This window comes from Streptomyces sp. NPDC004051, from assembly GCF_053604275.1.
Genome location: NZ_JBSGHG010000013.1, coordinates 115344 through 172513, shown reverse-complemented (window position 1 = coordinate 172513; position 57170 = coordinate 115344). Strand labels below are relative to the sequence as shown.

General features: G+C 70.2%; 55 protein-coding genes and 7 pseudogenes (2 of these 62 cut by a window edge). 21 read left to right on the top strand and 41 right to left on the bottom strand.

Annotated elements, in window-relative coordinates; all coding sequences use genetic code 11:
* The 34 genes and pseudogenes from ACWEQO_RS16930 to ACWEQO_RS16765 form a co-directional block, all read right to left on the bottom strand.
* On the bottom strand, positions 1–523 hold the 5' portion of the coding sequence (locus ACWEQO_RS16930) for a hypothetical protein (RefSeq protein WP_452983788.1). The gene continues 443 nt to the left of window position 1, outside the view; only the first 523 of its 966 coding nucleotides appear in the window; it begins with the start codon at positions 521–523; its stop codon lies off the left edge, out of view.
* Positions 524–980: 457 nt separating this feature from the next.
* A pseudogene (gene trpA, locus ACWEQO_RS16925) lies at positions 981–1994 on the bottom strand (tryptophan synthase subunit alpha).
* Positions 1960–2346, bottom strand: coding sequence for a hypothetical protein (locus ACWEQO_RS16920; protein ID WP_452983740.1), 387 nt, complete (start codon positions 2344–2346; stop codon positions 1960–1962). The pseudogene trpA and the gene ACWEQO_RS16920 overlap by 35 nt, the downstream one beginning before the upstream one ends.
* A 438-nt stretch (positions 2347–2784) precedes the next feature.
* Positions 2785–4575 carry a type IV secretory system conjugative DNA transfer family protein gene (locus ACWEQO_RS16915; protein ID WP_452983737.1) on the bottom strand — a complete coding sequence of 597 codons (1791 nt, stop codon included), beginning with the start codon at positions 4573–4575 and terminating at the stop codon, positions 2785–2787.
* Between the two features lie 32 nt (positions 4576–4607).
* A complete protein-coding gene (locus tag ACWEQO_RS16910) occupies positions 4608–5390 on the bottom strand; it encodes a DUF317 domain-containing protein (RefSeq protein WP_452983734.1) in 783 nt (260 codons plus the stop codon).
* Entirely contained in the window at positions 5387–5746 is a 360-nt protein-coding gene (locus ACWEQO_RS16905) for a hypothetical protein (protein ID WP_452983731.1), read from the bottom strand. Before ACWEQO_RS16905 ends, ACWEQO_RS16910 begins: the two co-directional genes overlap by 4 nt.
* Before the next feature lie 237 nt (positions 5747–5983).
* Positions 5984–6805: a DUF317 domain-containing protein gene (locus ACWEQO_RS16900; protein ID WP_452983728.1), complete on the bottom strand. Its 822-nt coding sequence runs from the start codon at positions 6803–6805 to the stop codon at positions 5984–5986.
* On the bottom strand, positions 6796–7149 hold the full coding sequence (locus ACWEQO_RS16895; protein ID WP_452983725.1) for a hypothetical protein: 354 nt from the start codon (positions 7147–7149) through the stop codon (positions 6796–6798). Before ACWEQO_RS16895 ends, ACWEQO_RS16900 begins: the two co-directional genes overlap by 10 nt.
* A 26-nt stretch (positions 7150–7175) precedes the next feature.
* On the bottom strand, positions 7176–7979 hold the full coding sequence (locus ACWEQO_RS16890; protein ID WP_452983722.1) for a DUF317 domain-containing protein: 804 nt from the start codon (positions 7977–7979) through the stop codon (positions 7176–7178).
* On the bottom strand, positions 7976–8362 hold the full coding sequence (locus tag ACWEQO_RS16885) for a hypothetical protein (protein ID WP_452983719.1): 387 nt from the start codon (positions 8360–8362) through the stop codon (positions 7976–7978). Before ACWEQO_RS16885 ends, ACWEQO_RS16890 begins: the two co-directional genes overlap by 4 nt.
* A gap of 276 nt (positions 8363–8638) precedes the next feature.
* Positions 8639–9046, bottom strand: coding sequence for a hypothetical protein (locus ACWEQO_RS16880; protein ID WP_452983716.1), 408 nt, complete (start codon positions 9044–9046; stop codon positions 8639–8641).
* A 17-nt stretch (positions 9047–9063) separates the two neighbouring features.
* Entirely contained in the window at positions 9064–9717 is a 654-nt protein-coding gene (locus ACWEQO_RS16875) for a hypothetical protein (protein WP_452983713.1), read from the bottom strand.
* Complete coding sequence (locus ACWEQO_RS16870) at positions 9714–10472, bottom strand: hypothetical protein (RefSeq protein ID WP_452983710.1); 759 nt, start codon at positions 10470–10472, stop codon at positions 9714–9716. Before ACWEQO_RS16870 ends, ACWEQO_RS16875 begins: the two co-directional genes overlap by 4 nt.
* 25 nt (positions 10473–10497) lie before the next feature.
* Positions 10498–11202 (bottom strand): hypothetical protein, encoded by a 705-nt coding sequence (locus ACWEQO_RS16865; RefSeq protein WP_452983707.1) that lies wholly within the window; start codon positions 11200–11202, stop codon positions 10498–10500.
* A gap of 13 nt (positions 11203–11215) precedes the next feature.
* The gene (locus ACWEQO_RS16860; RefSeq protein WP_452983704.1) at positions 11216–12064 is read right to left on the bottom strand and encodes a relaxase/mobilization nuclease; all 849 of its coding nucleotides are present in this window, start codon (positions 12062–12064) and stop codon (positions 11216–11218) included.
* Positions 12061–12609: a hypothetical protein gene (locus ACWEQO_RS16855; protein WP_452983785.1), complete on the bottom strand. Its 549-nt coding sequence runs from the start codon at positions 12607–12609 to the stop codon at positions 12061–12063. The genes ACWEQO_RS16860 and ACWEQO_RS16855 overlap by 4 nt, the downstream gene beginning before the upstream one ends.
* Before the next feature lie 321 nt (positions 12610–12930).
* Positions 12931–14147: pseudogene (locus tag ACWEQO_RS16850) on the bottom strand (IS110 family transposase).
* Positions 14148–14412: 265 nt separating this feature from the next.
* Positions 14413–14850: a hypothetical protein gene (locus ACWEQO_RS16845; protein WP_452983701.1), complete on the bottom strand. Its 438-nt coding sequence runs from the start codon at positions 14848–14850 to the stop codon at positions 14413–14415.
* A 100-nt stretch (positions 14851–14950) separates the two neighbouring features.
* Positions 14951–15448, bottom strand: coding sequence for a hypothetical protein (locus tag ACWEQO_RS16840; RefSeq protein ID WP_452983698.1), 498 nt, complete (start codon positions 15446–15448; stop codon positions 14951–14953).
* 37 nt (positions 15449–15485) lie between these two features.
* Positions 15486–16664, bottom strand: a pseudogene (locus tag ACWEQO_RS16835) (hypothetical protein).
* Entirely contained in the window at positions 16661–17119 is a 459-nt protein-coding gene (locus ACWEQO_RS16830; RefSeq protein WP_401458975.1) for a hypothetical protein, read from the bottom strand. The pseudogene ACWEQO_RS16835 and the gene ACWEQO_RS16830 overlap by 4 nt, the downstream one beginning before the upstream one ends.
* A 38-nt stretch (positions 17120–17157) precedes the next feature.
* Positions 17158–18264, bottom strand: a complete 1107-nt coding sequence (locus ACWEQO_RS16825; RefSeq protein ID WP_452983695.1) for a hypothetical protein — start codon at positions 18262–18264, stop codon at positions 17158–17160.
* The gene (locus tag ACWEQO_RS16820) at positions 18257–18997 is read right to left on the bottom strand and encodes a glycosyltransferase family 2 protein (protein ID WP_452983782.1); all 741 of its coding nucleotides are present in this window, start codon (positions 18995–18997) and stop codon (positions 18257–18259) included. The genes ACWEQO_RS16825 and ACWEQO_RS16820 overlap by 8 nt, the downstream gene beginning before the upstream one ends.
* Positions 18998–19043: 46 nt before the next feature.
* Positions 19044–19553, bottom strand: coding sequence for a hypothetical protein (locus ACWEQO_RS16815; protein ID WP_452983692.1), 510 nt, complete (start codon positions 19551–19553; stop codon positions 19044–19046).
* Between the two features lie 138 nt (positions 19554–19691).
* Positions 19692–20660: a hypothetical protein gene (locus ACWEQO_RS16810; RefSeq protein WP_452983689.1), complete on the bottom strand. Its 969-nt coding sequence runs from the start codon at positions 20658–20660 to the stop codon at positions 19692–19694.
* Positions 20661–20744: 84 nt separating this feature from the next.
* The gene (locus ACWEQO_RS16805; protein ID WP_452983686.1) at positions 20745–21686 is read right to left on the bottom strand and encodes a hypothetical protein; all 942 of its coding nucleotides are present in this window, start codon (positions 21684–21686) and stop codon (positions 20745–20747) included.
* An 822-nt stretch (positions 21687–22508) separates the two neighbouring features.
* A complete protein-coding gene (locus ACWEQO_RS16800) occupies positions 22509–23081 on the bottom strand; it encodes a hypothetical protein (RefSeq protein WP_452983683.1) in 573 nt (190 codons plus the stop codon).
* A gap of 11 nt (positions 23082–23092) precedes the next feature.
* A complete protein-coding gene (locus ACWEQO_RS16795) occupies positions 23093–24607 on the bottom strand; it encodes a VirB4 family type IV secretion system protein (protein ID WP_452983680.1) in 1515 nt (504 codons plus the stop codon).
* A gap of 28 nt (positions 24608–24635) precedes the next feature.
* Positions 24636–25097, bottom strand: coding sequence for a DUF6238 family protein (locus ACWEQO_RS16790; RefSeq protein ID WP_452983677.1), 462 nt, complete (start codon positions 25095–25097; stop codon positions 24636–24638).
* 100 nt (positions 25098–25197) lie between these two features.
* Complete coding sequence (locus tag ACWEQO_RS16785; RefSeq protein ID WP_452983674.1) at positions 25198–26670, bottom strand: SCO6880 family protein; 1473 nt, start codon at positions 26668–26670, stop codon at positions 25198–25200.
* Positions 26671–26752: 82 nt separating this feature from the next.
* Entirely contained in the window at positions 26753–28123 is a 1371-nt protein-coding gene (locus ACWEQO_RS16780; RefSeq protein ID WP_452983671.1) for an SCO6881 family protein, read from the bottom strand.
* Between the two features lie 36 nt (positions 28124–28159).
* Positions 28160–28852 carry a hypothetical protein gene (locus tag ACWEQO_RS16775; protein ID WP_452983668.1) on the bottom strand — a complete coding sequence of 231 codons (693 nt, stop codon included), beginning with the start codon at positions 28850–28852 and terminating at the stop codon, positions 28160–28162.
* Positions 28852–29166 (bottom strand): DUF6112 family protein, encoded by a 315-nt coding sequence (locus tag ACWEQO_RS16770; protein WP_052836973.1) that lies wholly within the window; start codon positions 29164–29166, stop codon positions 28852–28854. Before ACWEQO_RS16770 ends, ACWEQO_RS16775 begins: the two co-directional genes overlap by 1 nt.
* 214 nt (positions 29167–29380) lie before the next feature.
* The gene (locus tag ACWEQO_RS16765) at positions 29381–29746 is read right to left on the bottom strand and encodes a hypothetical protein (RefSeq protein ID WP_452983665.1); all 366 of its coding nucleotides are present in this window, start codon (positions 29744–29746) and stop codon (positions 29381–29383) included.
* A gap of 494 nt (positions 29747–30240) precedes the next feature.
* Here ACWEQO_RS16765 and ACWEQO_RS16760 point away from each other — a divergent pair, with 494 nt between their 5' ends.
* Together ACWEQO_RS16760 and ACWEQO_RS16755 are read left to right on the top strand one after the other, a co-directional pair.
* Positions 30241–30786: an AAA family ATPase gene (locus ACWEQO_RS16760; RefSeq protein ID WP_452983662.1), complete on the top strand. Its 546-nt coding sequence runs from the start codon at positions 30241–30243 to the stop codon at positions 30784–30786.
* Positions 30787–30795: 9 nt separating this feature from the next.
* Positions 30796–31302: an NUDIX hydrolase gene (locus tag ACWEQO_RS16755; protein ID WP_388415434.1), complete on the top strand. Its 507-nt coding sequence runs from the start codon at positions 30796–30798 to the stop codon at positions 31300–31302.
* Positions 31303–33877: 2575 nt separating this feature from the next.
* On the opposite strand, the pseudogene ACWEQO_RS16750 reads toward ACWEQO_RS16755, so the two are convergent.
* The 5 genes and pseudogenes from ACWEQO_RS16750 to ACWEQO_RS16730 form a co-directional block, all read right to left on the bottom strand.
* Positions 33878–34246 (bottom strand): annotated as a pseudogene (locus tag ACWEQO_RS16750) (TniQ family protein); the annotation flags it as partial.
* On the bottom strand, positions 34243–35331 hold the full coding sequence (locus tag ACWEQO_RS16745) for an AAA family ATPase (RefSeq protein ID WP_452983659.1): 1089 nt from the start codon (positions 35329–35331) through the stop codon (positions 34243–34245). The gene ACWEQO_RS16745 and the pseudogene ACWEQO_RS16750, both read right to left, overlap by 4 nt.
* Complete coding sequence (locus ACWEQO_RS16740; protein ID WP_452983656.1) at positions 35328–37382, bottom strand: helix-turn-helix domain-containing protein; 2055 nt, start codon at positions 37380–37382, stop codon at positions 35328–35330. Before ACWEQO_RS16740 ends, ACWEQO_RS16745 begins: the two co-directional genes overlap by 4 nt.
* Positions 37379–38128, bottom strand: a complete 750-nt coding sequence (locus tag ACWEQO_RS16735) for a TnsA-like heteromeric transposase endonuclease subunit (RefSeq protein ID WP_452983653.1) — start codon at positions 38126–38128, stop codon at positions 37379–37381. The genes ACWEQO_RS16740 and ACWEQO_RS16735 overlap by 4 nt, the downstream gene beginning before the upstream one ends.
* A gap of 234 nt (positions 38129–38362) precedes the next feature.
* Positions 38363–39496 (bottom strand): C40 family peptidase, encoded by a 1134-nt coding sequence (locus ACWEQO_RS16730; RefSeq protein WP_452983650.1) that lies wholly within the window; start codon positions 39494–39496, stop codon positions 38363–38365.
* A 516-nt stretch (positions 39497–40012) separates the two neighbouring features.
* Between ACWEQO_RS16730 and ACWEQO_RS16725 the strand changes: the two genes are divergently transcribed.
* From ACWEQO_RS16725 to ACWEQO_RS16635, 19 genes and pseudogenes are all read left to right on the top strand, one after another.
* A complete protein-coding gene (locus tag ACWEQO_RS16725) occupies positions 40013–40768 on the top strand; it encodes a DNA-methyltransferase (RefSeq protein ID WP_266073702.1) in 756 nt (251 codons plus the stop codon).
* 251 nt (positions 40769–41019) lie between these two features.
* Positions 41020–41562: a DUF4913 domain-containing protein gene (locus ACWEQO_RS16720; RefSeq protein WP_452983779.1), complete on the top strand. Its 543-nt coding sequence runs from the start codon at positions 41020–41022 to the stop codon at positions 41560–41562.
* Complete coding sequence (locus ACWEQO_RS16715; RefSeq protein ID WP_452983647.1) at positions 41559–42044, top strand: hypothetical protein; 486 nt, start codon at positions 41559–41561, stop codon at positions 42042–42044. The genes ACWEQO_RS16720 and ACWEQO_RS16715 overlap by 4 nt, the downstream gene beginning before the upstream one ends.
* 18 nt (positions 42045–42062) lie before the next feature.
* Positions 42063–42761 (top strand): hypothetical protein, encoded by a 699-nt coding sequence (locus ACWEQO_RS16710; RefSeq protein WP_452983644.1) that lies wholly within the window; start codon positions 42063–42065, stop codon positions 42759–42761.
* Between the two features lie 23 nt (positions 42762–42784).
* Entirely contained in the window at positions 42785–43528 is a 744-nt protein-coding gene (locus ACWEQO_RS16705; protein ID WP_452983641.1) for a hypothetical protein, read from the top strand.
* A gap of 180 nt (positions 43529–43708) precedes the next feature.
* Complete coding sequence (locus ACWEQO_RS16700) at positions 43709–44029, top strand: SH3 domain-containing protein (RefSeq protein WP_452983776.1); 321 nt, start codon at positions 43709–43711, stop codon at positions 44027–44029.
* 99 nt (positions 44030–44128) lie between these two features.
* Positions 44129–44611: a hypothetical protein gene (locus tag ACWEQO_RS16695; RefSeq protein WP_452983638.1), complete on the top strand. Its 483-nt coding sequence runs from the start codon at positions 44129–44131 to the stop codon at positions 44609–44611.
* Positions 44608–45051 (top strand): hypothetical protein, encoded by a 444-nt coding sequence (locus tag ACWEQO_RS16690; protein WP_401459005.1) that lies wholly within the window; start codon positions 44608–44610, stop codon positions 45049–45051. The genes ACWEQO_RS16695 and ACWEQO_RS16690 overlap by 4 nt, the downstream gene beginning before the upstream one ends.
* A gap of 10 nt (positions 45052–45061) precedes the next feature.
* Positions 45062–45463 (top strand): hypothetical protein, encoded by a 402-nt coding sequence (locus ACWEQO_RS16685; RefSeq protein WP_401459007.1) that lies wholly within the window; start codon positions 45062–45064, stop codon positions 45461–45463.
* 43 nt (positions 45464–45506) lie between these two features.
* Entirely contained in the window at positions 45507–46349 is an 843-nt protein-coding gene (locus ACWEQO_RS16680) for a winged helix-turn-helix transcriptional regulator (RefSeq protein ID WP_452983634.1), read from the top strand.
* Positions 46346–46861 carry a regulator gene (locus ACWEQO_RS16675; RefSeq protein ID WP_452983631.1) on the top strand — a complete coding sequence of 172 codons (516 nt, stop codon included), beginning with the start codon at positions 46346–46348 and terminating at the stop codon, positions 46859–46861. The genes ACWEQO_RS16680 and ACWEQO_RS16675 overlap by 4 nt, the downstream gene beginning before the upstream one ends.
* Before the next feature lie 44 nt (positions 46862–46905).
* The gene (locus ACWEQO_RS16670; protein WP_401459010.1) at positions 46906–48093 is read left to right on the top strand and encodes an MFS transporter; all 1188 of its coding nucleotides are present in this window, start codon (positions 46906–46908) and stop codon (positions 48091–48093) included.
* A gap of 31 nt (positions 48094–48124) precedes the next feature.
* A pseudogene (locus tag ACWEQO_RS16665) lies at positions 48125–48426 on the top strand (hypothetical protein).
* 250 nt (positions 48427–48676) lie between these two features.
* Positions 48677–49879 carry an IS110 family transposase gene (locus tag ACWEQO_RS16660; RefSeq protein WP_452983628.1) on the top strand — a complete coding sequence of 401 codons (1203 nt, stop codon included), beginning with the start codon at positions 48677–48679 and terminating at the stop codon, positions 49877–49879.
* A 57-nt stretch (positions 49880–49936) separates the two neighbouring features.
* Positions 49937–51180, top strand: a pseudogene (locus ACWEQO_RS16655) (ATP-grasp domain-containing protein).
* Positions 51177–52328 carry an MFS transporter gene (locus tag ACWEQO_RS16650; RefSeq protein WP_452983625.1) on the top strand — a complete coding sequence of 384 codons (1152 nt, stop codon included), beginning with the start codon at positions 51177–51179 and terminating at the stop codon, positions 52326–52328. The pseudogene ACWEQO_RS16655 and the gene ACWEQO_RS16650 overlap by 4 nt, the downstream one beginning before the upstream one ends.
* Positions 52325–52951 (top strand): HAD family hydrolase, encoded by a 627-nt coding sequence (locus tag ACWEQO_RS16645; protein ID WP_452983622.1) that lies wholly within the window; start codon positions 52325–52327, stop codon positions 52949–52951. Before ACWEQO_RS16650 ends, ACWEQO_RS16645 begins: the two co-directional genes overlap by 4 nt.
* A gap of 25 nt (positions 52952–52976) precedes the next feature.
* Positions 52977–53273: pseudogene (locus tag ACWEQO_RS16640) on the top strand (DUF317 domain-containing protein); the annotation flags it as partial.
* 111 nt (positions 53274–53384) lie between these two features.
* On the top strand, positions 53385–54014 hold the full coding sequence (locus ACWEQO_RS16635; RefSeq protein ID WP_452983773.1) for a class I SAM-dependent methyltransferase: 630 nt from the start codon (positions 53385–53387) through the stop codon (positions 54012–54014).
* Between the two features lie 58 nt (positions 54015–54072).
* On the opposite strand, the gene ACWEQO_RS16630 is transcribed toward ACWEQO_RS16635, so the two are convergent.
* Both ACWEQO_RS16630 and ACWEQO_RS16625 read right to left on the bottom strand, forming a co-directional pair.
* Entirely contained in the window at positions 54073–56088 is a 2016-nt protein-coding gene (locus ACWEQO_RS16630) for a tyrosine-type recombinase/integrase (RefSeq protein WP_452983619.1), read from the bottom strand.
* Positions 56089–56549: 461 nt separating this feature from the next.
* Positions 56550–57170, bottom strand: the final stretch of a protein-coding gene (locus tag ACWEQO_RS16625; RefSeq protein WP_452983616.1) for a tyrosine-type recombinase/integrase. It continues 621 nt past the right edge of the window; the window shows 621 of its 1242 coding nt (coding positions 622–1242); its start codon lies off the right edge, out of view; it ends in the stop codon at positions 56550–56552.

Sequence of the window (57170 nt, the reverse complement as noted above, 5' to 3'; positions counted from 1 at the left end):
GCATGTACTTGACGTCCGCGTCCTTCGCGCGGTGGAATTCATCCGTGGAGATTCCTACCCACTGCTCGACGAAAACGCCCTTCGGGATGCGGGCCGGGTAGGGGTGGCCGAGTAGTTCGCGAACCTTCTGCTTGATCGGCTTTACCTTATATTCGCCGGTGCACTGCCGTCGGGTCATTCCAGGTCGCCCGTCCTGATTGAGGATGTGGAGCGGCATGGATGCGAAACGGTGATCCGGGTTCAGCGCGTCGTCACGGATATTTCCGGCCGACACGCGGAGTACGGGTATCCTGGCGGGCGCGGCTATCTCTCCTTCCAGGCGGTCAAGGTGTGCATAAACCGCTTCGGGTTCCCATCCGATGTTGGCGAAAATCGCGTAGTCGACCCTGGGGAGAATGCCCTCGGCTGACAGGGCGAGAAGTGTGCTGGATTGAACTCCCGCGCCGAGGGAGAGGGCGCGGAATCGGGGCTGATCTGAAATGGTCTGTCCTGGGTGTAGGGAAAAGGGAGGGTGCGCTCGCATCCCGGCTGTCGCGTCAGTGGCAGGGGATTCCGGCCGGTCGCGGGATATGGCGTTGCAGAGGGCGGGGATGCGGTCGAGGAGGTCGGCGGCCGACTCGATGAACTGCTGCGGTGTCGGCCCAATCAGGACGACCCGCCGTGATGTGGCGGCGGCCTGGCGGCGCTGGTTCTCCACGGCGCGGGCAAGAGCAGCCGTCAGTTCGGCGGCGGCGTCTTGGGCGGCCTTGGCGATCTGCGCGACGCGGTGAAGGAGCAGCAGGTCCGTAGGGGAGGGCCGCGACGCCTGGGGGCTGAGGGTGAGAAACAGCCGCAAAGCGGTGCCGGCGAGGTCCTGGGCGTCAGTGAGGCGCGCGGCCAGTGTGGATGCGCCCCGTTCGGCGGGCAGGGCACGCAGGGCCTGGTGCAGACAGGAAGCGTCGGACGAGATGCGGGCCAGGACCGGGGCCGGGTTAGTGGGGTCAGGCACGGGTCTCCGTGGTGGCGTACGGGTTCAGGGCTTGGGCGAACGCGGCGGTGAGTGCCGGGGCCTGCTCGGGGGCGGTCATCAGGGCGCGGACGACGGGGGTGCCGATGACGACGGCGTCCACCAGTGGCGCGACGCGTTCCGCGAGGGCCGGGGTGGAGATCCCCACGCCCGATACGACGGGCAGGGGGCTCGCGGCGCGAAGGCGTGTCGTGAAGTCGGCGAGCGCGGGCACGTCGAGCGGGCCGCGGTAGCCGGTGGGGGCGGTGCTGGCGGGTGCGTAGAGCCATCCCGACGCGCCGGCGGCCACGGTGGCGAGGCCGGTGTCGGCGAGGTGGCGCGGGACGAAGCGTGGGGTGGAGAGGTTCGCGGCCTTCGCTGCGGTCTACCAGCGCTCTGCCTGGTCGTCGGGCAGGTCGACGACCATGGCGCCGACGGTACCCGCGTCAGCGAGCAGCCGGGCCAGGCGTTCGGGGCCGTGCCGGCTGACGGGATCCCAGTAGGCCATGACGACGGTCGGCCGAAGGCCAGCGGCGTGCTCGACCGCGCGCAGGGCGCGGGCGAGGACGTTGCCGCGGCTCAGGGCGCGGCGGTAGGCGGCTTGGATGACGGGCCCGTCGAGGCCGGCGTCATGGTGGGCGAGGCCGATCTCGAACAGGTCGGCGCCGGCCCGTGCGATCTGGTCGAGCTGATGGCGCTCGGCGCGGGCCGGATGCAGTCCGGCGGGAACGAACACGCCGAGCGCGCAGCGGGGTTGGGCGAGGAGGGCCTGGAGGGAGTCGGTGGTGGTTAGGAGATGTCTTTCTCGGAGGGCGGGCTGTCGCGGCAGGTCAGCGGTGGCGGATGGCCGGTGATGGCAGGGAGGCCACGGGGGTGGTGGCGCTCCGGGAGTGGGCAGGCTGGGTACGGGGCGTGGTGGGCTGGTGGCTGAAGGCGGGGGCCACGCGGTCGAGGGCCTGGGCGATCTGCTGGGCCTACTCGTGAGCAGTAGCGAGCTGCTCGGCGACATCGGTGGGGAACCGGTCCCACTGGGCTCGGTACTGGTAGCGCTGGATGATCTCGGCGGCGTTGCGCAGTTGCTCGGCGACCTGCCGCAGGACGGCGGTCTTCTGTTCCGGGGCGGTCGCGGTGTGCGTGGCTTGCAGAAGCGCGTCCAGGGCGGTGGGCAGCGACTCGTCGGGCGGGGGAAGGCCGTAGAGGGCGGCGTGCAGTGCCTGGGCGTAGACCGTCACGGGTCCGCTCCGACCGCGGCTGCGGTACTCGATGGGGGCTTGCCGGCGGGCGCCGAAACTGACGGTCACGTCCCGGGGAGCGGCCCCGGGGTGGAGCTGGTCGGCGAGGGCACGGGCGAGATCATGCACGGTGGGGGGTGTCGGAGGACGTGGAAGCTCCTCGGATGGCGGTGCCGGATGCGGCGGGGTGGTCAGCGGGCGCGGCGAGGGGCCGACGGTGTGGTGCGCGGACCGGTCGCGGGAGCTGAACGGCGGCGGGTACTGGCGGGGATGTCGGAGGGTGTGGGGATGCCCAGGTGGACACGTGCGCTGAGACCGTGGGTGTACGCGTGTGCCTCGACAGCGGTGACGGCGCCGAGCAGTCCGCGCTCGTCAAGCCCGTCCCGCAGACGGTCAGGGCGAGACATTTGCTCAGGGGCTTGCCACAGGAAGCGGGCGACGTGGCCGGTCCGTGGCCGGGAGGGTGTGCCATCTGGCCCGAGGCAGGCGGCTGGCGTTTAGTTACCAGGCGCGCGCAGTCCTCCATCTCACGGGAGCGGACCGGCACCGGGTGCAGGCGGGTGCGGCTCACGCGGCTTGCCCGAAGTCGGACTGTGTAGGTGCGTGTTTCGCGACGGCACGGGTGGTGATCGCCTTCGACGCGCGGGCGGAGGCTGCGGACAGTTCTTCCGCTCCGGGCTCCCGGTACCAGGGGCGCAGATCGAGCATCGCGGCGCGCATGCCGGTGGCGAAGCAGAGCGCGGTGCCCTTGGGCAGGGCGCGGATCGCGTCGGCGGGCAGGATCCGTTCCTGCCGCATCGACACCGAGGTCGACTTGCCGGACTCCGAATGCGAGGTCGAGGTGGTCTCGACGTCGTGGTCGCCGATCAGACGGCTGAGCTTGTCGGCGAAGTCGGGATCATCGATACCCGAACCGATGACCTTTACCGTCGAGGCGCTCCACATGGCGTCCATGCCGGCGTCTCCCCAGACCTTCTGGCCCTGGCGGTAGGACTGGAGGATGGTGATCGGGATGATTCCGCGGCTGCCGAGGTGGGAGTACAGGTCCGGCAGGTCGCTGATCTTGCACACGTTGGCGGCCTCGTCGAGGATCGCCAGCATGGGCGGGTCCAGGCGTCCGCCGGCGCGTTCGGCCTGGGCGGTGGCCGCGCGCATGACGGAGTCCGCGCACGCGGCGATCAGTGCCGAGGCTCCGCCTCCGCCGTCCTTGCTCAGCAGGAACAGTGTGTCGGTGGAGGTGACGAACTCCGACGGGCGGAACTCGGGAACGTCCTTCTGCGGGGTGACCCAGGCGGCGATCTCGTTGTTCAGCAGTGCGGCGGCGTACTGGCGGGCGGTCTCGTAGATGCCGTCGCGCGTCTCCGGGGGGCCCTCGACGGTGCCCTTGAGCTGTGCTGCGACAGCGGCGAAGTCATGGTCGCGGAGGATGTCGAGCGGGGTGCGGTCGGCGGGGAAGGCGAGCCACTGCATGATGTCGGTGATGGGCCGCTCGTCGAGCGCTGCGGCCAGCAGCAGTTGGGACAGGATGTTGCTGCCGGCCTTGGACCAGAAGTCGCCCTGTTGGGAGGCGTCCACCGAGGCAGCGAGGAAGTGTCCGGCGAGCCGGTTCGCCCCGTCCAGGGTTTTTGCGCTGGCGAGGGGGTTCCACCACATCTCGCGTGCGGCGTGCGCGATCTGCTGCGGATCCATCGACCACACCTGCCCGACGTAGGAGCGGGCCTCGTATGTAGCGGTGAATGCGTCGCCTGCGGCCTTGTTCGAGGTTAGGAGGACGGGGCCAGGCGCGGCCAGCATCGAGGGGATGGCGAGCGAGGTGGTCTTGCCCGAGCGGGGCGCCATGATGGCGACGGCCACATCTTCGTAGCCCATGCGCACCTCGTGCCGGGTGTTCTGCAGGTTGCCCAGGAGGATGCCGGTGTCGCGGGCTTCGATGTGCTTGGCGTCTTTCAGGCTCGGACGCAGCGAGCGGGCCTTGTCGGTGATCGCCTTGGCCATCAAGGGCTCGATGTCCCTGGCCTTGGCCATGCCGGTGATCTTCTTCCGGCCGCCGCCGCGGTTCTTGTGCCGGAGCCACAGGGCGATCGCCGTCACCCCGAGAGCCAGGAGGAGCAGAACGGGAACGATGCGTGCCCCGATGAGCAGGGCGTTCTCCCCGGCCTCGGGCCAGACCTGCTCGGGGCGAAGCAAGGCGTTGGTCGGCTGGTAGGGGGCCCAACTGCCTCCGGTGAGGGAGGCGGTGAGGTTGCCGCACAGCCAGGCCAGGTGGGACAGGGGGACGACGACGGCGAGCACGCCGAGCAGGAGGCGCAGGACGAGGTCGTATCCGTCGGTGTTGCTGCTGGGGGAGGAAGGGGGCAAGGGCTAGGTGCTTCCAGGCGGGGACGGAGGGATCAGGGCAGGCGGTGGCGCTCGGCCTGCGGCCGTTGCGGAGGATGCGTACTCGTCGCTGGCGGGCCAGATCGGCGTGCGGCGAGGGAGCGGATGCGTTCTTCCATGGCGCCGGCGACCTGCGCGGCGGGTACTTTCCGGTGAGAGAGGGTGATGAGGTCCGGGTTGCGAGTCGGGAGGCTGGAGGGGCCTGCGGTGCGCGGCACCGGTCGGGGGTCGGCGAGCGCGGCGGTGAACGCGGTGATCAGGTGCGGTGGGGTGTGCTCGCTGAAGTGGGCTTGCCACAGGAGAGCCCGGAAGTCGCGGAGGGCGGTGTCGACCCACCAGGCCCCGGTTGTCTCGTCGGTCTCGACGCGGACGGTGCCGTCGGGTGAGGCCAGCCGGTGGTGGCTGTAGGCCGGAGACCAGCCCGCTGTCAGAAGCGGCTCCTGCGGATCCCAGTTGTCTGCTTGGCCGGCAGTGGGATCGGTCAGCGCATCGGTGAACGCAGCGATCATCTCGACGGGGGTGCGGACATCGAAGCAGGCGAACCAGGCGGGCCGGTCCGGCGCGGGGGCGTGCTGCAGAGTCCACCACCGTCCGTCGGGGTCGGGCTCCAGCCGCAGGAGGGCCTTCTGGTCGGGGCTGGAAAGTAGGACGCGGGGCATCAGGGGGTCGTGACCGTAGCTCCAGCCGCAGGCACGGTGGAGGGGGACGGTGATCCAGGCTGGATCGCCGCCGCCGGCCAGGTGGCGCGGGGCGATGTAATCGATGTCGACGTTGGCGGGGCCGTCGGGCACGGTCACCGCCCCCTCGCGCCGTGTCCGCTGCGCCGGGACGTCAGGGCGGGAGGCTGCGGGCGCTTCGGCCGGGACGGTGCTCGGCGTGCGGCGGCCTGGATGTCGAGGATGACGCGGCCGTGGCAGGCCCAGTCGTCCAGATAGCTCCAGCATTCCGCGTGGTGCTCATCCAGCGCGTCGACGTACGCTTCGCTGCCCGGTCCGGCGCCCTCGGGGAGCTGGGCCCGGGTCTGGTGCCACTGTGCGTCCAGGGTGTCGAGATGGCTCAGTGCCTCCTCCAGGATGGTCAGTTGCCCGGGCCAGCTGTCCCGCGTGAGGTGTGCGGGCAGGTGCTGGAGCTGGAGCCGGGCGGTGGCCAGCAATTGGCGGGCGCCAGGACGGATGCCGGCGAACGCTGCGGCGGTGTCTGCGTCACGGACGGCGGCCCGGCGGCCGTAGGCGTCCTCGTCGAAGGGCCAGCCGTCCAGGTCCGTGTTGCACTCGGTGAAGGCGTCCCAGGACGCCAGGATCCGTTCACTGTGGCGCAGGTAGCGGTTGAGCCGCCGCAGTGAGGTGCGGCGGCCGTGGTTCGTGGTGCGGAAGATGAGAGCATCCTTTGGTCAACGGCGGGCGGCCGGCTGGACGGCGGTGGCGGGCGCCGGGGGTGTCGCGGGGGCGGTCTGCTGACGGCGCACGGCGCGAGCCTGTGCGCGGATCGTCTTCACCCGGGCGGTGTGCGCGTCGACTACCTGCTGTGGGCGCAGCGGACTGGGCTCCTGGACGGCTCGGTGGTGAGCGGTGCGGTCGAACATGCCGCGCTGCAGGGGGCGAAGGTCGGCCAGGGCACCGAGGAAGGCGCCGGCCAGGTGATCGGGAACGTGCTCGTCGAGGTAGGCGTGCCAGATCCGCGGGCCCGGGAATGATTCGTCGCCGCTTGTCCTGACCTCGATGTGCCAGGACGGTCGTTCATGGAACTCACTCATGGGGCGGTGTTCGATGCGGCACAGTGCGTCCGGAGAGAGCGCTGTCCCGGCATCGTCGTGCTGCCAGCCTGCGCTGGTCACCGGCTGCCAGGGGTCCGGCTGGGGTGAGGGTGGTGCGATGAGGGCGTCGGTGAGGCCGGAGAGGACCTCGGCCGGCACGAGTTCACCGAACTCGGCGTACCAGCCGTGTTCGTTGTCGCTGGGGGCGGCCCGCAGCCGCCACCAGGCGGAGGTGGCGGACTGCGGGTCAAACTGCAGGCGGTAGCGGTGATCGGGGCTGGCCATCACGATCTCGGCGCTAAGCGGGTCGGAGACCGTGGCCCATCCGGCCGCGGCCAGGCCGTGGGTGACGTGGCGGGCGTCGCCCGGGCCGACGAGGTGGCGAGGGCTGGTGTCGAAGGGGATCTGCTCGGCGTGTTTGTCGGCGAAGGCGTCGAGCTGGCGTTCGCTCAACGGCACCGGCTGCACCCCTGCTCGCTCTCGGCGTCGTCGTGGAGCGCGCGCAGCTCGTCGAGGACGTAGTGGAGGGTGTGCTGGTCGGTCTGTTCCCAGGCGGCGCTGCGCAGCTCGGCGATCAGGAGGTTGACGTGCGCTGTGCGCGGGATGGCCTGGTGTTCCTGGATGGTGCGGGCGAGGGCCCGCAGGGTGTCGGCGAGCTGGACGGGCAGGCCCGTGTACTCGTCGAGGAGCGGCTCGACGAGGGCGAGAGCTTCGACGGGGTCGGGGCTCTCGCGCAGATACTCGGTGACGTCCGACAGCGTTTCGGTCAGGGCGCGAAGGGTGTCCGGGGTGGGGGCAGGCATCGGGCTCCTTGAAGTGAGGGTGGAAATCAGCGGCGGGTCCGGGCGCCGCCGGCCGGGGTGTAGGGACGGGCGGTGGTGCCTGGCCGGGTGCTTCCGGCGGTGTTGCGGGCCCAGGTGGCGGCGCGGGCAGCGGTGATCCGGGCCTGTTGCCACGCACTGAGCTGGGAGGGCTTGACGGAGACCGACCAGGTACGGATCTGTGCACTGTGCGGGACACGTCCGCGTGGGCGCATCACGGGGTCCGGGCCGGCAAGTTCGGCTGAGAAGGCTTGGACCAGGTGCATCGGCGTGTTCGGCGTGAAGTTGGCAGTCCAGCCGTTGCCCTGCTTGTCCTGCGCTCCGGTCCACCACATCGCCGAGCCATCGACGCCCTGGTAGTACTGCATCCACGCGGTGCCGTCGGGGCTGGTCGCCATATAGTCCTGGCCCTCGAACCGCGTGTGCCAGTTCTGCTCCTGCAGAGGTGCCCAGACGTTGGGGGCGTGTGCGGAGCGGGGACGGGTGAGGGCGTCGGTCAGACCGGCGACGATCTCCACCGGAGTCTGCCGGCCCAAGTGCGCAGACCACTCGGCGTTCGCCCCGTTTGCCCGGCCGTGGATGGTCCATCCACCGGGCAGGACGTAGGGGTCGTAGGCGACACGGACGGCGCGGTCCGGGCTCTCCATGAGCAGCGGGCCCCCCGTTTTGGACTTGTCCCGCCAGCCCGAGGCGCGCAAAAACTCCGAGACGTGCCGGACATCGCCCCCGCCGGCCAAGGCACGGGGCTGGACGAGATAGTGCTGCTCGGCCTGCTCGCCCGGCCCCCAGCCCTGCCACTGCTTCTTCTTCACCGGCGCCGCCGCACGACGAGCGGTGCGGGCGCCGGGGGCTTCGCCGCAGCAGTGGTGGCGGGCTGGGTGCCGACGCGTTGAAGGGTGCCTTGGTGTTCGTCCAGGTCGAGGGTGATGTCGTGTAGTTCGTTCGCGGCGCGGCCCAGAGCGAGCCACACCTCCGCAGGGAGAGTGCCTTGCTCGGCCTGGTCCTTGGCGAAATGGCTGCCGGTGGCGACGAGGTGGGTGACGCCGCCGAGGACTCCGGCGTCCGGGTCGAGAATGCGGGCGATGACCTGCGCGGCCTGGGGCGGGGGAAGCTGAGAGAGGTGGTCGGCGAGCTGGCCGAGCTGGCGGGTGATCTCGTCGGCCAGCCTCACCAGGTAGGGGGCGGGGTGGGACATGCTCCTCCAGGGCGGTGGACGGTCAGTGGTGGTGGCGCTGCCCGACGCGCTGCGTCTCGGTGAGGACGGCCTCCGGGCGGGCGCCGGCCAGCGGGGCGGCGTGGTCGGGGCCGGTGGGAATGCAGGCGCGCAAATAGCGGCGGAACAGGGCGGTCGCGAGGCGCGGCTTGAGGCGGTGGCTGATCGGCGGGAGGGTGCGGGCTGCTACGGGTTTCTCCGGGAGTCGGGGCGGGGCGGTGGGCGGCCCCGACGTGGTGCCGGGGCCGCCCGGGTGTTTTACGGGGTGCGGCGGGCCGGTGCGGAGCGCGAGGGGGAACTGGCGGGCACCGGATGCTGCGGGGCGGGGCGGGCTGCGCGCGCCCAGAGGCGGTGCACAGCCTGCTGGTAGAGAGCCTCGTCGAAGACCTCGGGGTCGCAGTTGACCGTGTATCCGGCCAGCAGCAGGGCGGGGATGGCGCGGTTCGCCAGGCGTTTCTGTTCCTCGGCACCAAGGTGGTCGGGCACGGTGTGCCAGATGTAGAGCGGCTCGCCCGTGGGGTATGAGTGGCGTTCGAGGCCGAGCTGTTCCAGCAGGTCGTGGAGCCCAGCGGGGGCGCCGGTGGGAGTGTCGGCGTGAATGGTGGTCGTCAGGGCCTTGATGTAGATCTCGACGTCCGTGCCGTACTCGTTGGCCAGATTGGCCATACGTTTCTTCTCCGGGGTCAGCGGCGGCGGGATACCGGGGACTGCGCGCGACCCAGTGCCGGTGCCGGTGCGGTGGCCGGCGGCTGCGTCGGGCGGGCGGCGTGGTTGCGGGCGTGCAGGATGACGCTGGCGGCTTCGCTCGGGGAGTTGGCGGTGCTACCGAGCCGTGCGATGGGCTCGGGTTCCTCGCCGGGCGCGGCGCCGTGGAGATCACTGGCGGTGATCCAGGCGCGGACGATCACTTCTCTGGTCAGGGGCAGCAGCCCGTGCACGGGCGCAGCGACCTCGGTCAGGACCTCGGCCACCGCGCTGCTGGTCTCGGCGGCCGAGGCTCGCTCGGCGAGTTGGGTGAGGTAGCGCAGGGCTGCGTCACGGTCGCCGTCGGGGGTGGCCAGCATGTTCAGGGTGGGGTCGAGGTGGACGCTGTGGCCGGCGGTGAGCAGGGCGTGTGAGGCGGTGGTCGCCTTCAGGCGCTGCTGCTCGATGGGCAGGCCGTGCGGAAGACGGTGGTAGTCCCCGCGGGGCCCGGGAGCGGTGAGGAAGCCGCCGGTCTGCTGGAGGATGTCCGCTGCCTGCTCGGTGCCCCCGATGGCCACGACCAGGCCAGTGCGGGAGTCCTTGGTGATGGTGACGTACTCCAGGACCCAGAAGTCGGGCTCCGTCTGGTTCATCGCGTCCTGGCGGCGGGTGTGCGGGCGCCGGCGAGGGCCAGCGGCATGGATGCCGGGGCTGCGGTGGGTGCGGTCCGGGATGCGGGGTGCTGGAGGGCGGTGCCGATACCGAGCGCGTCGAGCTGCGGGCCGATCTCGCGCAGCGCACGGGCCTGGGCCTGGGTGTCGTTGCCCTCCAGGCGGTAGATGCCGCTGTGCGGGTCCTGGACGAAGCCGTGGGCGGCGAGGATCGTGCCGGCCCGGTCGTCGGCGGGGGCGGTGGCGACGCTGCCGTCCGGCTGCCAGGTCAGGACGACCCGGTCCGGCTGGGAGGGCTGGATGCCGTCCAGGGCGTTGTGCTGGACCTGGGCGAGCGCACGGTCGTAGCGGACGAGCAGATCATTTGCTACCTGCTCGGCGCCGAGGAACGGGTCGTCGGTCAGGACGATGCCGTTGGGCTCGGGGACGGCATGGTACGCCTCGTCCGGCAGGGCGTGCGGGGCGACGGCGGCGAGGAGGAAGCCGTCGCGTTCGTCGTGCCGGTCGATCAGGACGAACTGGGCGCCGTCAGAGCGGCTGAGTACGGCTGCCTGCTGCAGGGGGTGTTCGGCCAGGGAGGCGGCGACCAAGTCCAGGTCCCAGATGCGGTCGGTGAGTTCGGCAAGGTCGTCCTTGGCGTCGGCCGTCAGGTGCGTGCTGGTCCAGGTGTCGGGGAGTTCGCTGGCGAGGACGTCGGCGTAGGAGGCGAGGCGCTCGGAGGCGCTGTGGTCGTGCATGGTGTCCTTGGGCGGTTGCAGGGGCTCAGCGGCGCAGGCGGGTGGCACCGACGGGTGGCGGCGCCGGGGCCGGCAGTGCACGCGGCGGGGGCGGGCAGGCGCACACCGCGGAGCGTTCGGGCTCGTGGTCGGGGACGTGTTCGGCGCAGGCGCGGCGGCCGGGGTGAGGGGCGTGCCGGTCGGCCAGCCGTTCGCGGGTGTGCGCGAGGTCGGAGTGGATGACGCGGACGTATGCGTCGGCGAGGTAGCGCAGGCGCCGGGCGGTGTGCGGATCGCTCGCGTCGCCGAGGCCGTCGAAGAACTCCGCCAGGGCGCCGAGGGTTTCCTCGAACCCGGCGAGGATGCCGTCGTGGGGCGCGGTGAGTTCGGTGAGGATGTCGGCTGCCTCGGCGGTCTCGGTGGCCTCGCGGAGGCGTTCAGCGAGGTGGGAGACCGGGGCGCCAAGCGTGGGACAGCGGGCAGCGCGGGCTTCGGTGTCGAAGCGCTCGTCGCAGTCGACGTGGTACCCGACGGCCCGCAGGCGCCCTACGGCCTCGGTGGCGAGACGGGACTCGCCGTCCTCGGTCAGGCCGACGGGGGCGCGGTGGTAGCTCTCGTGGAGGCGGACGACAGCGACGAATCCCGCGCGTTGGAGAATGCTGTGTGCCTCAACGTCGCCCCCGCGGGCGAGGAGTTCGCCGGAGTGCGGGTCACGGCGGATGTCCAGGAAGCGGTCGGTGGTGCGGGGCAAAGAGACGTTTCTCCTACGGAGATCGGTGGGCGGTGCGCTGGGCCGCGGCCGGTGTGGCGGCGACCCGGGGCTGGACCAGATGGGCTGCAGTGGCGTCCAGGTCCTGCTGAATCGCGTGGAGGCGGCGGGCGATCAGCTCCAGACGGTGCGCCGTGTCCGTGCTGGAACCCCCCGGCTGGCGGGCGATCCGGTAAGCGGTGTGCTCGACCAGTCCGCGGACCGTGGCCAGCGGGCCGGCCTGCCCGTCGGCGAGCTGCGTGAGGACGCCCGCGAGCTGCGCGGATGCGGCGGAGACCGTACGCGCAGCGGACCGCGTCGTGGGGCCAGTGCGGACGGGGATCAGGTCCAAGTCCTGCTCGATGTGGCACGCTTCACCGGTAAGGCGCTGCAGGATGTTGGCGGGCGGGGTGCGCCAGGTGCCGTCGAGGTGGATCAGGTTGGCGATCAGATCCAGCCGTCCGGGCTGGGCCTGGACGGCGATCCACCGCCCACCGTGCTCCGCGGCCCCGGGCACCTCGATACCAGCGGCCCGCGCGAGCCGGTGGGCGGTTTCGGACCACTCGGGGCCGGTCAGCTCCCGGTCGTCTGGGTGGAGCCGGATGTCGAGGTGGAGGATCGCGTGCCGGTCGTCGTCCGGGCTGGCAGCGAACGGGTGCTCCAGGTAGGGATCTTCGAGGTGCTCGGCCCACTGAACGGACGTCCAGGTTCTCTGCTCGTCGTCCGGGGTGTAGTAGTCCAGGCCCGGCCAGTGGGCGACGACGGTGTACTCCGTCAGGCCCTCGTTCGGGGAAAGGGGCCGCCCGAGCGCCTCGGCGAGCGGTTCGCGCGGCGAGTGGGCCCTTGCGTGCAGGCGGGGGATCATGACGGCACCCCGCTCGACGTGCGGGTGGGTGACCGGTGCTGATGAAGGTCGCGGGCTGCACAGATCAGGGAGCGCTCGCGGACCAGGTCGGCGTGAACCGATGTGTCTCCCGGCGGAAGACAGTCGATCGCCCTGTCGATGGCGCCCAGCCCCTCGTCGTACCGGTCCATCCGGCGCAGGGCCCCCGCCACGCGGAAGAGGACGATCGGGTCGGTGCCGGTGCCGGTGCCGGTGCCGGTGCCGGTGGCGAGGGCGGGCCGGGAGCTGAGGGCCAGGAGACGCTCCGCACCCTCGTCCAGGTCCTGGCCGAGCCACAGCCCGTGCAGCAGGACGTGCAGCGTTTTGGGGTGCTCCTCGGCCTCGGTGAGGACCTCGTCCATGACCGTCAGGCCCTCGGGGCGGGACTGGCCAAGCAGCGCGAAGGCGTACAGGGCGCGGGTGTAGCAGTCCAGCGGCTGACGCGCGGTCTCCGCGAGGTGCTCGACGAGACGTTGGAGGGTGGGGCAGCGGAAGTCGAACCGAAGGGCGCTCAGGTACAGATGCACCAAGGTGCGGGCGGTGATCGGATCACGGTCCGTTGCGAGGACATCCTCCGGGGACAGCAGCCCCAGGACGCTGCGGCCGGCTGACCGTGCCGCCCAGGCAGCATCCGCGCACACCTCTGCTGAGGTTTTCCAGTCGGCCCGGATGTCGCGGAGATCTTCGGCCAGGCGCAGCGGCCAGGAAGAATCGACCGGCGTTGCGGTGACTCGGGCCCTGGCCTTGTGGAGCGCAGCGGCACGGTCGGGGCGGTTCGTGGGGGGGTGCCTCTATGTCCTTCGTCAAGGCACCCCTGTCGGGTTTGGTGCGATTCGGTCTTGCTGGGGTCATGCGGCGAGTTCGATGTCCTGGGGACGCGGGGTTCGTAGAAGGTGCCGTCGCGGAGCATGGCGAACAGGACGCTGATGCGTTGGCGGGCGAGGCGGAGGAGGGCTTGGGTGTGGGTCTTGCCGCGGGCTCGCTGGCGGTCGTAGTAGGTGCGGGAGGCCGGGTCGGCGTTCATGCAGGCGAAGGCGGAGAGGAACATGGCGCGTTTGAGCTGCCGGTTTCCGCCCCGGGGCGCGTGCTCGCCGTGGATCGAGGTCCCGGACGACTTTGTGGTCGGGGCGAGTCCGGCGTAGGAGGCGAGGTGGGCGGCGGTGGGGAAGCTGGTGCCGTCGCCGACGGTGACCAGCAGGACGGCGGCGGTCCTGACGCCGACGCCGGGCATCGACGTCAGGACCGGGGAAAGAGGGTGGGCCTCCAGCAGGGTGTTGATCTGCGTCTCCAGGGCCCGGCGCTGTGCGTGGACAGCGGCGAGCGAGGCGGCCAGGGAGGGAATCACGATGTCGAGGGTGCCGGTGCCGGGCACGATCACAGTCTGTTCATCGAGTGCGGCGAAGACGTCGTCGATCAGCCGGGCAGCCATGCGCGGGGCCTTGGGCCGGATCAGCTCGACGAGTCTGCGGCGGCCGGCTTTGCGCAGGGCGGCCGGGGAGCCGTGGCGCTCCAGCAGCCAGGTGACGGCCTGGTGGTCGAGGCGGGGGCCCAGCACGCGTTCCAGGCTGGGGTGGAACTGAGTGAGCAGGCCGCGTATCCGGTTGGAGGTGCGGGTGGCCTCGGCGGCGAGGTCCTGGTCGAAGCCGACGAGTACCGTGAGTTCGGCGGTGATCTCGTCGGTGAGTTCCAGCGAGCGCAGGGTGTGCGGCATGGTGCGGGCCGCATCCGCGATGACCGCAGCGTCCTTCGCATCGGTCTTGGCCTCGCCCGGGTAGAGGTCGGCGATCCGCCGCATGGCGAGTCCGGGCAGGTAGGCGACCTGGCAGCCCGCGTCCCGGGCCACGGTCAGGGGCAGGGCTCCGATCGAGGCGGGCTGGTCCACGATCACCAGGACGGTGCCGAACTTGTCGCGCAGCTTGTCGAAGACGGCCCGCAGTTTCGGCTCGCTGTTGGGCAGCTGCTTGTCGAAGACCTTCTTGCCGGCCGGAGTCAGCCCGTGCCCGTGATGGGCACTCTTGCCGACGTCCAGACCGAGGAACACGCCCACGTCTTCGGTGTCGAACATCGCGCCCCTCCAGGAGAGTTGAACGTGCTGGCCTCGGCAGTGGTGTCGTACGCGCGCATCCACGTTATGCAGACCTGCCGCCCGCGAGCTGTCCGGCATTGCGCCGGACCGGGTGGTGGCCGGACCTCTGATCAGCGTCTCCGACGGCACCTCCCGGGCCCGGTGACACCACCCCCCAGGTCATCCCATCGACAGGGGGACACAGCCATGCCGGGCCCGGAGGCCAGCGGCCCTCTTGCAGGACCGCGAAGAACATAACGGGGAGTCACCGGCCGCCCCTGGCGTCTGCGGTGTGCACGAGCTGGCCCAGGGCGGTGGTGGTGTACCAGCCGCAGTCGATCAGCTCGTCGCGGTCGGCGAACCGTGCGAGGAGGGCGTCTTCCATGGCCCGCAGGTAGATTAGGCAGTCCGGGCAGCGGCGCGAGAGGTGCACAAGGTAGCGGGGGTGAGCGGTGACGTAGGACTGGGCACCGCCGGTGGGATCACGCAGTCGCCATCCGTCCTCGTCGGTGGGGGTGTGCCAGGAGGGGGCGACGACGCGCATGGAGTCTCCCCACAGTTCCCCGCCGGCCACCCCCTTGAGGACGACGACGGTGTCCCCGGCCTGAAAGTGGGCGTGGGTGATATCGCGGGTGGGAGTGAGCGGGTCGGGAGTGAGGGCGGTAACGGGGGCGGGTTGATGGTCCCAGGACGGAGGGAGCACGCGGTTCCTTCCACGCGATTGCTGTCGGGGTGGGAGCATCAATAGTCCGGAGGAACGCCGGTTTGGCTAACCGGCGTTTCCCGGCTATGTTGCCCCGTCGTCAGTGGAACGGGTTCTCCGTCCCGCGGTCCGTCTCGGTCGCTGCGTCGAGGAGTTCGAGCAGGTCAGTGCCTTCGGAGTCGCGCTGGTCGATCCACCATCCGGCACGGGTGATGGATCGGGCCTTCTCCTCCAGCTCCGCCCAGTCCGCCTCGTCCCAACTGCCCTCCACGACCAGGGCGGTGTGCGCGGCCGTCATCAGCTGATGGCGGGAGCGCTCGCCCCAGTCCAGGGCCTTCTCCGGGCCCTCCATCTGCGGCATGTCGAACTGCTTGGCCCAGGCAACGGCTGCCTCCTGCTCTGCGGCGCGCTTCGCCGCGAGCCACTCCTCCTTGGACTCGGAGTCGGCTTCGCGAGCCGCCTTCCAGCAGTCGGTGCAGTCCTTCGACGCGAGCCAACGGGCGAAGCCCGCCCGCTTGTCGGCGGGACGATTGGACAGGTCATGATCCACACGGTGGGAGCAGGCGTGCTCCACGGTCCAGTGCGTACGCACGGCCATAGTTGGGTCTCCTTGAAGGGGTAGGAAGTGGTGGGGGCTAGCGGTGGCGGGCGGTCGTGCTGGCGCGGGGCGGCGGCGCGGGCGGTGTGGTGTCCACGGCCGGGCGCGGACGGGTGCGCAGCACGGGGGTGCGGTGCGGGGGCAGGACGGCGACGGTCGCCCCGAGGTCCTCGGCTGCCTCTTCGAGTTCGCGGGTGAGGAACTCGATCTGCCGGCCCAGCGCTGAGAGGCGGGCGGCGATCTGGCGGCCCTGCACGGTCTCCAGGGCGCTGGCGAACTGGCTGCTTGTCTCCAGAAGTTCCTGCAGGCGGACCATAGGGCCGGCGTGGTAGCCGCGCTGGACGGCTCCCAGGAGAGCGTTCGATGCGTCACCGGCACTGTGGCCTTCGACGACGCCGCGGATGAGGTCTTGCAGGGACAGCTACGGGGCCGGTGCCGGGCGGTTGAACCGGGAGATGTCCGAGCGCAGCACGCCGGGCGGGACCGGAGCGGGTAGGGCCTTGCCCGCCTCGTACTCGTGGGCGAAGTGACCGATCACCTGCCAGCCCGGTACGCCCGGGTCGCCGCGCAGCGCGACCACTGTGGAGTCGTCGTCTTCGACCAGGTAAGCGAGGGTGATCGGCTGTCCGTCGGCGGCGTACCACGACTCGGTCAGCTCCAGCCCGCCACGCGTCTGTGCGGCCTGGGCCCTGTCGGTCCACAGCTGCTGTTCCTCGTCGGTCAGCGGAGCCTTGTGGTGCTGGTCGGCGAGGTTGCTGGCGATCGAGCTGTGGTCCGCCCAAGCGGTGAGGTGCGGGCACAGGGCCGCGTGCTGAGCGCGTTCGGCGGGGGACCCGGGCGCGGCCGGCCGGTCGAGGGCCCGGCGGATCTCGGCGGCGGAGGCAGCCAGGCGGTCCAGGACGGCCCGCCACCCGCTCAGGTGCCGGGCGGGCGGCAACTCGTCGAGCGCGAGTCGGGCGGCATCGAGGAGAGCCTCGGCGTGGGGGGCGAGGTGGGTGGCGTACGCCTCCACCGCCGCCTTGTCACGGTGGGCTCGTGCGGCTGCGGCGGCGCCCGCGTGGACGGTGCGGCCGTAGCGGTCGCGTGTCATATCGAGGGCGGCATCGGTCTCGCAGTCGATGACTGCCATCCGCAGCCGGAAGTCGCGTGCCTTGCTGGCCAGCGCGGGAGCTGTCAGCAAGGGGCTGTCGGGGGCCAGACTGCTCGTGTGGGTCATCGGGACCGTCCGCCGGCTGCGGCCGTCAGGTGGACGGTGGGAGCGTAGGTGGGCTTCGGCGGCATCGGCCGAGCCGACGGCGGGGAGGTGGTGGGCGGCGTGGAGCGCTGCGTCGTTCGGCCGGCGGCGGCCTGGGCGAGCCGGCTGCGGCGCTCCTGGAGTCCGTGGGGCCGGACGGGGCGCGGCGGGCCGGTGGAGAGGGCCGGGTTGAGGCGGATGTCGGCCTGCACGGTGTAGCCGTGGCGGCGCAGGTCGTGGACGGCCTGACGGGTGCGTCGGACTCCGTCGCGCTCGGGCTCGCTGAGGCGGTACAGCCCCGGTTCACCGGGGACGGGCTCGAACTGCTCACGCTCCAGGAACCAGTGGGCGAGGTGCTGGGGGATCGAGGAGGTGAAGGAGGCGACGAAGCCGTGTTCCTCGTGGTCTCCGAAGGAGAAGTGGGTGCCGGGTTGCAAAGGGGCGGCAGTCTCCAGTCGTTGTCGGGGTGGAACGGTCAGTGGCTGCGGTACGCGGGCCGGGCCGCGGCGAGGGGACGGGATGGCGCAGCCACGGGGAGGGCCGGGCGGCGGTGGGGTGCGCTCAGGCGGGCCTGGCGCAAGAACGCTTCGCCGTCGGTGAGCCACGTCTCGATCGCTGGCCACGCGCGTGCTCGGCGCTCCTGCTCCGACACGGCACCACCGTGGACGATCTCGTCGACCAGGGCTTCGGCATCGATCACGGCGTCGGCCAGACGGGAGAGGGCTGCGGCATCGTCGGGCCACGGGCTGTTCGCGGGCCGGCACCGGTCGAGCAGCGTCGGGGCGTGGTCGACGACGGTCAGGAAACGGCGCCAGGCGTGGTTGAGGAACAGCTCCGTCGAGGCGCCGAGGGCAGCGGCGCTCAGCGGGGTGGCGTCGCTGTAGCGACCGGAGGCGTTCATGGCCTGCCAGGTGTCGTGCTCGGAGCGGATGTCCCCGAGCACGGCTGCGATGGCCGCCGTATGGCGGGCATGGACGGCCTGCTCGTAGGCGGGAAGGTACCGGTCGGTGAGGGCCTGGGCAGCCCGTCCGGGGACCGGCGGCAGGACGATGCTGCGCGGGGCGTGGGAATCGCCGTAGCCCCCTTTGAGCCCCTCGGGCGAGAAGGCGCCTACCAGGTAATCGAGTTGACGGCCGGGACGCTCGATGAACAGGAGCGTGGTGCCCTGCGCCGCGTCGGTGAGGACCGCGGCGTAAGGGATCCGCTCGCTCTGGACGGCGCGGTCGAGTTCGCCGCTGTCCCAGATCCAGGGGACCAGGTCTTCCTGCCAGGCAGGGTGCGCATAGATCTCGACCGAGGCGTGCCACTGGCCGGGCAGCAGGCGCGCGAGGTCGCGGGCGGCGTCGCCGATGAACCGGCGGCTGCTCGTGTGCACGCTGGCGCGGTGCTGCTTCGCGCACGTGACCAGATCGACCACGGTGGTCTGGGTGCCGTCCGCGGGCAGGTGCCAGACGCCGTCGTCGTCCCGCTGGAAGCCACTCTCCGCGAGGGCGGTGTGCGCCCACGGGTACTGCTCGCCCGAGGCGATGGCGACGATCCCGGACTCCCGGCTGTGCGACAGGACGATCTGCGCCTCAGACACGGACCAGGTCCTCGCCACCGCGCAGGACGGCGCGCAGGCTGCGGCCGTACGCCCAGGCGTGCTCCCGGGCCGCCGCCTCCAGCTGGTCGTATCCGACCTGGGCTGTCATCTGCCCGGGGTGCTTGCGGTATCTGTACACGGGGATGGGCAGCAGGATTCCAGGTGCGAGCGCGGTGACGCCGAGGGCCGCGCAGTAGTCCTCGCCCTGGACGAGACCGCCCATCGGCGCGGCGCGCACGAGGTCGGTGCGGGCGAGGATCGTGGTCGGCCCGATGGGGATCGTGTCCGTCGGCGACTTCCAATAGGTCCACACGTCGCCGGCCTCGTGCCGGCCGGGCGGGGTGGGGCAGCGCCACAGGGTGGTCGAGCCGTCGGGGTGCTGGTCCTCGCTCCAGCCCGCGCACCAGCCGACCCCGGTGGATTCCAGGGTGTCCAACCGTACGGACATGGCGTCGTCGGTGAACTGGTCGTCATCGTCGGCCCAGTTGACGTAGGGGGTGCGCACGTGGGTGAGGGCCAGGTTCCTGGCGCAGGCGGCGCCGACCGGCCGGGGCAGCGTCAGTGTGCGGATGCGGGAGTCCTGCGCGAGCGGGGCCGGCAGGCGTTCGGGTGTGGTGCCGTCGAGCGCGATCACGGCCTCCCACGGCACGGACTGCCGGGTGAGGCTGGCGTGCATGGCGGTCAGGTAGTCGAGGCGGTCGTCGCGCAGGCGGGTGGCGATGACGACCGTAATGAGGGGAGCGGGCAGGGAAATCTCCGGCAATGAGAGGCGGTGAGGGTCAGCGGCGGGCAGCCGTGCGGGGCCCGGTCGGCGCTGCACCGGCAGCGGGCCGCGGCGGGCGCGTGGCGCGTGAGGTGGTGGGCGCCCGGCATGTGGTGATGGCGGGCCAGCGCGCCGAGTGGTCGCTGAAGGGGGTGCTGGGGTCGATGTCCCAGGCGACGAGAGGGCCCGTGCCTGCGTGAGCCATGCTGATCACTTCGATGCCCTGCGGATGCAGGATGTAGCCCCACTGCATGCCCAGTTCGCCGGCGGTCTTGTCGGTGACCGTCATGCGCACCGGGGGCGAGCCGTCCGGAGTGATCAGGTGATCGAGGGTCCGGCTGGGCCAGTGTTCGCCGCCGGTCAGCGCGGCCACGAGCGTGGGCAGGGCGTCGTCGAGGAGATCGGTGCCGAGTTCGTCCCAGCCGACGGCGATGTCGTCGATGAGGTGCTGGGCCATGGCCTCGACGTCGCGTCCGAACTTGTACTGGTAGGCGGCCAGGAGAAGCGGGAGGTGGTGGCTGGGCACGCCGTCGAGCTGGACGTGGATGCCGCTGTACCCCGTACCGACGGGGCGGGCGATGAAGGAGTGTGTGGACAGGGAGTTCTCCGAAGCGAGCAGGGGGCGGGCGATGTCCGGCAGCCGTCGCAGTGGAGGCGGGTGCGGTTACGCGCGGTGTGACCAGGAGGCGACCGGGGGGCCGGAGGCGTCGGTGCGGGCGCAGGTGTAGCCGATCAGGCGGGAGGGCTCGGCCTTCGCGGGGACGGTGGCGGCGTCGTTGCACACGAACGTGTAGCGGATGGAGGTGCGGGGCACGTCGTGGAGCCAGGCCCGGTCGCCCTTGCCGGGGTTGATCTGCAGGCCGGAGTGCGCGACGGAGTCGGTCTGGGTGTGCGTGTGGGAGAAGAGGACCAGCGCGCCGCCGTCTGCCGTCTTGAGGGCGTAGGCGTCGTTGTAGTGGTTGTCGGCTGCGTCGAAGACGGTGGTGCCCTGGTTCCCGAAGCGGGTGCCGGTCTCGTCGTGGACCTTGACCTGTTGTTTGCTGGCCTTGGTCGGCGCGAAGAACTTGCTTCCGCTGTTCGTGCCTCCGGTGGCGAAGTTGTCCAGCACGGCAGTACGCAGAACGTCGGCGTCGGCCGTCGCGTATCCCTCACGGTCGAGGGCGACGTCGGGCAGCTTCTGGCTGTCGAGGTCAACGACGGACACCATCTCCCAGCGCTTGTGCTGGGGCTGTTCGGCGAACACGACCAGTCGCGAGGGGGCCTTGCCCTTCTCGCTGGAGAGCGCGGCGGCGAACCAGCCTTCCTGTCTGTCGGCCAGGCGCGGGATGTACAGCTTGGCGCCGGCGACGTCGTAGGACCACGCCTTGTAGGGCTTGCGGTCCTTGGCGGGAAGCCCTTCGGTCTCGGTGTAGTCCGAGACGGACATCGCGTACAGCGGTCCGTCCTCGACCGTGTCGAGCAGGCGCCGGTCGCAGTTGGCGTTGGCCTCGTTGTTGATCTTGGAATAGCGGGTGATGACGTCGCGGGCCTGGGCAGTGCTGAGAGCGGGCGCGAGCTTCGGGGCGGTGCTGGCGCTGGGCGTCTGCCGGGCCTGGGCGGGGCCGTCTTCGCCGGAATACCCGGTGAGGGCCAAGGTGAGGCAGGCGGCGCCAATGATCAGCGGCAGGGTACGGCGGGCGGCGCGGATGGAGACTCCAAGGGTTCACAGGGGAAGGAATCAGGACGTGCGCCTGGCCGGTGGGGCGGCTTTCGGCGATGAAGGCGGGAGGACCCATGGCGGAAGGGGTGACGCGTTGGCCGGGGTAGAGGGCAGTCGCGGCGCCGGCGCGAGCGGAGTGAGGGCCCGCATGCGGTCCTCGGCCACGTGCAGGACCTCGGAGAGGTTGCGGATCTCGGCGGCTGCGTCGGCGAGGTCGTAGGAAAGGTCGAAGCCGTCGTCCTCCTCGGCTTCCTTGGCCTTCTCCCCGGCTGCTTCGAAGAACTCGCCCAGCTGCGCCAGCAGGCCCTCAGTGGGTTCCAGGATCTGGTGCAGCAGGGCAGCGGCATCCGCAGGTGACTCGACTCCGTTGAGCCGGTCGGTCAGATCGCGTAGCGCGTCGCCGTAGACGTAGCGGGGGCCAGGGTGTGGTGTGCCGGGGACAGCCCGGGCCTTGGGCGGGGCTGACGGCTGGGCTGGGGGCACGTGTGAGCTTTCGTGGGGCAAGACGTGGTGCGGTTTCAGCCCGAGCTGGGCGAGGCGGTGGTCGATCGCCTCGATCAGAGGTTGGGCGCTGCCGCCGTGGCGGGCTTCGGGCCGCTGGGGAGCACTGGGGTCGTCGGAGGGAGCCGAGTCGTAGATGACCTGGAACAGCGTCTGGTCGTCGGGGTGCTCGCGAGTGGCGATCCAACCCTCCGGGTCTCCGGGCGGTCGCTCGGAGGGCGGGTCGTGCGGCGGACTGATGACCAGGTAGCTGTCGTCGGGGAGCGAGACGCGCACGTTGTAGGTGCTGAGGCCGAATTCGATGTCGCACTGCAGTCCGCGTGCCCGCAGTGGAGTGATGACGTGTGCGTGGCGACGCCACAGCTCCTGCCACCACGGCGTGTGCACGTTGCGGTGGTCGGGAAGCGGCGCGAGCGGTACCGGGCGGGGTTCCGGGGTGGTCGTTTCGTCAGCGGCCATGGCTCCTCCTGCGGCTGCCGCCGCTTGCGGCCCGGAGGTAGGGGTGCGGGTCGTCGGGGCGCGGGGGAGAGGTCAAAGGGTGTGATCCTTCCTGCCGGCAGGCAGAGCTGCGACGGCTGTGGCGTCGGGGTGATCCGGAGTGCAGTGGGTCAGGGCGCGCACGGGCACGGCCGATGGAGAGCTAACGGCGAGGCGCGGGGCCGGTGGAGGGGGGAGCGGGCGGCAGGCTCGCGGTAGCTCCACGCGAGACGTCGGCCGGCGCTGTGGGGGCGGGGGCCGGGTCATAGGCGGCGCGCAGCCTGTTCAGACCGGCTTCGTCGGCGAGAGCGAGGGCGGACAGCGCCCGGCTGGCCGCTGTCATCAGCAGGTGTGAGGGGGATCCCTCAACAGCGTCGTGGTTCTCGCGCCGCCACCGGGCGGCGGCGATGAGGTAGTTGCTCAGGGCGCGCAGCGCAGGTTCGGCGGCGTCCAGGACGTGGTCGGTGACCGCGTCGATCTCCGCCGGGGTCCGGGCCGCGGTGAGGGCGTCCAGGTACGGGCCGAGGTGGGGTGCGGCCCAGGGCTGGTCGGGCAGCGGGTGTGCGTCACGGAAGGCCCGTGCGTCCCGTCGTGCCCACCGCTTCAGGTCGTTGTCGGTGGCGAGGTTGTACCGGGCGGCATGGATCTGGTCGGCGTCGCGGCCGACGTTGTCGTAGAGATCGAAGTCTGGGTCGCGGGGGATGATGCAGGAGTCCTTCGGGCTGGTGCGGGCTGCAGGTCGCTGCGGTCGAACTGCGCCGGAGTGGCGATCTGTTGCACGAACAATTCACGGCTCCGGCGCGGTCAGCGGTGGAAACCGCCAGGCCGGGACGGCGGAGGCTCTGGCGGTCCCTCCCGGCGGGTCAGAGGCGCAAGGAAGCGCTGGACGCCGAGGTGGTCGTCGAGTTCCTTGGCTGCGTCGCCAAGGAACTCCGAGGCACGCCGCAGAAAAGCGCGCGCTGAGGCGTGGTCGATGACCATGCGATTCGTGAGGTAGTGCCGGTCGATGGGGTTGGCGGTCCGGGGCAGGACCAGGGCGTTCTCCGCGGTCTCGGTGAAGTGCGGGGCTGCGTGGCTGGAGATGGTCGCCGCCGAGGCGAGGTGCTTCAGGACGGTCCGGCCGGTCCGGGTGGTGTGGTGGGGGCTCCGGGCGAAGTCAGCGGCCAGCCGGAGGACATCGCGGGAGAGGTCCTGCGCGTCGGTGGCGTGCTGGAGCAGCGCGGTGTAGGACGGCGCGGCCGGAACGTGCCCGTTCTCGTCGAGCAGCTCCCACCGCTGGGCGGCGTCGTGCAGTTTGTCCTTCACGGCGTGGAGTGCGTGGATGAGGTGCAGGGCGTCGTCGCGCGGGATCAGGTCGCGCGGGAAGTCGGGGTTCACGGTCCTCTTGGTCAGTGCATGCGGGCGTCGGTGTCGAAGAGCGCCAGTTCGTGGCTGTGCAGGAGGTGCTGCACGATGAAGGATCGGCCGGCGACCTTCCACAGGCCGCGCCCTCGGTTGAGGTGCGCGATGGCGTCCATCTCGACGGAGGTCAGGCCGAGCAGGGAGGCCGCGGCGTGGAGCTGGTCGGTCTCCTGGCGGTAGATGATCCGGGTGGAGCAGTCCGCCAGGAGGCCCTCGGCCAGGGCGCGGCCCTGTGATCCGGCGTCGCCAGCCGTGAGCAGGTCGGACAGCCGGTGGATCACCATGAGGTTGGCGATGCCGAGGCCGCGGCTGAGCTTCCACTGGGCCTGCATCCGCTGGAGGAGGCCGACATGCCGCATCAGGCGCCATGCCTCGTCGTACACGATCCAGCGTCGGCCGCCGCCAGGGTCGGAGAGGGCGGATTCCATCCAGGCGCTCGCGCAGGTCATCGCGAGGACGAGGGCGGTGTCGTCCCCGGAGCCGCCGAGGCGGGACAGGTCGATGGTGAGCATCGGCGCGCTCGGGTCGAAGCTCACGGTGGAGGGGGCGTCGAACATGCCGGCCAGGTCGCCGTGGACCAGGCGCCGCATGGCGTGGGCCAGGTCGCGGGCTGCGTCACCGAGTTGCCCCGACATCATCCCGGCGGCCTCGTCGAGGTCGTTCGGGTTGTTGAGGGTGGCGGCGATGTCGCCGAGGAGCGGGGTGCGGTGTGTGTCGGCGGCGCGGGTGACGACGGCATCGAGGGCGACGTCCAGCGCGGTGTGCTCCATGGGCATCAGGTCCCGGCCCAGGACGGTCCGGGCCAGGGAGCCGAGCAGGAGCAGGCGCCGCTTGCGGATCTCGCCGACCCAGTCGGACTCGGCCACGCTGTCCGGGCGCGGGGCCGCGTCCAGGGGGTTCAGGCGTCCGGGCAGTCCGGGACCGAGGGCGACACACCGGCCGCCGAGGGCTTCGGCCACCGGAGTCCACTCGCCCTTCGGGTCGCACGGGACGTAGACGCGGTATCCGAAGGCGACTGACCGCAGCGCGAAGGACTTGGCCAGCGCGCTCTTGCCCTGGCCGATCACGCCGGCGAGGAGCAGGTTCGGGTTGGTGAACCCCTCGACCTTGCCGTACAGAGCGAACGGGTCGAAGACGAATGACGCCTCGGCGTGGACGTCGCGACCGATGTAGATGCCCTCGGCGCCGAGTCCGCCTTCGGCGAGGAAGGGATAGGCGCCGGCCGCGACGGCGGTGGTCATGCGGTGGGCGGGAAGTTTCAGCCGGTTCCCGCGGGCGGAGGCGGGCCCAGGGCGCCCGCTCGGTGGGTAGAGCGAGGCGGGCATCTGCTGCTCGGAGCGGGTGCTTTCGCTCTGGTGGGCACTGGCTTCCGCGCGGGCTTTGGCGGCGGCCTCGGCGAGCTGGCGGCGGGCGGCCTTGCGGCTGGCGCGGTCGGTGCCGTGGGGGGTGAACAGCGGGCTGGCGGACGCGCGGCGGGCGCGACGGGCGGGCCGGTGGCTCATCGGGGGCCCTCGATTCTGCGGGTGGTGCTCATCGCACGCAGGCCGTGGTGTGCGGGCGGAGGTCGGTGGGGGTGGTCTTGCGGCGGACGACGTGTCCGGCGGCGAGGTGGCGTTGGCAGATCGTCAGCACGGGCGGGCCATCGGGAAGCCGTTCCGGATGACAGGCGCTCGTCCTGGCGGTGGCCTCGGTCGTGCCGGGCAGCAGGTGGAAGGCGGCGTGGACTTCGGTGGTGGCCTGCCAGAGCCTGGTGTGTGCGGTGGCCAGGTGACGTCCGGCGGCTGGGTGCGGGGGCCGGGTGTGGTCGGCGAGCCGGTCCAGAAGCTGGAGCAGAGCGGTGAGGTGGGCGTGCAGTACGTCGATGTGTAGACGGTCCACGGGCCTGGGCAGGTCTGCGTCCGACGGCGCCAGGGCTCGTGCGTGGTGGCGGATGCCGGCGCTCGCGGCGCGGAGGTAGGGGTGCGCGTCGTCGGGGCGCGGGGGAGAGGTCAAAGGTGGTGGTCCTTCCTGCCGGTCGGCAGGGCGGCGACAGGCGTCCCGTCGCGGGTGATCCGGATTGCAGTGGGCCAGGGCGCGCACGGGCGCGGCTGGTTCACAGGGCGGTGCGGGCGAGCGGGAGCGCGGAGAGGGCGAAGGCGTCCGGCTGCTGGTAGTTGAGCCTGCGGAGATCGACTCCGGAGGTGACGGCGTGGGTCTCGATCTGAGCGCAGGCGGCGTCCAGGAGGGCATCGGTCTCGGCGGTGACGGTGACCAGGCCGGTCAGGGCCACGTCCGCGTGCCCGGCGATGAGCTGGCGTTCGCGGGTCTTGACGTCGGCGTACTCGACGGAATCCTCTTCGGAGTCGACCTGCCCGCGGCGGGCGCGCTCGTTGGCGTCGGCGATGATCGCGGCCTTCTTGCGCTGGACGTCCCGCAGTGCCGACTCGAGCCCCTGCGGCACGTAGATAAGGGACAGGCTGCGACGCACGCCGGCCGTAAACATCAGCCCGTGCAGGAACCCCGCCCCCATCTCGGTCCTCGGCCAGTTCTCCACCCAGTACGTCGCGTGCCGCGCGCTGTCGGTGGCGAGGCGGTCGTACTCCTCGAACTGCACGACGGGACCGGCGGCTGCAGGGGCGGCCTCGGCACGGCCGGTCTCGGACCACTGCTGGAGCGCGGCGAGCGCCTTCGGGTCGTAGGCGGTGCGGATGACGGCGGCGATCTCCCGCGCGCTCAGCCATCCGGTGACCATCAGGCCGGCGTTGCGGGCGGCCTGAGCGATGGAGGCGGTGGTCTGCTGCATGACGGTGAACGCTCCGGGCAGCCCTCCGCCGGCTTGGTTGATCAGGCGCCGGGCGGCCTTGAGGTCGAGGGAGATGGCGAGGTACGTCTCGTGCGGAGCGGCGGCCGGGCCGGCCGAGGCGACCAGTTCGGAGTAGACCTGTCCGGCGACGGGGGCCTGGGGCTGCCCGTTCTGGGTCCAGTGGCGGGTGAGCGTGTCACCGCTGTCGGGCACGGTGCGCTCCAGCACCTGCACGGTGGCGACGTGCCCGGTGCGGGCGATACCTGCCAGCGCGCGCCCCCAGCTGCTCACGTTGTGGTTCTGGGTGGCCGGGTCGAGGAGGGCGAAAGCACGGCTGCTGACGCGGGCGATGGCGGTCAGGGTCTGCTGGTGCGGGTCGTGGACGGCCGCAGCTCCGTTGGCGGAATCGCCGGGGGTAACGACCTTGAGGGAAGCGGCGGTGCCGGGCAGATGGAGGACGCCGTCCTGCCGGGGCCGGGTGACGGGCCGGGCGAGCCAGAGGGTCTGGCCGGTACGGCGGCGGTGCGCGTACCGGGTGACGATCGGTGCCCAGTCGATGAGGGAGCGGCCGTGCCGGCGGATCGCGACCAGTGCACCGGATGCCGCCCACAGCGGTGCCAGGGCGAGAGCGCCGAGCAGTCCGGTGGAGATCACCGTCATCAGCAGCAGGGCCAGCGTGCAGGAGACGAGGACGAGTTGGGGCAGGGAGAGGCCGAGGAGGATGCCGCGGCGGCTCCGGTATGGGAACTTCACCGTGACCGGGGCGACAGAAAGATCAGTCATTGGGGGCGGGTCCTGGTGGCGCGGGTGGAGTCCGGGGGCGGGAGGTGGTGTGCACGTCCCGCCCCCGGGCGTCGGGCAGGGGTCAGAGGCCGGTCGGAGGCGGCGGCGGAGCCGACCCACTCGACGCGGCGTCCTGTGAGCCGGAGGACGGGGGTGCGCCCTGCGGAGGCGGTGTCGTTGTCGGCGGAGTGGTCTGCCATCCGCCGCCCTGGCCGGACGCGGCATTCGCGCCGGATCCGCCGGGTCCGGGGCTGCCTCCCACCTGGCCGCTAGTGTCGTCGGACACGCTGGTCGGCGCGGGCTGGACGGCCTTCTCCAGGCCGGACTTGACGGCATCACCGCCGGGCGAGCCTCCCGTTCCGCCGCCCTGCGAACCGTCCTTGCCTTCTGTGCCTCCGCCGGTCGGGTTGGCGGCGACGTCGCCGGGGAAGCCTCCGCCGGCATCGGGGCCCTGCGGTGCGGCGCCCGCTCCGGCTGCGGCGCCACCGGTTCCGGCGGTGGCCGCGGCTGCGGCGGCCTTGCGGGCGGCCTTCTCGGCGTGGGCCTTGGTGATCTGGGCCCCGGCGCCACCGGCACGGTGGATGGACTCGCCGTCGGTGCCGTCGGCCGCCCAGTGCACGAATTTGAAGACGGCGTACGGACACAACAGCACCAAGATCATGATCACGATGCCGGACATGACGTCGGCGAGCGCGGCGATGCCGTCCTCGGCTTCGGTCTTGCCCATGGCGGCGATACCGAGGACGAAGATGACGGTCATCAGGAGCTTGGAGACGACGAGGGTGGCGGTGGCTTCGATCCAGCCCTTGCGCCAACGTCGGGCGACTTCCCAGCCGCCGCCGGCGGAGGCGAAGACCGCGAGGGTGACCATGACGAGGATGCCGACCTTGCGGACCATCATCACGCACCAGTAGAGGAAGGCGCCGATGGCGGCACCGAGCCCGGTGACGACCGGGACGAGCCAGCCAAGACCGGACAGCGCCCCGATTTGGCTGACCTTTACCACTCGGCGCACGGCCGATTCGATGTCCAGGTGTGCGGCTTTGAACAGGCCGTCGCTGACGGCGTCCACGACCTCGATGGCGACTGTGGTCAGGGCGATGGCGCAGAAGGCGAACAGGACTCCGGACGCGGTGCCAGTGAATGCTTGGGTGAGGGCTTGTCCGTCGCGTCTGATGGCGGCCCGGACCAGCTGCGCGCAGAAGGTGGCGACCAGCAGGACCAGGCCCAGCGGCAACAGCGTTTCGTAGTTGTCGCGGAACCACCCGGCGTTCAGATCGACCTTGGTGGTGGTGTCGACGGCCTCGGCGGCCAGGTCGGCTGCTGCGGCTGCGAGTTCACCGGCGGACTTCGCCATCCAGTTACCGATGGCTTTGCCGGGGTCCGAGGCGAAGTCCACCGCGTCGCCGACGGCGCACAGTTTGCCCGCCAGGGGGAAATCACAGAAACCCACGAGGAGTTACTCCTCCTTTCTTGTCTCAGGCGCGGGTCACTGTGTGACGCTCGGTGCGATGGCGGCCAGGGTGCAGTCGTGGTTCGGGCGGCACTGGACGGCGAGGGTCACGGCCCGTTCTTCGGCTCCGCCCCCACCCTTCTTCCAGCTGAGCGTCTGCTTGCCGTTGACGGTGACGACGTAGATGTACGCCTCGGTGATCGCGGACGGGTCCTCGGCCAGCGCCTGTTTGAACGCGCCGGGGTAGTGGCCCTCGGTGATGTGGGCGGTGGCGTGCTGATCCTGGTCGGCCATCCGCGACCACAGCACCGGGTCGGGGACCTGGCCGGCGACCGATGTCCAGTCGGCGTACTTGGTCTCGGTGGTCATCCAGGCGCGCATGCCGGCGAGCTGCTGGTCGCGGCTGGTGTAGCGGGTGTCGTAGGACCACAGCATCTGGGACGCTGCCTTGGCGTATGCGACCGGTTCGGAGATCTGCGGAGGCTTGGGCACCGATCCAGATCCGGAGGAAGGCTTGGGGGCGGCCTCGGAGGAGGACGGGCTGCCAGTCGGGGCGGGCGCGGCACTGTCCGGGGCTTGGTGGTCGTTGCCGCCGCCGGTCAGCAGGGCGACGATCCCGGCGAGGGCGAGCAGGCCGGTGACGGCAGCAGCGACGATCGCGATGCGCCGGTTGGCAGACCAGCCCGCGCCGTACGAGGACAGCGAAGAGGAGGGGAAGCGTTTCCGCATCAGTGGACCTGTGATCCCAGGCCGGAGAAGAAGGCCACGATGCCGTTCGCGGCACCCAGACCGAGGGCGGCGCCGGCGGCGACGACGGCGCCCTTCTTCCCGTTGGCCTCGGCTTGGTGTCCACCGGTGTGGTGGCCCCAGGCCCATACGCCGAGCGAGACGGCGAGGGCGCCGACGACGGCGATGATCCCGAACATGTTGATGCTGTTGACCACGTTCTTCAGCACGGCGAGGCCAGGCAACCCGCCGCCCTTGGGCGAGATTCCTGGGTCGTAGGCGAGCTGTATGACGCGGTCTGCGAGAGGGACGGACATAGGCGTGGCGGGCTCCTTGCATACGCGGGCCAGGTGAGGGCCGGCGGGAAAAGCGAAGCGGAGGGGGACGTGCGCTCGGGGCGCGAAAGTGGCCGCGGCGGCGGCTTGCCCGGACCTGCGTCGGGCAGAGGCGGGGAGAGTCCAGTCCTCGGGCCGGGGCGCGGCTTCGAAGCCGCCTTTTCTGCTCGGGGCCAGGGAGGGGTGTCGGGGCGCGCTACTTCGGAATCGGCGGCTTCGGTGCCGTGTTCGACTCGTACGGGTTGACGCAGTCGTAGATCATGTATCCGCGGATCTTCTTGCCGTCGGACTTCGGGGTCACCGCGTCGCGGGTGTGCCAGGTCTTCTCTGCGCGCTTGTACGCGAACTGGTTATAGGCGACCTTGTTGTGCCGGTAGGCGATGCCCACGACGGCGGATTTCTTCGAAGGATCCTTGTGGACCTTGACCGCCTTGCACGAGATCGTCGTGTGGCCGGTGTCGTACGCCTGGGCTGTGGAGGCGCTGGCCAGGCCGCCGGCGGCAACTGCGAGGCCGATCGAGCTGGCCGCGAGGGCGCGCCGGACGCGGGAGGGGATTGTCACGTGGATGCTCCGGGGGTTGGGAGATAGAGAGTGGGCCGTTCGATTCGTCCTGCTGGGCGGTTCGCCGGGCGAGACGGGAGCGCGGAGGGGGTTGGCCTCCGAGCCCGGCTATCGGGCAGACCACTGGCGAGGTCCTGGCGACGGCGGCTTGCGGGCCTGCGGTGTAGGTTCCGATCTGGTTTGTCGGCCGACGCTGCGATGACCTGCGGCCTTGCGTGGTTGTCTCGACGATCTGTCGGTGCGTTTGTCCAGCCCGGTTGTCGGTTTCTTCGGGCTGGATGCGGGCTCGGGCGGAGCTGCCCGAGCCCGCAGGGCTCGTGGGGTGGCTTCGACAACGTGAGGTGACCCAGTTCGGCAGCGGGTTCCGGTCCCACTTGGCGATCTTTCGGGCATGATCTGCAATGGTGTTCGCCCTCATCTAATTCGCGCGGCATGCTGATCCGACGTGCCGGGCTCGATGCGCGGGCCTGGCAACCGGGGCGGGGAGGATCGCGTTGATCGTCTGGGTGAATGGTGCGTTCGGCAGCGGGAAGAGCACGCTGGTGGACGAGCTGCGTCCGCGATGGCCCGAGGCCCTGATCTATGACCCGGAGATGGTCGGCTATGTGCTGCGGGAGATCGTGGAGGTGCCGACCGGTGACTTCCAGGACCTTCGACTGTGGCGGCGGCAGGTCGCCGACCTGGCGGTGGGGTTGGTTGAGGAGTACCGACGTCCGGTTCTGGTCCCCATGACCTTGGTCAACCCCGGCTATGTCGGTGAGATCTTCGGCGCGTTGACGGATGCGGGCATCGACGTCCACCACTTCTTCCTCAAGGTCTCCCGAGAGGTTCTGGAGCAGAGGATCGACGGCCGGAGCTTCACCCCGGACAACCCTGAGCAGGACGAGAAGGTTCGGCGCTGGTGCAAGGACAAGATCGCGCCGTGCATGGCCGCTGCCGACACCCTGCCCAGCGACACCGTGTTTCTGGACGGCGAGCTGACCCCGCAGGAGTTGGCCGACGTGGTGCTGGCTCGTGTCGGCGCGGCTGCGAGCCGGTAGGGCTGGATCGTGGGTGAACTTGTTGAGCGGGTTGACGAGCGTGACGAGGTTCTGGCTGTTGTGGAGAGGGGGGAGGCGATCCGTCAGCGGTGGCTGCATCGCATCGCGACGATCGTGTGCCGCGACCGTGCGGGGCGGTTCCTTGTCCACCGCCGCCCGGACGATGACACTCGTTTCCCGGGGCAGATCAACTGGATGCTCGGAGGCGCCGTGGACGTGGCCGAGTCGTATGAGGATGCTGCTGCGCGGGAGTTGCTGGAAGAGCTGGGTGTTCATGCCCGTCCTCGTTTCCTGTTCAAGTTCTTGTGCGAGGGCGTGATCAGCCCGTATTGGCTCGGTCTGCATGAGGTCGTCGTCACGGAACCGATCCAGCCCGACCCTTCGGAGGTCGCTTGGCATGACTGGCTGACTGAGTCCGAACTGGCCGACCTGGTCCGGCATCGGGAGTTCGTTCCGGATGCTCGCGAGGCGTTCGATCGATATCGCGCTCTGCCCGTGCGGCAGGGAGAGGCGTGAGCTGCGGTGCACGTTGCTGGAGTTCGTGCTCCGCGGCTCGGCGTCCCGCGGCGGTGAGCGTGTAGTAGGTGCGGCGTCGTCCCGCGCCGCGTCCTGGAGTTGCGCGGCTGAGCCAGCTGGCGTCGTCTTCGGGCCTGCTGGCGAGCCAGCCGGCCTGTTCGAGTTGGCGGAGTCGGTCCGAGATGCTGCCTTGGTTGAGACCGGTCCTTGCGCTGACCTGGGATCCGAAGAATTCGGTGGGTGCGTGGTCGACGAGATCCCGCAGGAGTGTGAGCGTTTCGGCTCGGATCCGGATGCGTGGGACCGGGATGTTGTCGTAGGGCCGGAGGGGGCTGGGTGGCCGACGGGTGCGGAGGCTCTCCATCGCCCGGGCGAGAGTGCCTTCGTCGGGCATGGCGAAGAACTGGTCGCTGGTGAGGGCGGTGCGCATGAGTTCCTGGACCCGTTCGTGCGCGAGGTCACGCAGCAGCACTTGGCCGCGTGCGCTGGGGCGTTGGGGCTTGTTGAAGGCGGATCGGTGGAAGAGGTCGGTGCCGAGGTCGCGTTCGAGTCGCTGGAACTGGGTCACGAGGGCGCTGCGTTCGGCCTTGAGGTAGCTCGCCGCCGTTTCCAGAGACGGAAAGGCCATCGCGATGTGGAAGCGGTGCAGTCGGTGCCAGCCGTGCAGTGTGCCTTCGACCGCTCGGCGGATGTCGTGGGGCAGGGCGGTGTCGAGCGGGGCCAGCATCACGGTGCGGCTGTGAACGCCCTGCGGACGCAGGGGGACGTCGAGTTGTCGGAGCCGGCGGCGAATCGTCTCGTCCTCAACGCCGACCTCCCGGGCGATGTCGCCGGTTGAGCGTTTGCGGGTGAGGTATTGCTCGCGCAGCCAGTCCTCGTCGATGGGGGTGGGGCGGCGGGTCCGGTAGATGGTGATGCTGTGAGCCTGCGCGTGTTCGACCACGACATAGCGGGGGAAGCCGGTCGCGCGGGCGATCTGGGTGAGGGTATTGCCGCCTTCGGTGTATTCGCGGTGCAGGAAGTCGCTGGTGAAGATCTGGCGGGCTCGTTCGCGCAGGCGCCAGGCGGCCAGCGGAGAGGCTTTGCCTGTCCAAACCTGCGGTTCGGTCGCGACGTGTTCCAGGGCGAATCGGATGTGGGCGAGGGTGGTGTTCAGTTCTCGGGCGGCGTCGCCGGGGGCTCGCTGTTCGGCGATGACGATGCGGTGGACGGTGTCGAGGTCGATGTCATGGGGGTTGCGTCCGGGCAGGTCGAGGCCGTCCGCGAGGTCGTGAGGTGGTTCCCAGGTGAGTGGTTCATCGATGCCGAGGCCGTCCAGCACCGTGCGCCCGTGGTCATGCAGGGCCTCGCGCTGCGGGGTGGTCAGGCTGAAGGTGAAGGCGAGGTAGCGGCCGCGGTCGGTGTTGTTCTTCAGGGACAGCGGATAGCGGGGATCGTGGAGATCGGCGCCGGTCAGCAGCTGGTAGAGGTAGCGCTGGGCGTGAACGTAGCGAGGGGTGTGCGCTTTGGCGTTGATCCTGTCGCCGGGCTGGCAGCCGGTGGTGAAACACATTTGCCGCCAGGTGTCCTCCGTCAGCGGGGCCGGCGGAACCGCGGTGCGTCGCCGTTCGTAGTCGATCGGACTGCCGTGTTCGTCCAGGTGGACGGCGAGGGAGCAGAGCGCGGTCAGCACGTCGGGGTGGCCGCTGTGCAGGCTCCTTTGCAGGGTGATGGTGATGGCGTTGGGAAGGTGGGGGTGGAGGCGGTCAGTGACCTGGCGGGAGCTGCGGGCTGCCTCGCGGGGCATCAGTAGGAGAGCGGAGGCGATCCCGCGGAACAGGTTTTCCTTCATGCCCTGCTGAGGGATGAGTCGAACGCTCCAGCCGGGCCAGAGCAGTTGTGGGAGGTGCCGGACGCGGCCGGTGACTCGCGCGTCACCTCGTGTCGGGGTCTGCGCGTGCGGAGTGGGGGAGAGATAACGCAGCCGGTCGATGGCGCCCATGTGCCGGTCGCCCGCGCGCAGGAAACGGCTGCGGGTCGCGCAGGTGAGGGCGGTCCAGTGGGCCGCCGTCATGCCCGTGGGGATGACCTTGCCTTTGGTGTCCTGCCGCTCGCGCAGCGAGCGGAGGGCCAAGATGCCTGCTGCCTCGTCGCCGTCCAGCAGCGGGTGGGCGGTGTGGGCGATGACGCCGCGGACAGCGGCTGGGAGGTGCTGAACTCGTTGGGCGGGACTGCGCAGGTCACGGGGACGCAGGCTCCAGGAGCGGACCACCAGCGGGCCCATGCCGGCGAGGTCGGCCTCGGTGACGGTGCGCATCACCCAGACGGTGCAGGCATGCAGGTCCGAGAGCATGGCGTGAGCTCGGGCAGCGTCCGCGTGGCCGGTCTGCTCGTTGACCCACTGCTGGGCGGCGAGCAGCGGATGACCGGGCGCCAGAGGCAGTGGTTCGGCGCCCGTGAGGTCCGTGCCGCAGACGGGCGACTGGCCGTCGGGCCGCCAGGTGCAGGTCGCGGGCGGGGTGAGATGGGTGCGGCTGGGCAGCCGGACGCGGACGCCCTCGCCGCAGCCGGGGCACTCATCGTGCAGGAGCGTGCCGTGCCGCAGGCAGGCGAGCGTCCAGGGCATCCACCACGACAGCGTCCAGCGGCCCTCGCGTTCGGCCAGACACTGTGGGCAGAACCGGCAGCGCCGCTGGCGCTGCGGCCCGAACGGGAAACCGGGGCGGACCACAGCCTGATCGAGCCGTCCTGCCGGAAGTCCGGTGCGGGCCTCCAGGATCCGCAGCTGGTCGGAGGCGATGCCGGTGACCAGGCGCCGGGTCATGTAGTCGCGGGGCAGGCCGAGCACGGACAGGAAGCCGGGGAACGTCAGCCCGTTGCGGCGGGCGAGTGCCTCCAGCCAGCTGTCCAGTCCCTCACCCGGCAGGATGCCGACCCGCAGGGGCAGCACACGCGTCTCGCTCATGTCGTGTCCCCCAGCGCGGAGGGCATCGTGCCATGAGCCAAGGCGGCGGCCATCTGCCGACGGGCCTGTTCGGATGCCTCATCCAGCCGGACTCCGTCGAGAACCGTGCGGTCGAGCGTCTCGCTGCCGGTGCGGATCGCGCGATAGCAGCCGCGCAGGACCAGGGTGAAGTACGACCCAACGTGCCCGCTGGTGCGTTCGAAAAGGTAGTCCGCCAGCCGCACCAGCATGCCCGGCCGATGCTCGGCCAGGACCAGACGGGACTCGGTGGTCTTCAAAAGGCTCCGCCAGTGCTTGCGGCCATGGTCGGTGTCCAGGCGGAACGGGTCCACCCCGAGCCGGGTCCAGCGGCGGGCGGTCTGGGCCAGCACAGTGTTCTTCCCGGTCAGCCCATCGGCGAAGAACCGCCGCTCGGCCAGTCCCACCCCGACATAGATGAAGGTCACCGGCAGCTCGTTGGCCAGCCACTTCAGATGGTTGGACACCGCCAGCCCGTCACGGCGGTCCAGGTCGATGAAGTGGATATCGTCGATGATCCCGAGCTGGGTCTCGCAGGACAGCACGCAGTCCAGCGCGTGGCTGGCCAGGGCTGCGGCATTGGCCCGGTCGGTGGCGGGGTGCCCGTAGAACTCGCAGATCATCCGGTTCAGCGTGCGCAGGGTGGTGTTGGAGGTCAGGCCGACCCGGAAGACCGGGATGCGTTCGTGTCCGCCGTCGGTCACCGGGGACAGGCGGCGCATCTGCTGCCGGTCGAAGGTGCGGCCATAGAGGTTGGCGATGGTGGTCTTGCCCAGCCCGGGCAGGGCGTCGATGACCGCCGCGGACCGGATGCGGTCGCCGTCCTGCCGATTGCTGACCACGATCTGGTCCAACTCCTCATGAATAGTGGACAGTTGTGGGGTGTTGATGATGCCGAAGTTCGCGTGCCAGTCGTGGCGGGCGTCGTTGTAGTCCTCGGCCGCCTCCTCGCCGAGAGCCTTCAGCTGGGCACGGGTGAGCCGTTCGGGCCGCTGCCGGGCGGGAGCGTCGGCGTAGCGGCGCCAGCCCTCCTTGCGGGAGAGGCTGAACAGGTTCGGCTGCTTCACTCGATCACCTCGAAGGCGTCGGAGTAGAAGTCGTCACCGTCCGGGACGTCGAAGATCTCGTCCTCCGTATCGGCGTCCCCGGCGGGCAGTTCCGCCACCAGCCGCAGTCCGGCCGGGGCGGCCGGGCCGCTCTGTTCGGGCAGCGCAGGCAGGGCCAGGGCACTGCGTTCGGCCGACAGCCGCACTGCCATGCGGCGCTCGCGACGGTCGGTGACCATGCCCTGGTCCCAACGGGCCAGCAGGTCGGCCAGGGCCTGCGCGGCGTCGACGTGGCGGCCCTGGCGGGCGGCGAGCCGACGGGCGTAGGCGGCGGCCTCGCCGCTGAACGGCATGGACAACGCGGGCGCGTGTTCCCACTCCAGCGCATGCCAGGAAGCGTTGTCGGGGTCCTGGAAGTAGACGAAGCGGACATCGTCCGGATTGACGTGGATCGGCCACTGCTTGCCGAACCCGCTTCCGTAGGGGCTGGGCGCGTTGCGGTAGCCGTCCAGGACTGGGCCGTTGTAACGCAGCCCGTCGACCTCGACGCCGTAGTGCTGGATCGTGCGCGCCTTGACCGCCAGGAACTGGAAGGCCAGGTCCGGCGAGGCCGGCATGCGCAGTCGGCCTGCCCGTGCCAGACCGATGCGCAGCATCTCCAGCGGCGACAGCGACAGCTTCGGCCACTGCGGGACGACCAGCCCGTCATGCTCGCGCCGGTGATAGACCTCGGCCACCCACTCGCGGATGATCTCCTCCACCTCGTGGAGGTAGAAGAACGCGGCCTCCTCGACCGCCTCGCCGCGGCTGTGGACGTCCGGCCCCTTGTAGGCGGGCAGGTGCTGGATCAGCCCCTCGCGCAGGGTGCGGAAGAAGCGTTCGACGGTCGGCTTGTCGGTGGGCTTCTTCGGCTGGGCCGGCTGGATCGACATGCCCAGCCGGGTGCACACCCCGATGACATGAGCGGACATGAAGGCCCGCCCGTGGTCGATCACCAGCGTCTCCGGCGGACACAACCCCCGGCCCGGGCGCGGCGCGTCCTCAGTGAACACCACCTCGTCCCAGAGCCCGTGATAGGGCGCCAGCCCCGTCCGGGCCGCCTGGTCCAGCGGCGGACAGATGGCCTCGAACAGCACCCCGGCGACATCGACCGCCTTCGTCGAGCAGGCCGTGACCCGCAGCCCGACGATGCACCGGGAGAACAGGTCCTGCGCGACGGTGAGCTGGAGCGGAACCCACCGGCAAGTCACCGGCTCCATGCCATAGATGTCCAGGTCCTGGGTGTCGAGCACCACGTACTCACCCGGCCGGCTCGCCCGCAGCCGCCCGTAGGTGCCCTGCGGACGGTGCGCGATCGACCGGCGAGCCTTCGCACTGCCCGACACCGCGTTCGTGCCCTTGGCCAACTCGGCCAGCCGGGCATAAGCCGTGCTCCGGGACGGCAGCGGCACCACGTCCTTGCCGTACTCGTCCACCAAACGCTCCCCGGCCCGCTTCAGCACGGCCGAGCGGGTCGGCGTCGAGGCATTCACCGACTCCGCCAGCACCCGGCGCACCGCCTCCTCCCACCGCGAATCGACACTGCGGCCCCGGCCCCTGACCGCGCGGGTGTCCACCAGTCCCGCCTCACCGCTGGCCCGGTAGGCGTTCAGCCACCGCTCCAGCGTGCGCGGCGAGACATCCAACTCCGCAGCCTTCGCCGCGATCCGGTCGCGAAGCGGCAGGTCAGGATCGAACCCTGGCCGCGGCTCGCCCGCCACGGCCGCCTCAGCGTGTCCGGCCCGATATCCGCTCAGGACCTCCCTGACATGCCCGGCCCGCTCGCCCAGTGCCGTGCGCTGAGCAGCAGACAGCCCCGCCAGCAACACGCCGACACCCTCCAACGTAGGGTCGACGGCGACGTCCATGGCCCGTGCCCCGGCCGCCAGACGGCCCAGCGGAATCACACTGAAGCCGTCCGTGCGCTCATTGCGCACCGTCACCTGCAGCCCGTCGAGCTCCATGACCTCGACGACGTCGCCTTCGAAGAACAGACGGCCTCCCGGCATGACCGTCACTGCCTGCCCGCTCACGCCGCCGCCCGAATGGCGGTCGTCCCGGCCAGCGGCTGGCGCAGGTCCGCCGTGAGACCACCGCACCACACCAGGTGCAGGACGGCGGGCCGGACCACCTCGCCCGGATAGCGGCTCGCCAAGGCCGCCTCGACACCGCCGATCGTCGACTGACGACCGGCCGCTTCCAGCACCTCGGCCAGCACCGTCTCCTCCAGCAGCAGACGGCGCCGATAGCCGGCCAGGAACCTCACGTTCTCCACAACCACCGGTTCGGCCCCCGACCAGGTCTCATAGGCCCAGCCGCGGTCCGAACACAGACGGCGTGTCCAGTCGAACTGAGCAATCACCTTGGGGTCCTTCATGCGTGAGGGGGCTTTGACATCCACGACGGTCGCCAGACCATCGGTGTGGACCAGGAACAGATCAGGAACGTGGCGGCGGAGGCGACTCCCATCACGTCCGACCAGCTGGAATGGCTGAGCCGCGATGCGTACGACGCTCCGGTCGAAGTCCGCGAGCAAAATCCGGGCCAGCTCCAGACGGCTCTCGTAGGCCACCAGCCCTCCCGCCGTCGACGCGTGGTACCAGCCCGAATAGTGCTTCCGGCCGCGGTACCAGCGGAACTCGCGCACCGGCAGCCCATCCGCCACCTCGTCCACCAGCAACCGGTCCCAGTCAACTTCGGCCAGCCGCCCGTCAGCCTTCCGGTAGACGGCCCGGGTCGTCCGACCAGTTGTCGTTGCTGCGTCCTCGTACTTGCCCACCGCGACCCGCCCTTTCGTGTCAGATCCCTCTGACACCAGGACATAGGCCACGACCAGCCGTAACCTGGCCGTGCGGCAGGGCAAACCCAACGAAAGGCTGGACCTCAGACTCTGGATGTGACTTCGGTGCGGCGCGAGAACCGGCCCGAAAAGAGAGCGCCGACCGACACATTGACGACAGATCACTTGGACACCGTCATCTCTTTTCGGAACCTACATGCGGGCTGACCGGGGTCAGAGGACGCGGCGGGCGGCGAGAATGTCCCAGTCCTTGATCGGGGTGATCCGGACCGGTTTGGTGGTGCGCGGTGCCTCGATCACGAGGCCCTCGCCCATGTACATGCCGACGTGCTCGGGCCGGGCGGCGGTGCCGCGGCTGAAGATCAGGTCGCCGGTCTTGAGGTGAGCGGGCGAGACCGCCTTGCCCTCGTTGACCTGCGTGTATGTGGTGCGGGTGAGCGTGATGCCGGCATGGGCGTACGCCTGCTGCATCAGGCTGGAGCAGTCGCAGCGGCCCATGGGGTCGGGGCCGTGCGCGTTCGTGCAGGATCCGCCCCACTGGTAGAGCGTGCCGAGCTGGTGCATCGCCCACTCGATGGCCTTTCGGGCCTTCGGGTCGGCGTCCTTGGGGATCGAGTAGCCCTTGGGGACGCTCCCTTCGGGGATGCGGCCGAAGCCTGACCCGTCCTGGCCCGACGCGCAGCCGGTCGTGCTGGTCGAGGGCTTCTCGCCCTGGTTCGTGTCCTTGTCGTCCGCGTCATCGCCGGCGCCGGGGAAGGTCTTGGCGATGGCGCTCTGCAGCGCGGTGGCCAGGCTTTCCCACTGCGCATACGCGTCCGGGAGACCGGACTTCTGCACGGCTTGGGCAGCCTGAGTGACGGTCATCTGCTGCCAGCCGTCCACCTTGAGCAAGTGCTTGTAGAACTGCTCGGAGGCGTAAACCGGATCACGGATCTGCTGGGCGCTGCCCCAGCCCTGGGAGGGACGCTGCTGGAAGAGTCCGAGGGAGTCGCGGTCGCCGTAGTTGAGGTTGCGCAGCCGGCTCTCCTGCATCGCCGTGGCGAGCGCGATGATCTGTCCCTTCTTGGGGACGTCAAGGGAGAGGCCGGCGGCCACGATCGTCTGGGCATTTGGGACCTGCTCGGCGGGCAGGTCCAAGCCCTCGACGTACACGTCTTTGCCGGAGGCGCCGTCGAGGATCTTGGTTACCTGCTCGGCGACCTTGCCGCTGTCGATGTCGGTCAGGCAGCCGCTGAAGGAGCCGCTGCTCTGCACGGCATCGGCGGAGGAGGCCAGCATCATGCCGGTGCCGGCGATCAGGATCGGGGAGAGGAAGACGACGCCGATGCCGGCGGCGAGCCCTTTCAACCTGAGCGGACCGCTTGCCGGTCAGCGGTTTCGGGCATGGGTGGGTAGCGAGACGTCATGAACGGCTCCTTGAGGGTGCGGTGTCCGGCGTGCCGCGTGCGCGAGGCGTGGTGGAGGGCGCGGCGGCCGGGGTGGGCGATCGGAGGCGGGCCGGTGTGGGCGAGTTGCCGCTCGCTCCGTGTGTGGCCGTGCCGTGAGCTAGGTGTGCCGGGGCAGGGGGGTACCTCCGTGAGGTGTGGCAGGGGAGTAGCCAGCGGCGGTGTGCGCCGGGCGGTTCAAAAACAGTAGGCGCGTATCGGCGGTTGACCAAAAAGTTCGGCGTGAGGTGCCGGAAACCGGCACCTCAGCACGGCACTTCTTGGTCGTCGGCGGATTCGACTCTACAGTTTTTGGACCCCCCCTTGCCTTCCTCCGCCTGTGGCCATGGGCTTCTGCATGCCCATTTCCGGCCCGCGAGGACTCCTGTGCGAGGCGGGGTTTCCATCCGCCTTTCCGTACCCGAATTGGGGTTCCTCTTTGCCTTTTTCCTTGCATCAGGGCGATGCTCTGGCCGTTCTCTCCGGTCTCCCGGACGGCTGCGTCGACTCCGTCATCACCGACCCGCCGTACAACAGCGGTGGCCGGACCGCGAAGGAGCGCACCACGCGCTCGGCGAAGCAGAAGTACACCTCCGCCGATGCCAAGAACGACCTTGCCGACTTCACCGGCGAGAACATGGACCAGCGGTCCTACTCGTTCTGGCTGACGCAGATCATGACTGAGGCCCACCGGCTGACGAAGACCGGCGGGACCGCGTTGCTGTTCACCGACTGGCGTCAACTCCCCACGACGACGGACGCCATTCAGGCCGCCGGATGGCTGTGGCGCGGTGTGCTGGCCTGGCACAAGCCGCAGGCCAGGCCCCAGAAGGGCCGGTTCACCCAGAACTGCGAATTCATCGTCTGGGCGTCCAAGGGGCCGATCGACGGCTCCCGGAACCCGGTCTACCTGCCGGGTATGTACTCGGCTTCGCAGCCCTCCGGCGCGAAGCGCCAGCACATTACGCAGAAGCCGGTCGAGGTGATGCGCGAGCTGGTCAAGATCAGCCCCGAAGGCGGCACGGTCCTCGACTTCTGCGCCGGCTCCGGCTCCACGGGCGTCGCCGCCCTGCTGGAAGGCCGGGACTTCATCGGCGTGGAGAAGACCGAGCACTACGCGTCGATCGCGGCCGACCGGCTCACCGAGACGATCCGCGCAACCCTCACGCAGGACGACGTGGTTCTCGCCGTCTGATCCGGGTCCTCTCCTGTCGCCAACGCAACCGGTTCCCTGCATAGCCGCTGGCGGAGCACCGCCGGAGCGGACCTGCGATTTCGCTGGCCGGTCCGTGCAAGGACGCTTTCGCCCTTCTCTTATCCCGTGTCTCGTAGGAGGCCGAACTTTCAATGTCCGAATCCGCAAAACCCGCTGACGATGGGGAGTTGGAGCCGGTTCGTATTCCGGATCCGCAGTTGGAGGGAATCGAGGCGAGCGTGCGGCGGCTCATGGAGCAGTCGGCGCAACAGGCTCAGCAGCTCGACCACCTCGCATCCGTGCCGGCGCCGAGCGGGTCACCGTTCGCCGCGTTTGGCATGCCGGGACTCGGCGGGCCTCCGGCCGCCGCTCCGCCGGAGCCCCGCCCGATCTTGGAACTCGATGGGGAGGAACGGGAAGACGAACTCGACGCCCTCTCGGACTGGGTCGACGACTTCTTCCTCCCGGTCTACGGGGCGGAGGTCACCACCGCGGCGCCCTGGTGCCTGCAGTGGCAGGAACACGACGACGTCGTGGCCTGGCTCCACGCCCTGTGGCTCGCCTACCAGCAGCACAAAGACCCCGAAGCCGGGCTCTCCGGGCTGTTCGTGTGGCACCGGGACTTCCTCACCCATGCCGTCGCCGCGATCCGTGCTCCGGGCGGACCGCTGTCGGCCTGCATGACCTCCCCTGACCGGCCCGCGCACCGTCTCCTGCCCGGCCCGCCGCCGTCTGTGCGCACCGAGACCGCGGCCACAGAGGAAGCCACCGAGCCGGACGAGCCGACGTCATGACCGCGGGAGCGGGACAGCCCGCCTTCGGACTGAGCTTCGACCCTCGCGCGTTGACCGATCTCCTCCAGGCCCCCAGCGATATCCGCGACCTCACCCTCGCCTACCTGCAGGAAGTGGTGAACGCGCAGCGCTTCGGACAGCGCCTCGACGGCGACCTGGATGGATTCCGGAAGCTGTTCGTGGACCGCCGCAAGGACTGGCGCGTCGTTTACGGCGTCCGTCCGGCGCCTGCGGAATCCGCCCACCCCAAGGAAATCCACGTCGTCGCGGTTCGGCCGCGTGCGGGCAACGATGTCTACGACGAAGTCGGCCGCCGCCTGGGGATGACCAGCCGACCGCTGAGCGCTCGGACGCACGCGGCCCGCTCGCGTTCCCCGCAGCTGACCACCCGCACTCCCGTGCCCCGGCCCGGCCCGCCGCCTGCTGCACTGCCGGGTCTGCCCCGTCCCGCACTCAACCCCGCGCACCATCCCACCCGCTGAACGCACGGAGCGTCGCCCATGCCCCCTCAACCCGCGCTGACACCCGCCCGGCGTGCGGTCACGCAGCTCGACCACCGCATCGAAGCGGTCACAGGCCACGACATCGACGCCCTGTGGGCCTACCACGACCGCGGCGCCCTCGACGAACCACACGCCCAGCTGGTTGACCGGCACCGCACGCTGGCCAACGCCCAGATCGGCGTCACCTTCTACCTCAAGCTGCTCAACCGGCTCACGAGCGGTGAGTTCCCTGTCGACAGCGCCCTCTTCGTACGCATCGACCGCACCGTGGACCAACTGGAGGTAGCCACCGACGCGCGCGACGCCGCCGCCCAAAAGGTGCTTGCCGCCCTGGAGCCCATCGAGGCCGCCGCCTCAGCGTCGACGCCCGACGGACCACCGCTTTCGACCGATGACCGGGCGGCACTGCTCGCCATCGCCGGCGGTGCCAAGCTCCACGAACACCTCCTGACCGGCAGAGCATCCGTGACCGCCTCCTCCAGCACCCGCATCCCCTACCCCCAGATGCAGAAACTGCAACGCGCCGGCCTGATCGTCCGGGACACCAGCCACCCGGTACACGCCGGCCAGCCCGTCTCCCTCACCGACGCCGGACGAGCCGCACTGCTCGACGCCCGCCGGACTCCAACGACGCACGCGCCGAAGAGCCCGGCTCGCCCCGGCGCCTCGCCGTCCACTCCCGCGAAGCGGCGCTGAACTCCACCGATCCCGAAAGGCTCTTGTTGTCCCCCACCGAACCGGCGCCGGTCCGGAAGTCCATCCCCCACGTCGACTTCGAATTGGACGACCTCGACTCCGACGAGGAAAGGTACCTCGACTTCTACCGCAAGGTCGCTGTCCACGAGGACATGCTCGTCCCCCTCGCCGAACACCACGACGGCCCGAACAGCTACTACGTGCTGTTCGACCGCACCGCCACCTGGGGACACCCCGGCATGCCCCAGATACTCGCCGTGCATCTGCAACGGGACTACGAGAAGCAGACGTTCAGCTTCGAGCAGGCACCGCTGCCGCTGCCCGCGATGGCGCAGTCCTGGCTCATCCACCGCGGCTGCCCGCACGACGCCATCGGACTCGACGCCGAATCGGGACCGCCTCCGGCGGACGAGGCCACGCGAGCACTGGAGCGACGCCTCGTCGGTGACGGCGACCACTACGCCATGGGCTACTCCTACACCAGCGACGACCCGGACGACATGGTCATCGTCGTAGTTCTGCGCGCCCGGGACGAGCAAGCCCCCAGCCCGTTCCGCGTAGTGGTCGAGGAGGTCGATACCGAGGGGTGGACGCACACCCTGCGCGAGGGCGGCTTCGACACGGCCGGGGAGGCCCTGCAGTGGTGCGACGACCGCCTCACCGGCAAGGCCGGGCCGCTCCCGCCGGTCCGCCCGGTAGCCACCACCAGCCGCCCGGCAGGTGTAGCGAAGGCCCCTACCCCACACCCGCCCGGCCGTTCTCGCTGAGCGCTATTCCAGTCGCGGGCGGCGCAACATAGCCGACGATCGCCGGTTAGCCAAACCGGCGATTCTCCGGACTCTTATACAGCCGCCAGGACAACTCCTGCGGCCCCTTCCCCGCATTCCCTGTGCCTTCACGGAGGTTTCTTCCGCATGCGCTCCACCCGAATTGCCATATCCGCGGCGATGCTCGGCGCGCTCGTGTTGCCGGCGCTGTCCGCCACCCCCGCCAGCGCCGCGACCGTACCCACCGCAGCAACCGCCACCCCTGCCGTGAGCTGCCACAACCTGCCGCCGCTCCCGTACGCGGTGCACACCAAGGCCGTGACCATCCGGTCCAAGGCCAGCTCGAAGTCCACTGCGCTCGGCGTGCTCTACAAGAGCCACAAGTTCAGCGTGACCAAGAAGAGCGGCAACTGGCTCTACATCACGGACAAGACGACCGGCGTCAAGGGCTGGGTCTCCGGCACGTACGTCTACCGCGACGTCCGCATGTGCCTGGACTGAATGACCGGATCCAGCACGTCCCGCTAAGCGGCGCGGGCACCGAGTACAGCCGCCCCTCGCATTCCCCAGGCAGCGACCTATCCAGAACAGGAGATCCCTTTGACCGACGGCATATCCGATGAGTCTGCGGATGTCGTGGGCGTGCTCACCGAACGGATCGAGGCCCGCTTCGACATGGGCATGGACCAGTTGAAGGCCGCGGTCGCCGCCGCTCCGACCGCGAACCCCGACGCCACCGACGTCGTCAAGTGGCACGGCCTTCTCGTCGAGGCCCAGTCCGTGCTGGAGCGCGCGGAGGACGACCTCCTCGCGGCCCTGCAGACCCAGCCCAGCGAGGTCGACGATCCGACGATGGGCCTCGCCCACCGAGTGAACGCCGCCGTCACCGCCCGCGACGGCCGGGCCATGGTCGTACGTTGGCTCCTCGACCCGGACGCTCCGGGCAAGAAGGACCTCGCCGCAGAGCGCCTGGCCCGCCTCCGGCCCCGAAGCGGCCCGGCGGTGCAGACCAGCGCTCCCCACCGTCCCGCAGGGACACCCGCGCCGGCGTCGGCGTGGCGGCCGGCAAGGTCCGCCCGATGAGCCGGGACAAGGCCAGCACCATGGACACCGACCTGCAGAAGGTCTTCGGGAACCCGGTATCCGAGCTGTACGAGGCGGCTGCCGGCCACGATGCTCCACCCGCACTCGCCCGCGCTCTGGAGCTGCGCTCGTTCCTGGCGCTCACCGAGGAGCAGGTCGCCCGCGTCCGCGACCGTGTCCACGCCGACATGGATCCCGACCTTGACATGGACGAACTGTCGGCGGACAAGCTTCGCTTCGACGCGCAGTGGCTGGAAGCAGCACTGGAGGCCCGCGACGGCTACCGCGCAGCCCTCGGCGAGCTGCTGCGCACCATGCCCCCGCCTGCCCAGCAGGCCCGGCCTGTCCGTACGGCACATCTCAGGGCCACCGCCGCCCTGCCCCCGTCTGCCGCCCCGGCACCCCAGCGTGCCGGGGCGGCCCGGGCCCGCCGACCGTGAAAGCCCCCGATTGCTCTACCTCACGTCCACTGACATAGCCGGACGGATCGAGGACCTGTACGGCGCACCGCTCGCCGACCTCGAAGCGCATGCACAGGACCAGCCACCTGGCATGCTCTCCGCTCTGCTCGGCATGCACGACGCCCTCGCCCTGGCCGAGCGCAGCATCGACTTCCACCGCGACCACCTCGCCCGCCTCATCCATTCCGAGCAGCAGATCGGCCCGCACGAGGTTTCCCACCTCCTCGACGGCACCCGTCGGCTCGCCGAAGCCGTCGCCGTCCGCGAGGCCCAGGCCAAGTCGGTCGCGGCCGTCCTGCAGAGCCTGGCCCGCGTCCCGGCCCCGACGTCTGCCTCGCCGCCTGCTCCGGCCGCGCCCCCGGTGGCGCAGAGCGCGGCACACCGCCGCTGACCCCCAGGCGATCCCCCTTTCCTTTCACCCAGGAGTTCCTCCCTTGGCCACCACCGCTCTGCCCCCCGATGCCGACGCCGACATCGCCCGGGTCACCGAGGCCCTCGCCATGATCACCCCGCGCTGGAACGTGCGGCTCCTGCTGGCCCTTTCCGGCCCGCCGCTGCGCTACAGCGAGCTGGCGGCCAAGGTGCCCTGGCTGCAGAGCGGCCAGCTCCACCCCAAGCTCAAGTCGCTGTGCGACGCCGGACTCGTCGAGCGCACCGAACACACCGCACGGCACGTGACCTATGGCCACACCGAGCGAGCCACTGACCTGCTGCCGATCCTGCCGATGATCGCCACCTGGGCCGAGGAGCATCTGGAGAAGGCCGACCGCCCGCTGCCCGCGATCGAGCAGATCGAGGACAGCCTCACCCTGCTCACCCGGCGCCACGCCGCCGCCATCCTGTGGGTGCTCAAGTCGCGCAAGGAGGTCAGCGGCCGGGTTCTGGCCCGGATCGTGATGCCCAGCAGCGACTGGACCAACATCTATCCGCCGTTGCGCCAGCTCGTTGCCGACGGTCTGGCCGACACCGCGGGAAACGGCCGGCCCTACCGGCTGTCCGCCGCCGGCGACGCCCTGGGCCCCGTGCTCGGTACGCTGTCCGCCTGGTCCGCCGGGCAGCCCCTCGACCAGGCGGCCCACCACCCCGTCTGGGGGCAGCCGCAGGCCAAGAGCGCGCCGAGGCCGTGGGTCAGCAGCCAGTCACGGCCGGCGCCCGCGGCGCTGCCACCCGCTCGGGCGGTCGGGTCGTCCCCGGTATGGCACCACCGCGACCTCTTCTCGCACGCCGCCGCCGACCGCCCGACGGCAGTCATCTCGGCGGGAGGACCGCGCCGATGAACACTTCCTTCACCCCTGCCGAAGCGCGTCACGCTGTCGAACTGCTGGCCTCGTGCTCCTTGATCCGTCTGGTCACCGAGATTGACGACAACGGCGCCATACCGCCGCGTCGGCTCGCCGGCACCCTGCCCGACCTTTCCGCGCACCAACTGCGCAGTGCATCCGACACGGCCCGCGCCCACGGCCTCGTCCGGGTCGCGCCCGGCGCCGGTCTGGAACTCACGAACTCTGGAATGGAGCTGGCCGACCTGTACGACGCGCTAGCCCGGTGGGCGCGGCGTCACTCGGCCCCCGCCGCCGTCTGCGAGTTCAGCATCCGTGTCCAGCATGCCCTCGGCCTGCTGGCACCATCGCTCACCCCCGAGAACGCCGACCGCCCCGCACCCCTACCCAACGTGCGCCCCATCAGCGTGGAGGCTGAGGCGGACCTGGCGTGTGCCCGCACGCTCCTGATCCAGTGGCTGGCCGGGAACTCCCAGGTGACCAGGGCCGAGCCCGAGCGGGCCGCGTGAGCGCAGCGGTCACACCCCGGCACGCACGCCACACGGCCGGGCTGATGAGCAGCATCTACCTGCCGCGCACTGCGGACGCGTTGGCGTTCGCGATGTCCACCTACGGCATCCCGTTGCTCGTTCTGGCCACGACTGGCTCCGCCGTACTGACAGGGGCCGCCTTCGCCCTGGAGTGGATCCCGCGCCTGGCCGCATTCGGGTGGGCCGGATCGATCGTCGACCGGCGCGGCGCCTCGGTGGTCTTCCACCTCGCCTCACTGGGACGGGCGGTGACTCTCGCCGCCGGCGCTGTCCTGCTGTACCTCTACCCGTCCGGTGCCGTGGCGAGCGTGACGGTGATGGTGCTGGCGGCGGCGACCGGTGTGCTCACCGAGTTCAGTTACATCGCCGTCGAGACTGCAGGTGCCGCCGCCGGCCGCCGAGCGGGTCCTCGAGCTCACCGTGTCCAGGCTGCCCTGCTTGGCATCGACCAGACCGCGACCTTGGCCGGGCCGGCGCTCGCCGGCGTGCTGTTGCTCGCCGGGCCGCCGTCGATGCTCGCGGTGGTCACCGTGCTCTCGCTGCTCGCCGCACTGCTCGCCCTGCGCACACCGCCCTCGCCTGTAGCCCCGGCCCGTGCGCCGAAGGGGCGGCCCGGGGCTGGGCTGGTCACCGGGTGGCGCACCATCCGCTCGCTTCCCGCGCTCGGCTGGCTGGTGACCGGGCTGACGGTGTCCAACCTGTCTATCGGCCTTCTCCAAGCCGCCGGTCCCGTGATCGTCGTCCAGCACTTCGGGCAGTCCACCACGGCCGTCGGCCTGGTGTGGTCCGCCGCAGCGGCGGCCACCCTTGTGGCCGTCACCATCTGCCGGTTCGCGTTGGACCGCCTGGGTCTGTGGCCAGTGGGAGCAGCCTGCTCCCTCATCGCTTCGCTCGCCTGTCTCGCTGCTGCCCTGGCCCCCGACTATCTGTCCTACCTGGTCATGGTCGCGGTCCTGATGGCAGCCGATGGCGGCCTGGCGGTCGTCCTGCGCACCCTGCGCTCCCGCCTGATCCCCCCAGAGACGTTCGGCAGCACCCTGTCGGCCACCATCCTCATCCTTCTGCTGCCCTTCCCGGTCGCCGGTGTGCTCACCGCGCTCACCCCGCCCGACGCGCTGGGCCACGTCATCACCGCCTGCGCCGCCCTGCAAACCCTCGGCCTGTTCTGCGCCTTCGCCCGCCTGCGCACCGACCCCGCTCTGCGCACCTGACCCAGCTGTCCCCGGCCCGTGGAGAACCCTTATGACCATCGCCGCCCTCGGCTCGCACCGAGCGACCGGCCGCACATCACCGAGCAGTTCCACGCCTTCGACGCCCGCAACCCGCACGTATACCGCGCCCTGGAACGCTTGGCCGCCCGCCGCCTGGCCGCCGGAGCCACACGGGTCAGCCTCAAGGACCTCTTCGAAGACCTTCGTCGCCAACTCCCGTACGGCGTCGTCGGGCTGAACAACAACTTCACCGCGCTCTACGCCCGTCGCCTGATCGACGACCACCCCCACTGGGCCGACGCGTTCGAGCTACGCCGTCGCCGCGCCGCCTGAGACACCCCCCGTTACCTTTTTCGCGGCCCCGCAATGGGGTCCCCGGTCTCCGGGTCCGGCATGACTTGCGCCCCTTGTCGATCATGGTCGAAAAAGTGGTGTCACCGGGCCGGGGGGCATTGGCAGACCGCTGATCAGGGGCATGACCGCTTCATCCGCACTCTCTGGGATGGACAGGCCTTCGTAACGTGGATGCCGGCACGCTGATGCCGCGGCGGAGGCCGGGAAGGGTGTCTGCTGGGGAGGGTGAGTGAGCGACGCGGGTGGGATCGATGTCTACCTCGGTCTGGACGTCGGCAAGGGTGAGCATCACGGGACCGCCCTGACTCCGGCGGGCAAGAAGGTGTTCGACAAGCCGCTGCCCAACAGTGAACCGCGGCTGCGTGAGCTGTTCGAAAAGCTCCAGTCCAGGCACGGAACGGTGCTGGTCGTGGTGGACCAGCCGGCCTCGATCGGGGCTCTGCCGCTGGCCGTCGCGCGGGATGTCGGCTGTCGTGTCGCCTATCTGCCGGGACTGACGATGCGGCGGATCGCCGACCTCTACCCCGGTGAGTCCAAGACCGACGCCCGGGACGCTGCGGTCATCGCCGATGCCGCCCGCACCATGCCGCACACTCTGCGGGACCTGGCGCCGGACGACGAGACCGTCGCCGAGCTGAACATGATCGTGGGCTTCGACGATGACCTGGCCGGCGAGGTCACCCGCACCAAGAACCGTCTGCGCGGGCTGCTGACCCAGATCCATCCCTCGCTCGAGCGGGTCCTGGGTTCCCGGCTGGATCACCCGGCCGTCCTGTTCCTGCTCGAACGCCACGGATCCCCAGCACAGTTGCGGAAAGCCGGCAGACGACGGCTGACATCCATGCTGCGGCCCAGGGCACCGCGCATGGCAGAACGGCTCGTCGCGGACATCTTCGACGCGCTCGATGAACAGAGCGTCGTCGTGCCCGGCACCGACGCTGCGGCGCTGATCGTCCCCAGCCTGGCCGCCTCGCTCACCGCCGTGCTCGACCAGCGCCGACTCCTCGCCGCCAGGATCGAGGAACTGCTGGAGGCACACCCTCTTTCCCAGGTCCTGACCTCGATGCCCGGCATCGGGGTCAGGACCGCGGCCCGCATCCTGATCGACGTCGGTGACGGCAGCGGCTTCGCCACCGCGGGTCACCTCGCCGCCTACGCCGGTCTGGCACCCGCCACCCGCCGGTCCGGCTCCTCGATCCGCAGCGAGCACCCGGCCCGGCGAGGCAACAAACAGCTCAAGCGAGCCTTCTACCTCGCCGCCTTCGCCTCACTGTCCCAGCCCGACTCCCGGGCCTACTACGACAGGAAACGACGCGAGGGAAAACACCACGTCGCCGCGATCGTCTGCCTGGCCCGACGCCGCATCGACGTCCTCTTCGCCATGCTCCGCGACGGCACCTTCTACGAACCGCCCAAGATCAACGCCGCTTGACGAAAGCCATAGGGGCACTTTTTCTGCCCTGCCATCCCTCGATACGGAGAAGCCCTCTTGCCCGCTCGCCCTGTTGTACTTGTCGTTGCTCCCGGAGCTGAGAACTACCGCGGCTACTGCCTTGAGCAGGTCGCCGACACCTACGACGTCGTGCTGCTCACCGGCACCGAACCGTCGTGGGAGAAACCGCACATCACCGATCACGCCGTCGTGGACCTCAGCGATCCTGCCGCCCTGCTGACAGGGGGCCAGGCCCTGGCCGGACGCCACGACCTCGCCGGCGTCATGACCTGGGACGAATGGAGCGTGGTCCCGACCGCCCGCCTCGCCCGCCAGCTCGGCTTGTCCACCACCGCACCCGAAGTGATGCAGGGGTGCCGCAACAAGGCCACCGCTCGGTCGCTGTTCGCCCTCCACGGCGTGCCCTCGGCCGCTTCGGTGAGCGTGCGTACCCGCCAGGAGGCCGAAGCCGCCGCCGAACGGATCGGCTACCCCGTGGTGCTGAAGCCTGCCTCACACGCGGGCGCCATCGGCGTGCTCCGCGTCGACGACCGCGACCAGCTCACGGCCGCCTACCAGGCAGCCGAACGGACGGCCGGTCAGGGCACCGAGAGCACCAGCGTCCTCGTCGAGGAGTTCCTCGACGGGCCGGAGATCTCCGTGGAGTGCGTCACCTACCGCGGCGCCACCACGGTGGTCGCGGTCAACCGCAAGGCCATCAGCCCTCCGCCGCACTTCGAGCAGCTGGCCCACAGCGTGGACGCCGACGACCCGCTCCTGGAGACTGTCGCGCCGGCCGCCCGGGCGGCGATCAACGCCCTCGGCATCACCGACGGCGTCAGCCACATTGAGATGCGGCTCGTCGACGGCAGACCCCGCCTCATCGAGGTCAACGCCCGCCTGGCCGGAGACATGATCGGCCACCTCGTGCGTCTCGCCACCGGCATCGACCTGCCTCGTGTCGCAGCCGACATCGCCTGCGACCGTGCCCCCAACCTCACGCCCACCAGGTCCTCGGCCGCCGCCATCCGGCTCCTCTACCCGGACACCTCCGGCACCCTCACCCACCTCACCTACGACGAGCCCCACCCGACGTGGCTGGACCGGCTGCACTTCCAGTGCCGCCCCGGCAACCAACTCCTCCTCCCGCCGACGGAGGAAACCTGTACACGGGCCGGCTCGGTTACCTCATCACCACCGCCGCCACCGGCCAGCAGGCGCGTGCACGCGCCGACCAGGCCGCTCGTGCTGTCACGGCGGTCCTCGACCGGACCCCCGGCACCCGCAGCACCGCGGCGTGAGCGCGGTGTCTGCGGCTGACCGGCACAGCCGGGCGCTGCTGACCGGGTACTTCCTCGGCCTCGGGGCCATCATGGCGGTGTGGGGCGCCCGGATGCCTGCCGTGCAGCAGGCGGCCCACCTCGGCACCGCAGGGCTGGCCCTGGTCCTGCTGGCCGCCGCCGTCGGCATGGTCGCCGGGCTGCAACTCGGAGGCCGCTACGCCCGCCCGGCGCGGCTACCGGCTCTGCTCAGCACTGGGTCCCTTGCCCTGGCCGGATGCCTCGTCCTCGTGGGCCAAGGCGAGAGCCTGTCCGCGTTGCTGGCGGCGGCTCTCGCGTTCGGTCTTGCGCACGGCGTCCTTGATGTAGCCGCCAACACCGCGGCCGTCCGCTGCCAGAACAGTATCGGTCGGCCCATCATGTCCGGCCTTCACGCCGCCTACTCCCTCGGCGCCCTCGCCGGCGCCTCCCTGGCCGCCCTCACCGCCCAGACCCCGCACAGCACTCTCTTCACCGCAACAGGCACCCTCCTGGCCGGCGTCGCAGTCGCTGCGGTGCCGGTCACCCGAAGCCTGAGCGGCGCAGACCGCCCCGCATCACACACCGGAGCTGGGGAGCTGCCCCTGCTTCCGTCACCGGGAAAGCTCTGGCTTCTGGCCGCGCTGGCCGCTGCGAGCCTGCTTGGGGAGGGAGCCGCCGCTGACTGGGCCGCCGTGCACCTGCACACCCTGGGCGCCCCGACGGCCGCGAGCGCCACCGCGTTCGCGCTGTACAGCGCGGCCATGGCCGCGGGACGGCTGACCGGAGACCGGCTCACCGCAGCCTTCGGCGCACCGATAGTCGTACGGGCCGGAGCCGTTCTCGCCACGGCCGGACTGACCATCGGCGTCATCGGGAGCAGCACCCCGCTGGCACTGACCGGTTGGGCGGTCTTCGGACTCGGCCTGTCCACCACCGTCCCCTCGCTCATCACCGCGGCCGGAGCCGGCGGAGCCAAGGCCGTGGCCACGGTCACCGCCACCGGCTACCTCGGCCTCCTCGCCGGACCGGCCCTCATCGGCGCCCTGGCCAGCGCCACCACCTTGTCCACGGCCCTGCTGCTGCCCGCCCTCCTCGCAGCCGCCGTCGCCGCCCTCGCCCACCGCGCCCTGGAGAACCCCACCCCGTGACACCCACCACCGCCCAGGCGGGCCTGGACGCCGTCATCCTCGACTACAACGGCGTCATCGGCCTGCAGCCCACCACCGGCCAGTGGCTCCGCCTGGCCCGCACCGCCCTGTGGTCCGAAGACGACCTGCCCGCCTTTCAGCACGCCTTCTGGAGTGCCCGCTCTGCATACGACGCCGGCCAGCTCAGCGATCTCGCGTACTGGACCACGGTCCTCGGCCACCACCCCGGCGCCCGACGGCTGCGTGAACTCCGCGACGCCGACACCAACATGTGGACGTCCACCGACGACCGCGTCGTGGAAGTCCTGCACCAGGCCCACGAGTCCGGGCTGCCGCTGGTGCTGTTGTCGAACGCACCCCGCCACCTCAGCGATGTTCTCGACCGCCACCCGTGGCGCCGCCTGATGACCCACGCTTTCTACTCGGCCCGGCTCCAGGTCTGCAAACCCGACCCGGCCGCCTACCAGCATGCGATGAACGCCACCGGCGCCGACCCTCACCGCGTCCTCTTCGTGGACGACCGGTCCGACAACTGCCACGCAGCCCGCCGCCTGCGCCTGCGCACCCTGCACTACACCGGTCGCCCCACCGACCTCGCAGCCGCCCTGCAGCCCCCGAACTGACCCCGCCCTTTCCCCCTAGGATTCAGTGCCTCACGACGACCACGACACCATCGAGGGCGACATCTACGTCTCCCCACGCCACCTGGCCCGTGCCACTGCGGTCGGTGATCCCGGCTTCGACCCGCTGCGCGACCTCGGCTGGGATCTGCACCACGACGACCTCGGCAACGCCTACCTCACGGCCCCCGACGGCAAGGTCCGCCTCGGCTACCTCCCCGAAGGCGACGACGACGGACTGTGGCGCATCAACGCCTACAAGGACGCTTTCGGCCCACCGGTCTGGGGCGTCTGCTTCAACGACAGCGCGCCCACGGAGTTCTTCTCTGAACTAACGAGAGCGTCCCGTGATCAGGTGACGGGACGATCAGTCCTGAGGGAACCGGTGTGGGGCCGGAGAACGGCTGCGAACGGCGCGGGTGTTAGTTTCCTTCCCGTGTTAGGACACCAGGACGAGACGAGGGCGGCCTATGACGGGGTCGTCGATCTGTACGCGTCGATGTTCGCCAATGGGCTGGAGACGCACCCGTTCGCGCGGAACATGATCGGCACTTTCGCCGAGCTCGTGCGTGGCACGGGGAACCTGCGGGTAGCCGACGTCGGGTGCGGCCCCGGTCATGTGACGGCGATGCTGCATGACTTGGGGCTGGACGCCTTCGGGCTCGACCTCTCCCCGGCGATGGTCGCCCACGCCCGGCGGGCCCATCCGGCGCTGCGGTTCGATGAGGCGCGGATGGAGGCTCTGCCGGTCGAGGACGGTGCGCTCGGCGGAGTGCTGGCCCACTACTCGATGATCCATACCCCACCTGGAGAATTGCCCGCGCTGCTCGCCGAGCAGGTGCGTGTCCTGGCACCAGGGGGCCTGCTCTTGGTGTCCTTCTTTGGGACCGAGGGACCGGAGCCGGTCCGCTTCGACCACAAGGTGACGCCCGCCTATAGCTGGCCGGCGGACCGGTTCGCCGAGCTGCTCGCCGAGGCCGGACTCGTCACGTTCGCCCGGCTGCTCCACGACCCAGCGTCCGAGCGGGGCTTCCTCGACACCCATTTGCTGGCCCGCCGCCCGTAGGGCGTGGCTCGTGGCCTGGATCGGGGTGGTGTAGATCATCCGCGTGGATGAGGCTCGACTAACTTGAAGGTCCTCTTGCCGTACTGATTCGTGTCGCGATCTGGCTGAAGCGCGGCATGCCGAGATCGATCACTTGGCGTTGACGGACTTGCTCTGCATCGAGCTGGGTGAGCTTCTCCTCTGCGCTGGCGAGGCTGACTTGGAGTCCTTCGATCTCACCGAGCCATCCCTCCTGTTCGGCTTCGGTGATTCGGGCGATCAGGTTGTCGCGAATCTCGACGAGGCGGTGTCTCTGAGCCGGATCCGGTCGGAGCATGGAGCATCGAATACAAGCGTGTTCGTGGATGCATGGAGTGCCGAATGCGCGAGCGCAGATCCCGATGGACAGTTTGCGTCGCTCGAAATGCCCGAGGAAGGCGTCCCACTCCTCGTTGGTTGGGGTTCGGTACTCCTCGCTGGGACGCAGCGCTCGGCGCCGCGCGATGAACGCGCGATGCGCCTCGATCGCCTCGCTGGGGTAGATGGCGTTGTACCCCATGGTCGTGTTGATGTTGGTGTGCCCGGCGATGACCTGCGCGATGTGCGGGGGAAGGCCGCTGCGGATGGCGTCGGTGATGAAGATCCGCCGGAAGTCATGGGGCGAGAAATCCAAGGGCTGTCCGGCCGAGTCGGTGAGGTTCGTGGACGCCAGTACTTCTTGGAGCGCTTCACGCAAGAACTTCGGGGAGAGGCGGGAGCTCTCGCCGCTGCGGCGCCACTGGAAGAGCAGTGGCATCTGCGGGTTCCAGGTCTTCTCAGCCATGTCATAGCTGGAGACGTAGGGGACGGCACCGGTGCGCGAGTCGCGAATACGGGCGATGATCGCGCTCAGTACGTCGGCGAGTTCTGGGCTGACCAGGATGACTCGTTCCTCGTCGGTTTTGGAGGGCGCGATCTGCAGGAGGGGGACGATCTCGCCGGTCGTGGGCAGCCTGTATTGGATCAGGCTGTGATGGCTGGCCTCCAGCATTTCCTCGATGCGGACCCCGGTGTGCTGAAGAAACTCGACCATTGCCCAGGCCCAGAACGCGCGGCTTTCCGCGAGGGCCAGGTCGATGCGCCGGCCGGTGGCCATGTTCACCGCCCAGGTCGTTCCGTCCTTCGCTGCTCGCGCGAAGGTGTCGACCGCGAAGGTGAAATGGTCGCCTGGCGGGGTGTCCATCAGCGCCTGGAGTCGGGCTTTGGCCTCGTTCAGGCATGATGAAGCCGCTCGGGCGACGGCAGGCAGAGCCGGGAGCCGTTCCCGCGTCCGGTGGTCCATCCGGGCTTTGCGCCGCTTGTTGTCCTTCACGACGGCGACATCCGCGTCCTTGATCGGGCTCGGCACCGCCCAGGGCCCCCAGCGCGCCGGCTCGTCGATGGCCCACTGGGCGATGTCGAGATAGAACGCCCGCACAGAGATCATGATGCTGGCGACGTTGACGCGCGCGGTCACCACTTCACGCACTGTGCCGTCTGGCTGGCGGCGCCGTTCGATGCGGGTCCGGCATCTCTGCTTCCAGGCCGCGCTCACCTCGGGTGCCAGGTGGAGAGAGTCGATTCCCGGATGATGCTGTTCCAGGTCGCCCCAGAAGTTGCTGGCCAAGTGCCGGGATAAATTGTTCAGGGACGTGTAGTCGAGACCGGGCTGCCGCTCTTTGAGGTAGTCCACCAAAAGATCTCTGATGGGGCGGCAGCGGACGCCGAACCGGTCGATGAGCTGTTCCATCGATACCTGCCCACTGGTGTTGGCCAGGTAGCGCAGCGAGCTGGGTGCTTCTGCAGGGAGGGTGCCCAACTCCCTCAGCCAGGCATAGAAGAGGGTGTAGCCGCGGGATTTGTCGTTCGCTGCTTTGAGCGCGGCGAGATACTCCACGGCGTCGCCGACGGTGATGTCGGCCAAGGTGCCGCCCTTGGCGGCAACGATCTTGACCAGCGCGTGCAGGGCATGGCGCCCGACGTTGGAGGACCATGTAGCAGGTTCGATCATCGCTTCAAGCTGGGAGAATCCTTCCGGGTCACGGGTAGGGATGAGCCCGATCCGCAGGCTGGTCATGTTGGCTGAGGTTCGCGAAAGCAGCCAGGGGAGGGCTGGCCTGATGACGTCTGCACAGATCAAACTCAGTAGCCCGCCGGACAAGGTCTGCCGTTGCGAGGGGCCCGCGGCGGTTCCGATCCAGCCGGGTGCCAACCGCGCCCAGTCGTTGCCAGGACGTGTGCTGGCGGGGCTGGCGTTCCACCGCTGCTGCCAGGTGGCCCCGGGGAAGGTGTCCAGCCACTGCAAGATTTGGCGAGCTCCGCGGATCCGGGCTCGGTGGTGCCTCACGTCCGCCGGCCGCAAGGGAGGCTGCTGCAGACGAGCCAGGATGTCGGCCTGCGTGCCTGCCGTGGCCGCCCAGTCGTCCTCGGCAGGTCTGGGCGGGAAGCGCAGGGCGACGGCCCTCAATGCTTCTCCGGCCAGGCTCAGGGACGTGGGAGGTGCGACATGCGTCGCGACGGACATCGTCTCTGCAGGTGTCACCAGGCGGTCCCGAAGAGGTTGTTGAGGGATTCAGGGTTGTAACCGGCCGCCGGTGGCGGTGGAACCCCCTCGGCGGACTTGGCCCGTCGGGCATGGTGTGCTCGAACGTGTTCGATCACCTCGTCCCGGTCGGCCGGAAGATAGAGCTGTGTCGTCGACAGGTGTGCATGGCCGAGCACCCACTGCACGTCGGTCAGTGGCATCTTCGGATCCCTCGCCAGCCGATAGGCGGCGGTGTGTCGAAGATCGTGGAGAGTCCAGTTTGTACCGAGCAAGCTGTTGGCCCGGTTGAACATCGCACGGGCCGCCGGATAGTTCAGGGGACGCCACGGGCGGCGTAACGTCCACCACAGCCCCTCGTTCTGTCCGCGGGGGACCCCTGCCCGCCAGGCGCTCTCCTGATAGAGCCGTAGCCAGACGAAAGCGTCGGCTGAGCAGGGAAGCTGTTGATAGGCCCGGCTCCCCTTGCGGACCACCCCCAGGACCTGTTGGCCGGGCAGCGCGTCGCGTTGCCGACGGGTGAGCAGTTCCTCAGCACGAGCCCCATTGGAGACCCAAAACGCCAGCAGAGCTCGATCACGGTCGTGCTTCAGCGCGGCGAAGAGCGCGTTGAACAT

Bases quoted from the DNA above. Each gene is read 5' to 3' on its own strand.
- ACWEQO_RS16670 (WP_401459010.1), top strand. From the start codon at position 46,906: ATGAGCAGCATCTACCTGCCGCGCACTGCGGACGCGTTGGCGTTCGCG.
- ACWEQO_RS16795 (WP_452983680.1), bottom strand. From the start codon at position 24,607: ATGAGCCACCGGCCCGCCCGTCGCGCCCGCCGCGCGTCCGCCAGCCCG.
- ACWEQO_RS16700 (WP_452983776.1), top strand. From the start codon at position 43,709: ATGCTCGGCGCGCTCGTGTTGCCGGCGCTGTCCGCCACCCCCGCCAGC.
- ACWEQO_RS16775 (WP_452983668.1), bottom strand. From the start codon at position 28,852: ATGCGGAAACGCTTCCCCTCCTCTTCGCTGTCCTCGTACGGCGCGGGC.
- ACWEQO_RS16710 (WP_452983644.1), top strand. From the start codon at position 42,063: ATGCCCCCTCAACCCGCGCTGACACCCGCCCGGCGTGCGGTCACGCAG.
- ACWEQO_RS16770 (WP_052836973.1), bottom strand. From the start codon at position 29,166: ATGTCCGTCCCTCTCGCAGACCGCGTCATACAGCTCGCCTACGACCCA.
- ACWEQO_RS16675 (WP_452983631.1), top strand. From the start codon at position 46,346: ATGAACACTTCCTTCACCCCTGCCGAAGCGCGTCACGCTGTCGAACTG.
- ACWEQO_RS16715 (WP_452983647.1), top strand. From the start codon at position 41,559: ATGACCGCGGGAGCGGGACAGCCCGCCTTCGGACTGAGCTTCGACCCT.
- ACWEQO_RS16630 (WP_452983619.1), bottom strand. From the start codon at position 56,088: ATGACCAGCCTGCGGATCGGGCTCATCCCTACCCGTGACCCGGAAGGA.
- ACWEQO_RS16880 (WP_452983716.1), bottom strand. From the start codon at position 9,046: ATGGCCAATCTGGCCAACGAGTACGGCACGGACGTCGAGATCTACATC.
- ACWEQO_RS16860 (WP_452983704.1), bottom strand. From the start codon at position 12,064: ATGATCCCCCGCCTGCACGCAAGGGCCCACTCGCCGCGCGAACCGCTC.
- ACWEQO_RS16875 (WP_452983713.1), bottom strand. From the start codon at position 9,717: ATGAACCAGACGGAGCCCGACTTCTGGGTCCTGGAGTACGTCACCATC.
- ACWEQO_RS16785 (WP_452983674.1), bottom strand. From the start codon at position 26,670: ATGACTGATCTTTCTGTCGCCCCGGTCACGGTGAAGTTCCCATACCGG.
- ACWEQO_RS16690 (WP_401459005.1), top strand. From the start codon at position 44,608: ATGAGCCGGGACAAGGCCAGCACCATGGACACCGACCTGCAGAAGGTC.
- ACWEQO_RS16840 (WP_452983698.1), bottom strand. From the start codon at position 15,448: ATGGCCGTGCGTACGCACTGGACCGTGGAGCACGCCTGCTCCCACCGT.
- ACWEQO_RS16720 (WP_452983779.1), top strand. From the start codon at position 41,020: ATGGAGCAGTCGGCGCAACAGGCTCAGCAGCTCGACCACCTCGCATCC.
- ACWEQO_RS16885 (WP_452983719.1), bottom strand. From the start codon at position 8,362: ATGTCCCACCCCGCCCCCTACCTGGTGAGGCTGGCCGACGAGATCACC.
- ACWEQO_RS16895 (WP_452983725.1), bottom strand. From the start codon at position 7,149: ATGCCTGCCCCCACCCCGGACACCCTTCGCGCCCTGACCGAAACGCTG.
- ACWEQO_RS16805 (WP_452983686.1), bottom strand. From the start codon at position 21,686: ATGGCCGCTGACGAAACGACCACCCCGGAACCCCGCCCGGTACCGCTC.
- ACWEQO_RS16870 (WP_452983710.1), bottom strand. From the start codon at position 10,472: ATGCACGACCACAGCGCCTCCGAGCGCCTCGCCTCCTACGCCGACGTC.